The organism is Polynucleobacter sp. Fuers-14, assembly GCF_018882045.1.
Taxonomy (GTDB): Bacteria; Pseudomonadota; Gammaproteobacteria; order Burkholderiales; family Burkholderiaceae; genus Polynucleobacter.
This window is the reverse complement of the sequence record NZ_JACVPG010000011.1, coordinates 55553-110561: the sequence shown is the minus strand read 5'-3', so window position 1 is coordinate 110561 and position 55009 is coordinate 55553. Positions and strand designations below refer to the sequence as shown.

The following is a 55009-nucleotide window of genomic DNA, read 5'->3' as shown; positions in this document are numbered from 1 at the left end:
AAATAATAATGTGAAAAGGTGTGACTTCGCCGGTGGCTGATGGACGCCAAGCAGTGCGCTTCATCTTGGCATCAACAGCTTGCTCAATCAAACAGTTCACTGCAAATGCAGCGCCAGCCAAAAGCCAGATACCAACAACGCCACCAAATAGCACTGGATACGGAACCATGCCAGGCGTCGCTAAGAACATACCAATCACTGCACAAAAAACAGCGAGCTGAGTCACTCTGGGTTTAGTTAAAACCCAATATTGACGCCAACGTGGCATAGCCACTGGTGCGCTTGTTTTAGAGTCACTCATATTTACGCCATCTTCTTTTGAATGAAAGGCTTCCAAGAAGCCCAATAACTCATTCTGACCAAACAGAATACCAAAGCCGCAGAGCCGGCAGTGTGTAATAAAGCCGCCAATAACGGCCACTGAAACACCACATTAGAAATACCAGTGATGGCTTGTAATAAAAGCACTCCTAGCAATAGCTTGGCCACTTGACTAAGGCCTGATAGCACTGGGGTTGCCAGCGCAAGAGCACTCCAGCCCAGGGTCCCAAGTACAACCAATACCAGCATGGCAAAGAGGCGATGTGCCCAGTGGATTGTTTGCAAGGCCTCTGGAGAGATAAATTCTCCCTGAGCATTGAGCCCCAATTGACGCCAGAGAGTAAAGCCCTCACTCCAATTCGTCTCAGGCCAAGCACTTCCCAAACAGGTTGGGAAATCAGGACAGGCTAGTACTGCGTAATTAGTACTCACCCATGCACCTAGGAAAACCTGGGTGAATAAAACAATAAAGGAAAGGGTGAGGAGTTGCGCAGAAAGCGGCCGGACCCGAATGGTGCGAATTGTAGAGGACCTGTCCTCCCATGACTGCTGCGCATACGCCGTTAAGCAAGCCAACAAGACTAAGGCCAACATCAGGTGTGTTGTAACAATGATTGGCTGCAACTTCAGGGTGACAGTCCAAGCACCAAAGGCGCCTTGAATGCAGACCAATAAGAGCAAGCCCAAGCTGCCGAGCAAAGGATTTTTTCCCAAGGACTTCAGCTTAGAAAATGCAATAGTCACTTGTACCAAAATCAATGTACCTACTGTCATGGCTAAGTAGCGATGAATCATCTCAATCCAGGCTTTAATAGTTGTGACTGGCCCGGTAGGCCAAGCGCTCTCAGCTTGCTGTATATCCGTTAGCGCATGAAAAGGATTGGAAGTACCGTAGCATCCAGGCCAATCAGGGCAGCCCAGCCCAGAGTCAGTGAGGCGTGTAAATGCGCCAAATACAATTAGATCAAAGGTCATGAAGACCAAGACCCAATTGAGTTTTTGCAACAAGCTATAGCCAGGTTTTTTCCAAATGAAGAAGAGCGGTAGGCCAGCAAAAATAATAGCGATGGCTGCCAACTCCAGAAATAAAATGAAACTGGGCATTACAAATTCTCGCCCTTGTGATTTAACTTCAGAAGCTTTTCCAAGTCCTTCTTCATGCTAGAAAATTCTTTAGGAGAATTTGTCACTGGGAAATACATCATCTTGGCAGGACTTGGATCAATCAACTGAATTTCCTGTCCTACACCTTCTTTATTTAACCAAGTCTCAAAGTCAGCCCTTTGCTTTGGGTCGGAGGGCAATGTAAGCACCTTAAGCCCCGCCGTCTTTTCGTCATAAATCTTGAGGACTTCAGGGTCAACAGGCTTGCCATCTGTATTCACCCAGATCAACTGCAAGCGTTCGCTTTCTCTACCCATGGCAACTTTGGTTTGGCGCATGAGAAATAAAGCTTCAATACATTTCTCATCTTTGATGTGGCATTCACCAGCTGGACGAGCAACTAAGAGAGTCCATTTACCCTGGAGGGGGGCATCAAGCCACGCCGTATTGAACTCTTGCGCTGGATATACGAGTGTTCCGAAATTGGTTTTTCCACCTTCAGGTTTAATCACGTAATAAGCAAAGTAAGAGGCGAGAACTGGTGAGGCACAGGCAAGCAATAACAACAACATCTGAATACGGCCACGACGCGTACGCGCATTAATCGCAGATGCATCCACCTGTGAAGCCGGAATTAATAACTCTTTATCACTCACTCTTGATCCCCATTCACTAATCCCTGTCGTTTATATTGCCGCAGGCCACTTAGCAACCAAAATAAAAATCCAGCAAAAGCCAAAGCAAACCACTGGAATGCATAAGCATAATGGCGATCGACCCCACTTGTCAGAGGCGCCCAATCGCGGATTAAGCCATCCTCTATGCCAACCTCAATCTCACGCAAGATAAAGGGCGCTTGACTCCAACCATGTAACTTGCCTTCAGCTGTTAAATCAAAATTTTGTTCAATTCTTGGTTTGTTTACATCGGCAGAAATCTTGCCGCTCCCAAGCTCATAGACTTTCCCGGGATGAGCAAATACAACGCCTTCAATATTGACTACTGTATTTGGGGTTTGCACGGGTGGGAGGGTTTCGCGATTTTCATTGTTGCGCGGCGCCCAACCCCGATTCACCCAAAGAACCTCATCTTTCCCTTCCAGCCTCAAAGGCATCATCAGGTAAAAGCCGGACTGTGCAGTGGCGCTACCAGCAGGAGGAATAGGTCTTGGCCTGTTATCCAGCCAAACTGCTGCCTCGGGAATATATCGCCCCCGAGCAATCATACGGCGCTCACTAGCCTCTTCCAAGGTCCATGGTGTTGCATTGGCACTTAATATGGGCATTTGTTGGCGAGCCTGTAAATTCGCTGCCAAGGCAATTTTGGTATTAGCCCTACTCAGTTGCCAGACCCCAGCACCACAGCCGATCGCAATCACCAGCAAGGCTGATAAAGTAGCGACTATGCGCTTGGCAACGAGGGCAAAAAACAGCTTATTCAATTGAGGGATTTGAGATGAAGTGGATTATTCCTATTGTCCTACTAATGATTGTTTTTAGCTTAGGATCGGCTTTGTATTACATGATGAAAGATAGGGGAAATAGCTCCCGCATGGTTCATTCACTGATGCTACGCATTGGCTTGTCCGTCGCGCTATTTTTAGGAATTCTGCTAGCCCACTACTTTGGCCTCATTGAGGCTACTGGTATCAGGGCGGGAACAAACTAACCGTTACTGCACAAGACAAGAGTACTAAAACAAATCGGGGCTTTAAAGCCCCGATTTTTTATTCAACTTACATCCAGTAAACAGCGATGTACAAGCCAAGCCAGACTACGTCAACGAAGTGCCAGTACCAAGCAGCGCCTTCAAAAGCAAAGTGGTGTTTAGCAGTAAAGTCGCCACGAATCATACGGCGCAATACGATGGCCAGCATAGTGCCCCCAAGGAATACGTGGAAACCATGGAATCCAGTCAACATAAAGAATGTAGAACCGTAGATACCTGATGTGAGCTTCAAATTGAGCTCATGGTAAGCGTGGTAATACTCAAAAGCCTGGAAGCACAAGAAGATGAAGCCTAGGCCAACAGTTGCAGCCAAGCCGATAATGGCCTTCTTCATGTGGTTCGCTACCAATGCATGGTGAGCAATAGTAATCGTCACGCCAGAGCTCAATAACAATAATGTGTTGATGGTTGGAATCGGCCATGGGCCCATAGTGGTGAACTTCTCAACCAATCCAGCAGGGCCATCATTTGGCCAGACAGCCTGGAAATTAGGCCAAAGTAATTTGCTCGTAACGTCACCCATCCAAGGCATTGCAATATTGCGTGCGTAAAAGAGGGCCGCAAAGAATGCGCCGAAGAACATGATTTCAGAGAAGATGAACCAAGCCATTGACCAGCGATAAGAAATATCAACGTTGATACCATTCTTGCCAGCATTGGATTCAGCAATCGTATCGCCGAACCAGTGATAGAGCACAAATAGAACCCATGCCACACCAACTAAACTTAGGGCACCGCCCCAAGAAGTGTGATTTACCCAGCCAGACATACCAGCGCCAAATGCAATTAAGCCGGCGGCGGCCATGGCAGGATGCCTAGATAGTCCAGGGACGAAATAGTATGGGGTTGAATTGGATGACATCTTATTCTCTCTATTCAATCAAAAAATAATCAATGGGAAACAACTGCTTTCACTATCAACAGGAGAACGCCCATAAAAATCAAGGCGCCAACAACACCTGCAATGATAATGTGAACAAAACTAAGTGAAGCGACATCTTCCTGCAAACCTGATTGTTTACGCACCCCCAAGAAACCCCACATCACGGCTTTCATAGACTGCATAAAACTACTTTTTTTCTTCATGACACCACCTTTGACTTTGGCGCAGGTGGTGTGCCACCCATGCCCAGCTCAAAGAAGGTGTACGACAAAGTAATGGTTTTCACATCGTCCGGTAAACCCGCATCGATCACAAAAACTACTGGCATCTTCTTTGTTTCATTTGCCGCTAGTGTCTGCTCCTGAAAACAAAAACACTCTAACTTTGTAAAAAATTCTGTTGCGCTTTTAGGCGCATAACTTGGTATTGCCTGTGCTCGTACTTGGCGATTCTGATTATTAGTGACCTCATAAACAATCTCGGTCATTTCACCAGGATGCACTTCTAAAAAATTCTTTACCGGCTTAAAAGTAAACGGGCCTCGGCTATTAGAGTCAAACTCAATCGTCACCGTACGTGCATAGTTAACTTGGGTATTGCCAACCCTATTTGGGCTGAAAGCTCTAACGCCATAGTCATTTTTGCTCGTTACAACATTAATCCCAGTAGCTTCACACAAGGCTTTATACATTGGGACTAGTGCATAACCAAATCCAAACATCATTACCGCTGCAATTAAGAGCTTTAATAAAATCTGGCGATTCAGTGATTGAGTTGAAACCATCGTCATTGCGGGATTAACCCAACATACTCCGTTTAATCACAATACCAATAAAAAATACCAATACAACACTCAAAAGAATGAAGCCCATCCTACGATTATTCGCAGCAAGGGCTTGTTTCTCTGAAGAATTAAATTCCTGCTTCATGCATTTGCTCAGCACTAGGCGGAGTTTCAAAAGTGTGGTGTGGTGCTGGAGAAGGAATAGTCCACTCCAAACCTTTAGCTCCATCCCATGGCTTCATTGGCGCTTTTTCACCTTGACCACGGTATGCAGGAAGCACAACGAAGAACAAGAAATAGACCTGCGATAAGCCAAAGCCCAATGCGCCGATTGAAGCAACCATATTGAAATCTGCAAACTGAGTAGGGTAGTCGGCATAACGACGTGGCATGCCTGCTAAGCCCAAGAAGTGCATTGGGAAGAATGTGATGTTAAAGAAAATCATGGAAGTCCAAAAATGGATCTTGCCGCGAGTTTCATTGGCCATAAAGCCAGTCCACTTAGGGCACCAGTAGTAGAAGCCAGCGAACATTGCAAACAATGAGCCCGCTACCAATACATAGTGGAAGTGGGCCACAACGTAGTAAGTATCTTGCACGCCAATATCAATTGGTGCCATCGCCAAGATCAAGCCAGTAAAGCCACCCATCGTAAATACGAAGATGAAGCCAATAGCCCACAACATTGGCGTTTCAAAGGTCATCGAACCTTTCCACATGGTTGCAACCCAGTTAAAAATCTTCACGCCAGTTGGAACAGCGATCAACATTGTTGCGTACATGAAGAACAACTGACCAGTTACAGGCATACCAGTTGCAAACATGTGGTGAGCCCAAACGATGAATGACAAGATCGCAATAGATGCGGTTGCATAAACCATTGAGCTGTAGCCAAACAATGTTTTTCTGGAGAATGTTGGAATAATTTCACTGACGATTCCGAATGCTGGAAGAATCATAATGTAAACCTCTGGGTGACCAAAGAACCAGAAAATATGCTGGAACATGATTGGGTCACCACCGCCAACTGCGGAGAAGAATGAGGTACCGAAATGACGGTCAGTTAGAACCATGGTGATTGCGCCAGCCAATACAGGCATCACAGCAATTAACAAGTAAGCAGTAATTAACCAAGTCCAGCAGAACATTGGCATCTTCATCAAAGTCATGCCAGGAGCGCGCATATTCAAGATGGTCACGATGATGTTGATCGAACCCATGATGGATGAGGCGCCCAATAAATGCAGAGCAAAAATAGCCATGTCCATGCCAGGACCCATTTGTGAGGTCAATGGAGCGTAGATAGTCCAACCACCAGATGGAGCACCGCCAGGAACTAGGAATGAACTGAACAACAATGTTGCAGCAACCGGAAGAATCCAGAAGCTAAAGTTATTCATACGAGCAAACGCCATATCGGATGCGCCAATTTGCAAGGGCACCATCCAGTTCGCGAAGCCAACGAATGCCGGCATGATCGCACCGAACACCATTACCAAGCCATGCATGGTTGTTAGCTGATTAAAGAACTCGGGGCGGAAGAATTGCAAACCAGGCTGGAACAATTCCAGACGAATTCCCAACGCCATAGTGCCGCCAGCTAACAAGCTAACAAACGAGAAGATCAAATACATCGTACCGATGTCTTTGTGGTTGGTTGCAAATAACCAACGACGCCATCCGTGTGGCGTGTGATCATCATGCGCGTGATCGTGTGCGTGGTCGTGGGTAGTAGAGACTGTGCTCATGGATTACTCCGGTTTCGTTTTATCTGTATTAGTTAATCTGATTTACTGGCCGCGTGCGGTAATAATTTCTTGGGTCTGAATCACTTCGCCCGTTTTATTACCCCATGAATTACGGGTGTAGGTAATAACGGCTGCGATATCTCCGTCGGAAAGGACACCGCCCCACTTCGGCATTGCATTTTTACCGTTCAGCAAAATATTAAATTGGCCTGCTTTAGGTCCATTAACCACTTTGCTGCCATCCAATGCGGGGAACGCGCCAGCACCTTTGCCATTTGGCTGGTGGCAAGCTGCACAGTTCGCTGCATAAACTTTTGCGCCGCGCTCTTTCTGTTCATCCAAGGTATAAACCTTCGATGGATCATCGCCGCCTGCGCCCATTGCTTTTTTCTTCTCAGCAACCCAAGCGGTGTAGTCCTCTGGTGAAACTACTTTGACAACGATAGGCATGAAAGCGTGCTCTGCACCACAAAGCTCAGAGCACTGACCGCGGAATGTGCCAATCTTGTCGGCTCTGAACCAAGTGTCACGTACGAAGCCTGGGATCGCATCTTGCTTAACGCCAAACGCTGGAATAGTCCAAGCGTGAATCACGTCATTAGCAGTAGTGATCAAACGAATTTTTTTACCTACTGGCACAACCATTTCATTGTCTACTTCCATCAAATAGGTATTTGATTTGGGTGCCAAGTTGTTAATTGCTTCACGTGATGTTGACAAGGTAGACAAGAAGCTAATGCCTTCGCCTTCGCCCTTGATGTAGTCGTAACCCCACTTCCACTGATAACCAGTGGTCTTAATAGTGATGTCAGAGTTAGTGGTGTCTTTCATCGCCACAACAGTTTTTGTTGCTGGTAATGCCATGCCGATCACGATTAACAGCGGAATCACTGTCCAAATGATTTCAACAGTTGTGCTCTCGTGAAAAGAAGCTGATTTGTGACCCAATGATTTGCGATGCTTCAAGATGGAATAGAACATCACTCCGAAAACACCAACAAAAATCACTGCGCAAATGACCAACATCATCCAATGCAACCAATGAATCTCTTGCATGATTTTCGTTGCAGGAGGCGTAAAATTCAGCTGATTAACAGCTGGGCCACCAGGCATATTCTCTGCTGCATGAGCAAATGCAGTACCAAAAGCTACTGCGAAATAGAGCGAAGCCCTAGTGACTTTTCCAAATAAATTCATCTTATTCTCTGTTTATTGTCGTGAGCAAAGCAGCAAAAATGCCACAAAATGCCCAAAAAACGGTCTCAAGCTAATACTTACAGCCGTGATTATAGGGTTAATTAGGCGCAACAACAAACAGGGTTAACCCAGCTTGAACCAATCTTGGTCGAGGTTTAAATGATAGTAAGTACTTACACTTAGGCAGAATCTGGCCTAGTCTTGCGCCCAATTTGATTTGGATCAATGTAAGCAACGTTGTCCTTTGCCTTTGCAAGGCGCTTTCCGAGTGCCCATGCGTGCCCATAAACCACCTCTAAGGTAATTTTTTGCAGCAAAACCTCTTTTTCAGTGACTTGAGGAGGGGTGGAATGTATCAATTTCAGCGCAATAATGTCTGCTAGCAATAAGGCTGGCTTCTCATAGTCCAAAGTGAGGTACTCCATGTCCATTACAGGATCAGAAAACCGCTCCCCAAGCAAAGCATCTCCCATATCGTGCATATCCCAAGGGCTTAATAAATTCCTGAGCTTCAACCCTGAAAGATCCAAGGAGCGCAACTCTTTGCCAGTGTCCGGCCCCAAATAACTAAAGGTGATTAAGCCGCCCTCGCGTAGCACGCGCCAACACTCCTGCAAGAAATGTTTTGGATCAGGCAAATCATGCAGCAAAAGATCACTAAACACTAAATCAACAGAATTGTCGGGAATATCAAATCTTCCAGACGAGAGGTAACTTGCCAAGGGGCTTGTATTACTGGCGAATAAGGATCGCCAATTACTCAGCGCTTTAGTGCGCCACATTTGAAATCCTGAAACACCTTTTTCGGTGATGCTAAAAATGCGCGCCCTTGGATAGCGCTGAGCGAGCGTATCTAAATGCTTACCAGCAAAATCGGGCACCACTAAGATGTCTTTTACATCAAGCTTAACGATGTCTAATTTCTGCAGCATGCGATCTGCAATTTCGTCTTGTAACCATCTAAGGGGCTGGGTCATTGGCTCAGTATACTCAGCGCCCCATGCGATTTCCAGAGAACATTTTTCAAACTATTTGTGAGCAGCTTTTGCCAACAGCCTGCATTGCTTGTCAGGAGTTTCAAAAATCATCCCTATGCGATCGCTGTCTCAATCAATTGCGAGATGATGGCTTAATGAACTACCAATGCTGCTATCAATGTGGCATAGCACTTCAGGCACCAGAAATTGCAGAGCAACGTTGTGTGCAATGCCAAATCTCTCGACCATACTTTGATGCAACCCATTGCTTGGATCGCTATGATGGATTGCTACAAACTCCACTGCATGAATTGAAGTATCAAAAACGCATTGCATTTGCTAATGCCCTTGGCAGAACATGGAACTTACTTCTTAGTAAGGAGCTTGAAGATATTTCTGCTGATTATTTACTGCCAGTGCCGCTCAGTATTGAGAAGTTAGCACAGCGTGGCTTCAATCAAAGCTGGGAAATAGCTAAACAGATTCGGTGTGGAGGGCATATTCAAAAAATACCTTACGTGCTGCAGCGCCATCATTATGCAGAGCACCAGGCCGGAAGCACCCTAAGCAATCGCCACCTAGCCATTCAGGGAATGTTTTACGTTGAAGAGCGTTATATTCAGCAGCTCGCAAATAAGACTGTGATTGTGTTTGATGATGTGATGACAAGCGGTGCAACTCTTAATGAAATTGCGCGCGTTCTGAAGGACAATGGTGTATCTCGCGTAATTAATTGGGTAGTACTTCGAGCTGCGCGACCAATTTAAAGAGTGTTACATGTTTAATATCGTTTTATTTGAACCAGAAATCCCGCCCAACACAGGCAACATTATTCGTTTGTGCGCCAATACCGGAGCAAAGCTACATTTAATTGAGCCGCTTGGGTTTCCGATGGAAGATGCTAAGTTGCGTAGAGCAGGCTTGGACTATCACGAGTTTGCGCGAGTCAAAGTCCACAAAAATTGGGCACAGTTTTTAAAGGATGAACAACCCGATCCTCGTCATCTCTTTGCAATGACCACCAAGGGCTCGGGAAAGTTTCATGAAGGCAAATATGCGCCCAATGATTACTTTGTATTTGGCTCTGAAACTAAAGGAATTACCGATGAAGTCAGAGACTCCATTCCGAATGAGAATCGCATGCGTCTGGCGATGCAAGATAGCAGTCGTAGTCTGAACTTATCAAATACTGTAGCAATCGTCGTCTATGAAGCATGGCGGCAGAATGGCCTTGCTGGCGGTCAATAACAAATTGACCCAGATGCTGTAATTACGATTCTATTTTAGGATCACGCCCCATGAGCTTTTTAACAGCATCATGTGGCTTCAATTTTCCAGAGAGCACTTCACTCATCATCGTAGTAATCGGCATATCAACCCCTAGGCGTTTTGCCAAGTCGCCAACCGCCTCCGCACAAAGCACACCCTCAGCAACGTGACCAAGACTGGCAAGAACCTCAGGCAGCGACTTACCAGCAGCAAGCCCAAGACCAACGCGCCGATTACGCGATAGATCTCCAGTGGCAGTCAAGATCAAGTCCCCAACCCCAGTTAGACCCATACAAGTTTCGGATTTACCGCCTGCGGCTTTCACAATGCGCATCATCTCTGCTAAACCGCGCGTGAGAACAGCAGCGCGAGCGTTCAAACCCAAATCCAAGCCATCACCAATACCTGCAGCAATCGCCAAGACATTCTTAATTGCCCCGCCCAATTCCACACCAATTAAATCATCGCTTGAATACACGCGCATATTGCCGTGATGGAAAGCGGTCTGCACTGCTTCACATAACTTGGGAGATTTGCTAGCAACTGTTAAAGCGCAAGGCATACCTTCACCAACCTCACGCGCAAAGCTTGGGCCAGATAAGGCGCCATATGAATGCGTTATTCCATGAGAATGCATCTTGCTCTCACGCTCTACAACCTGGTGGGGCAATAAGGCAGTATTCGGCTCAAGACCTTTGCAGAGCCAAATAATATTGAGTGGGTGCTCAGCAATCTTTAAAGCTTGGGCGATTGTTTCTGAAAGCCCCGACATCGGTGTAGCAATGACTAATAAATCATCACTAGAAAGTCTTTTGATAGCAGTAGAGAAGTCGCCCTCAAACTTGAGGCCTCTAGGCAACTGAATCCCTGAAAGATAAGCGCGATTTTCAGCGCTCTCTTCAATTCCTTTTAACTGTTGTTTGCTACGAGACCATAAAACAACATCACCCTCTTGGAGAAAGCGAGCTGCTTGCGCAGCCATCGCTGTTCCCCAGGCGCCAGCACCGAGCAGTGTCACTTTCATGATCTGTGGGCTCGCTCGTTGAGCTTAGTGAGGCTTGCTCTCAGCGGCAGCGCCATCCTTAGCGGCAGCTTCTTGTTGAGCTTGCATCAAACGATGTTCATACATGCCGTGGAAATTAATCTCATTCAAATGAATTGGCTGGAAGCCTGCGCGACTAATAATGTCGGCGATATTTGAACGCAAATACGGATACAAAATCGTTGGGCAAGCAATGCCAAGCATGGGATCAATTTGCTCAACCGGAATATTACTAAATTCAAAGATGCCAGCTTGTTTTGCTTCTACCAAGAATAGTACTTTGGTATCGACTTTAGCAGTCACGGTGGAGCTTAGAGCCACCTCAAAGATACCTTCACTTAAGGGTGCAACGGAGATATCAATCTCAACATGCACTTGTGGCTCAGATGCAACCAACAAAATCTGCGGAGCATTTGGTTGCTCAAGAGATACATCTTTTAAGTAAATTCGCTGAATACGAAATCCAGGTTCTTTAGCTTGCTCGGCACTTGCCTGGGGTGCTGGGGATTTTTCAGTCATTGCTAACTTTCTTTGTATGTTTAATCTATTAAGCTAATAAGGGATCAAGCTTTCCAGCCCGATCTAATGCCACTAAGTCGTCATAACCACCAACATGCGTGTCACCTATATAGATTTGTGGAACAGTGCGGCGGCCAGTGCGTGTCATCATTATTTCGCGCTGGGCCGGATCACGATCAATCAAAATCTTTTCGAGATTAGCAACGCCTTTTTTAGTCAGCAACTTTTCCGCCATGACGCAGTAAGGGCAAACTTGGGTGCTATACATTGTTACTGGAGGCATCGATTTCTCCTTACTTCACTAAAGGTAGGGCTGCTGCTTTCCAAGCCTGCACGCCGCCATCTAAAGCGCCTACTTCGGCAAAGCCTAGTTTTTGAGCTTCGGCTACGAGTTTGCGTGACTGGGAGCCCGTTTCACAAACCAAGACCACTGGGTGCTTGCGGTCTAACTTGAGCTTTTCAATGGCTGCAGTTAAGCCAGCAGCATTGGCGAATTTGGCGCCAGGTAAATGCCCTGATTTGAAAGCCTCCTCCGAGCGCAGGTCCAAGACATAGGCTTTGCGACGATTAATCCAAATCGTCGCTTCAGTAGGCGTTAAGCCTTTTCCGCCAATAAGCGTAGATAATGAGGGTAGGAAAAGCGCTATGCCTGAAACCAAAAGCAGGGCAATAAGCGCTAAATTATCAATTTGCGTAAGAAAGTTCATCACCAGATTATAGAATGGCTCTATGAAACAACTTGTCCTTATTCGTCATGGCGAATCCGCCTGGAACCTTGAAAACCGCTTCACTGGCTGGGCGGACGTCGACTTAACCCCTAAGGGCGCAGAACAGGCCATCGCAGCAGGCGCAAGCCTCAAAAAAGCAGGTTATGAATTTGATATCGCCTATACCTCCGTTTTAAGGCGTGCCATTCGCACTCTTTGGCACGTTCAAGATGCCATGGATTTAATGTGGCTCCCTGTTGTTCATAGCTGGCGCTTAAATGAACGTCACTATGGCGCACTCACCGGATTGAATAAAGCTGAAACCGCAGCTAAATATGGCGATGAACAAGTTCATATTTGGCGTCGCTCCTATGATGTACGTCCGCCGCTACTTGAGCATGATGATGAGCGTCACCCAAAAAATGACCTCCGTTACTCAAAGCTCAATCCTTCCGATATTCCCCTGGGTGAATGCCTGAAAGATAACGTTGATCGAGTATTACCCTTGTGGAATGAATCTATTGCACCCGCACTCAAAGCTGGCAAACGCGTTTTACTAGTAGCACACGGCAACAGCATTCGCTCACTCATTAAGTATTTAGATCAAATGTCTGATGAAGCCATCATGGAAGTGAATGTACCTAATGGTGTGCCACTTGTTTATGAGTTAGACGACAACCTCAAACCCATTCAACACTTTTATTTGGATTAAAGCAAAAGAGATATGCGCCAATTTCTAAAGAATTTCGCCCTGATAGCCGTTGGCCTTATCGCCGGCGTAGCAGCCACGATACAGCTCTCCGCGACCGCCCAGCAAAGCCCTCAGCTACCGCTGGATGAGCTTCGCACGCTCTCCAATGTCTTTGCCCAAATTAAGCGCGAATACGTTGAGCCTATTGAAGACAAGCAACTATTAACGGATGCTGTTAAAGGAATGGTCAGTAGTCTTGATCCTCATTCCACTTTCTTAGATAAAAAAGATTTTGCAGAAATGCAAGAGATGACCTCTGGAAAGTTTGCTGGACTTGGTATTGAAATCACTTCAGAAGATGGTGTAGTGAAAGTACTCAATCCAATTGAAGATAGTCCTGCTGCTCGCGCAGGTCTTCAAGCCGGAGACCTCATTACACGCCTTGATGACAAACCTGTACGCGGTATGTCTCTAGACAAAGCGGTACGCACTATGCGCGGCGAACCTGGAACCAAAATTACTTTGACGGTATTTCGTAAGAGTGAAGAGCGTAGCTTTCCGGTCACAATCACTCGCGCAGAGATTAAAGTTCAATCAGTCAAAACAAAAATTCTGGATAACGATATTGCTTGGGTACGCATCACCAGCTTTCAGGAGCGCACCGTTCCTGATCTTGCTAAGAAATTAACCGATATTGCCAATCAAGATCCAAAACTCAAAGGCATCATTCTTGATCTGCGCAACAATGGCGGCGGTCTATTGCAAGGAGCCGTGGGTGTGGCTGCAGCGTTCTTGCCTGCTGACGCAGTTATTGTCTCCACTAAAGGCCAGTCCCCAGATTCAAAACAGGTATTTAATGCAACGCCAGCGATGTATCGCCTAAATGAGTCTGGCGACCCTTTGGCGGGTGTTCCAGCGATATTTAAGAAATTACCCATGGTGGTCTTGGTAAACGCTTATTCCGCCTCAGCCTCTGAGATTGTGGCTGGCGCACTCCAGGACTATAAACGCGCAACCATTATTGGAAAAACGACCTTTGGTAAGGGCTCTGTCCAAACCGTTCGCCCCCTGACCAATGATTCAGCACTGAAGATTACTACCGCTTATTACTACACCCCAAGCGGCAAGTCGATTCAGGCTTTTGGTGTGAAACCAGATATCCCAGTAGATCAAAACAAAGATGGTGATCCAGATGATGTCTTAATCACTCGCGAGATCGATAGCGAGAAACACTTACGCAATAAGCAGTCTGCTGAAGATAATCTCATTAAAGATCGCGAACAACGTCGCCTCGAAGAGTTGCAGCGCATTGAAGAGAAAAATGCCAAGAAGACTCCTGAAGAAAAAGAGAAAGATAAGAATAAGAAACCGCCTGAGCTAGGCAGTGCAGATGACTTCATGCTTTCTCAGGCAGTAGCCTTTATTAATGGCCAGCCCGTGAAGCGCTCCTCATCCAAACTCGAATAATCTTTTAATCTCTGCGGCTGGCACATGAATGACGAGCAGTTACTTCGATACTCAAGGCACTTGCTGCTTGACGAGATTGATGTTGCTGGCCAAGAGAAGCTTCTCCAATCACATGCATTAGTCATCGGCGCCGGCGGCTTAGGTAGTGCTGCCGCCCCCTATTTAGCCGCTGCCGGAGTGGGACACATCACCCTAGTAGATCATGATGATGTAGAGCTCACCAATTTGCAGCGTCAAATCATGCATACCGAAAGTAGCGTTGGCAAAAGCAAAGTTGCTTCAGGAAAAGAATTTTTACAATGCCTTAACTCCAGCATTCAGATTGAAACCATTCAGGCTAAAGCCACAGCTTCGCTATTAGATGAACTACTGCCAAGCGTTGATGTTGTGCTCGATTGCACAGATAACTTTTCAACCAGACACCTTATTAATGCTGCCTGCGTTAAACATCAAATTCCTCTAGTTTCCGGATCAGCACTCAAGTTTGATGGTCAAGTGAGCGTCTTTGATCTGCCAAATCCAAGCTCACCATGCTATGCCTGCATCTTTTCTCCAGATGAAGTATTTGAAGAAGTCAGTTGCTCCAGCATGGGCATCTTCTCGCCTCTAGTAGGGATCATTGGAGCCATGCAAGCCGCTCAAGCCCTGCAGGTATTAATTGGTTTTGGAGAGCCCTTGGTGGGCCGCATGTTGCTTTGGAATGGGCTTACGACCCAAATCGATGAAATCCGTATTAGCCGTAATTCCGAGTGTTCGGTATGCGGCTCAGCCCACTAGGCAGCGCAATAAATAATTAAGACAGCAGTCGCTCTAGAGCCTTTGCCTGCTCTTCTGGCTCGTATGCCTTCAAGACTCTAGCAACGCGGGCTTTTAACAAGCCGACATTGGCCCGAAGAATTTCCCGCTTGACCAGCAATAACTGGCTGAAGTGCATTGAGAAATCCGTTAAACCCAAGGCAAGCAATAACTTTGTTAATGCAGGATCACCAGCCATCTCGCCACAAACAGCAACAGGTACATTGGCACGTTTAGCTTGCTCAATGATATTGGCTAATAAATTCAATATCGCTGGATGTAATGGGTCATATAAATGGGCAACTGCATGATCTGCACGATCAATCGCTAGTGTGTACTGAATTAAATCATTCGTTCCAATAGAAAGAAAATCGAATCGATTAATAAACAAAGGCAAGACTAAAGCAGCGGCCGGAATCTCAATCATTGCACCAACTTGAATATTCGGATTAAATGCTTTGCCACGCTGATGCAATTGTTGTTTCGCTTTTTCAATCAGTCTAAATGTTTCATCAATCTCTTTAGCATGAGCCAACATTGGAATCATGATGCGCGCTTGACCATGTGCTGATGCACGCAGGATTGCTCTGAGCTGCGTTAAAAAGATTTCAGGCTCCGTTAAAGACCAGCGGATTGCCCGCAAGCCCAATGGTGATGTGCCTGTTTGAGAAATATCGCCACCGCCGCCCAATGCCTTATCTGCACCAACGTCAATCGTTCTGATGTTGACAGGTAAGCCATGCATTAAATCGACTACGCGACGATATTCTTGGTATTGCTGCTCTTCATCTGGCAAAGCCTGCTTACGGTCCATGAATAAAAATTCAGAGCGGAATAAACCAACCCCTACAGCACCCAACTTCACCGCCTGAATAGCATCTTCTGGCAATTCAATATTGGCAAACAACTCAATCTCAACACGGTCGGCTGTTTCTGTTTTTGCATGCTTTAACTGTTGGAGCTTGCGAGCTTCTTTGAGAACCTGAGCTTGTAGTTTGCGATATTCGGCTAGTAGCTGCTCATCTGGGGCAACTACTACAACTCCTCGATCGCCATCTAGCACCAACCAATCACCATGACGAATCATTTCGCTGGCATGGCGCACACCAACTACTGCGGGTATTTCCATGCTGCGCGCCACGATAGCCGTATGGGAAGTTTTACCACCCAGATCCGTTACAAATCCGGTAAAAGCATGCTCTTTAAAACGCAGCATGTCATGCGGAGCAATATCGTGGGCAACGATGATGGACTCAACGCCGATATCACTGGTTGGCAAAAAATCGGCATCGTTTAATGGATCTTTTTTCTGGGCATTTAATGCCTTAATCACGCGTTCAGCAACCTGACGAATATCGTTGGCGCGTTCCTTTAAATACGCATCCTCAATGTCTGCAAATTGCTCCAACAGATCATTCAACTCAGTAGTTAAGGCCCATGCTGCATTTAATCGTTGCGTGCGAATGAGTTTAATGGGCTTCTCAGCCAATGCTGGGTCTGCCAATATCATGCCGTGCACGTCTAAGAATGCCGCCATCTCTTGCGGGGCATCTTTTGGCAATCCTTGGCGCAATTGCTCAAGCTCTAGGCGAACCTGATCAAATGCGTCTAATAGCTTCTGTGCTTCAGCCTCTTCTTTACCAGCCTCAATCAGGTGATGGCTAACTTCTAATGCTGCACGAGAAATCAGTACCGCCTTGCCAATGGCAATGCCTTTCGATACTGGAATTCCGTGTAATGCAAAAGTCATACTATTTACTCACCCTCACCAAATCGGTCATTAATTAAGGCGGTGAGTGCCTGCATAGCTTCATCTGCCATTTCGCCCACAGTCTCAAGGGTCACAGTGCTGCCGATACCGGCCGCCAACATCATCACACCCATAATGCTCTTCGCATTAATTTGACGCCCATTACGTGACAGAAATATTTCACAGGGAAACTGAGCGGCTAATTGAGATAGCTTGGCAGATGCGCGCGCATGCAAGCCTAATTTATTGATGATTTCGATTTCTACCGAAGGCATAGTGTGCTGGCCCTTATCTATTCTTGATTTACTTTTGCACCTAAGCGCAAGATGCCATTCTGTCCACCAGCAAGGGCTTTTTGCGCCAAGTCTTCCAGATTTTCTCCGCGATGAGAAATGCAACGCATCAGCATAGGAAGGTTTAATCCCGCCAATACAATTACAGGCGCATTCAATCCCGATAAAGGACCCAAGGCCTCTAACTTTGAGGCCACATTAGCAGGAGTTGCACCCATAACATCTGTCAGGATTAAGACGCCGTTGCCTGTGTTCACACCATAAGCCGCCTTCATCACGCGATCAAAGCTTGCCTTGGTATCTTCATGAGGAGGGATATCCACTGCTCGAACACGCTCAGGCAATACACCAAAAGTATGCTCAGCAAACCCCAGCATTGCGCTGGCAACCGGTGTGTGAGCAACGATGACAATTCCAACCATATTTATGCCAATGCTTTCTCTAGCGCTGCCAACCAAAATTGCGCAACATTAAAGTTGCTTTGGTCAGTAATTTCAACAAAACAAGTAGGGCTCGTCACATTAATTTCAGTGAGATAGCCGCCGATTAAATCCAACCCAACCAAGAATAATCCACGCTGATTTAAAACAGGGGCTAATTTTTCAGCAATCCCTTTTTCGGTCTCGGTTAAAGGCATCGCTACTCCTTTGCCACCCGCTGCTAAATTACCCCGAATTTCGCTACCCTGCGGAATGCGAGCTAGCGCAAATGACACCACCTCTCCGCCAATTAAAAGCACACGTTTGTCACCCTGGGCAATTTCTGGAAGAAAACGTTGAACCATCAGGGTTCTTGCGCCATTCTCACCAAGGGTTTCTACAATGCTCGCAAGGTTAAGGCCATCAGCCCCAACCCTAAATACGCCCATGCCGCCCATGCCATCTAAAGGCTTAATCACGATATCGCGATGTTCCTGATGAAAAAGCTCTACCGCAGCTAATTCACGCGTAACTAAGGTAGGCGGAATCAGTTCTGGAAACTCTGTAATAGATAGTTTTTCTGAATGATCTCGAACAGCGCTTGGCTCGTTAAACACTTTCGCGCCCTGACGTACTGCGGCCGATAACAACCAAGTGGTATTGAGATATTCAATATCGAAAGGAGGGTCTGTGCGCATGAGAACTGCCGAAAAAGACTTGAGTGCTCGAGACTCAATCTCACCCAACTCAAACCAGTTCGTGGAGCTGGGATTAATGACTAAAGACTGGCAATCAGCCACCACAAAATTATCTCTCCACAACACATTGCGACTTTGACAAAACCATAAGTAGTGCCCAGCCTCTTGCGCTGCTCGCATCATTGCGAGTGTGGAATCTTTTTGAATCTTAAAAGATTCAAGGGGATCTGCAATAAAAAGAAGGTTCATTATTTCTATTGAGAGATTGGTGATTTATTTATGCAGCTTCAGCATTGGGATCGGTTCGCTCTAGCTCCAATGATGCAGCAAGCAGCGCTAAGCGAGCAACCACACCATATAGATAGAAGCGATTTGGAGCGGCGCTACCTGGCTTAGCCCCTAGATCAGGCATCGAGTTTTGCTCGAAGGCTAGAGGCACAAAATGCATGCCGGGAGCATTGAGATTCTCATCCGGACCGCGGTCAGTATGAACACGATAGAAGCCGCCAATGACATAGCGATCAATCATGTACACCACGGGCTCAGCAACCGCTTCATTGACCTTCTCGAAGGTATACACACCCTCCTGAATCAATACATCGCTGACCTCAAGGCCTTCCTTGACCACACTCATCTTGTTGCGGTCTTTACGATTCAAGCCCTTTAACTGCCCGGGATCATTGACTACCATCACACCCATGCCATAAGTACCAGCATCAGCTTTTACTACGACATAAGGCTTCTCTTTAATACCGTATTCACGGTACTTCTTGGCAGTCTTTTTTAAGACTTGCTCTACAGCAGTTTGAAGTTCGTCTTCGCCCTTACGCTCGTGGAAATTAATATTGGAGCAACTAGTAAAGTAAGGGTTAATCATCCATGGATCGATATCAACGACTTTGGCAAATTTCTTAGCCACCTCTTCATAGGCGGCAAAGTGATTAGATTTACGACGCACATGCCAGCCAGCGTGCAAGCCTGGCAGTAAGTACTGCTCATAGATGTTCTCCAGAATCGGAGGAATACCTGCGGATAAGTCGTTATTTAACAGGATCGAGCAAGGATCAAAATCTTTTAACCCTAAACGTTGTTTCTTGAGGCCCAATCGAGAAAGTGGCTCCATCAATAATCGATTGCCATCGGGTAAATCAATCCAGGTTGGCTTCTTAATTTCTTCAGAGAAAGTACCTAGCCGAACATTTAAGCCGGCTTGACGCAAAATCGAAGACAAGCGCGCAATGTTCTGCAAATAGAAAGTATTTCGTGTATGTCGTTCTGGTATCAGCAATAAGTTTTTGGCCTCAGGGCAAATCTTCTCAATGGCAGCCATGGCAGCTTGAACAGCAAGCGGCAACATCTGCGGCGAAAGGTTATTAAACCCTCCAGGGAAAAGATTGGTATCAACTGGAGCTAACTTAAAGCCAGAATTGCGTAAATCGACTGAACAGTAGAAAGGCGGGGTATGTTCTTGCCATTCCAGCCTGAACCAACGCTCAATGGTTGGGGTCGCTTCTAGAACCTTTGACTCTAATTCGAGCAAAGGGCCGGTAAGTGCAGTAATGAGATGTGGAACCATTCCACCATTGTAAGATTATTAAAAGAAAGACGCGGGATCCGAGGATCCCGCGCTTAAAACTAGGCAGCCAACTAGGGCCGCCCAGTGAGGGGTAAATCTACTGATTAAGACTCGTAAGCAGTCTCACCGTGTGAGCTGATGTCCAAGCCTTCGCGCTCTTCTTCTTCCTTAACGCGCAAACCAATCACGATATCGATCAATTTGAAGGCTACAAAAGAAACTACGCCAGACCAAATTACAGTGGTAATCACGCCTTGAGCCTGGATCCATAATTGGCTAGCAACAGAGTAATCGGGAGCAACTGCATTAGCTACATAATCCCAGATACCTGTTCCACCCAAAGCTGGGTCAGCGAATACACCAGTCAACAATGCACCAGTAATACCACCTACGCCATGAACACCAAACACGTCCAAGCTGTCATCTGAACCCAAAATCTTCTTGAGACCAGTAACACCCCAGAGGCAGATTACGCCAGCGATAACACCGATTACGATTGCACCCATTGGGCCAACGAAACCAGCAGCAGGAGTAATTGCAACTAAACCAGCTACGCAACCAGATGCAGCACCTAACATTGATGGCTTACCTTTGAGAACCCACTCAGCAACTGACCAACCCAATACAGCAGCAGCAGTAGCTAAATAAGTATTCACGAATGCCAAGGCAGCGCTACCGTTTGCTTCAAGAGCTGAACCAGCATTGAAACCAAACCAGCCGAACCACAAGAGAGCAGCGCCAGACATTACATAAACTAAGTTATGTGGCTTCATTGCTTCTTTGCCGTAGCCCAAACGCTTGCCGATAACAAAGGAACCAACCAAACCAGCGATCGCAGCATTGATATGCACAACGGTACCGCCAGCAAAGTCGAGAACACCTTTTTGCCACAACCAACCAGCACGAGCAGTAATTGCTTCTAGTGATGCAGCGTCTTTGATGTCATCTGGACCAGGCCAGAACCAAACCATGTGAGCGATTGGCAGGTAGCTCAAAGTGAACCAAATCACCATGAATACCAAGATTGCAGAGAACTTAGCGCGCTCAGCAAAAGAACCAATGATCAAGCAGCAAGTAATAGTTGCGAACACCGCTTGGAAAGCCATAAATACATACTCAGGAATCACAACACCCTTACTAAAGGTTGCTGCTACTGAGTCTGGATTCATACCGCCCAAGAAGAGACGATCTAATCCACCGATGAATGCTCCGCCTTCCGTGAATGCAAAGCTATAGCCATAAATCGCCCATAGCACTGAAATCAAAGAGAAGACCATGAAACATTGCATACAGATAGACAAGATGTTCTTGCTACGTGTCAAACCGCCGTAGAACAACGCCAAGCCAGGAAGAGTCATCAACAGCACTAATGCTGTACAGACCATCATCCAAGCAGTGTCACCTTTATTGCACTTTTCAGAGCAAAGAACAGGAGCAGGTTCTGCAGCAGCAGGAGTAGCAGCAGGAGCTGTTACAGCTGGTTTCTTTACTTCATCAGCATGCGCTGGCGAAGTAACCATTACACCAGTAGCGCCAATAGCCAAAGCCATAGCACCACCAGCAACGAGTCGTTTCATCCAAGTTAACATTTTGAACCTCTCTTTAAAGTGCTGACGCGCCGGTTTCACCGGTACGAATACGAATGACGTGCTCAACTGGAGAGACAAAAATCTTGCCATCGCCAATCTTGCCAGTACGTGCTGATTTTTCAATTGCTTCAATCGCACGCTCCAAGATGCCATCTTCAACAGCAGCTTCAATTTTTACTTTAGGTAAAAAGTCGACAACATACTCAGCACCACGATACAACTCGGTGTGACCTTTTTGACGACCAAAGCCTTTAACTTCAGTGACGGTAATGCCCGAAACTCCCACTTCTGAGAGAGCTTCGCGCACTTCGTCAAGCTTGAAGGGCTTGATGATTGCGGTAATTAATTTCATGTGTTTCTCCGTTCAGAGTGGAAATTAGAAAGTTTTTGTCAGGGCTACAACTGCGTTACCGCGTCCAGCATTTCCACCGTTAGGTGTCGAATAAACATAAGTATTTCCAACCTTCTGCGCGCTTGTACCTGTGTAGTAAGCAGTCCCTGACAAGCCACCGCCAAAGTCTTTAGTCAAACCCAGCTTCCAGTCTGCATAGCTTGCATTCCATGTTCCACCGTTACCAGCTCCAGCGATTGCGGATGTAGTGACGATGTTATTGGGTACATACTGATAACCAACGTGTGCATTAACAGCGATCCCATAAAAACCGGTGTCATAGTTTGCAGTCAAATCAGGATAAAAAGCACCGGAAGACTGTTGAAGTCCGAACAAAGTCGTTACGGCGTATGAGACTTTTCCAAAACCAGTTACTGGGCCAAAAGTGAAGTTTTGAGCAGCATATAACTCAGTTGTGTTTGGCGTTGTACCAGAAGCTTGACGTGATGCTGGGTTAGCAGCAACCCAAGCATTGGATTGGCTTGATGGCAATCCTGAAGTTGGGTAGTAGTATTGCAAGACGCCGACGTCAGTTGCAAAACCTTCGCCAATCAATTCTTTCTTAAAGCCGGCGTAGAAGTCCATCTCAACAGGAGCAGAAACAGAATGGCCGCCTTGGCCAGCACCAGGATAGCTATCGCTAATCCAAGTAATGGAGGAGTTCCAGTTACCAATGTAGAAACCGCTCTCATGCGCATAATCAAAACCGCCTTGAATGGCTGGCTTATTATTAGTTTGTGTAATACCGCGGTAGATATAGTTACTTGCAACGGTAACGTTAGCAGTGATTGGACTTACTTCTGGTGCTGCTGGCTCGTCAGCTGCGAATGCTGCAGTTGAAAGGCCTGCCAACAAAGCTACTGCTGCCGCAGAGATTGCTGTCTTTTGCAAAGTTTTCATGAACTACTCCTTACTGGTTGTAATAAAAAAATGGGTTGAATGCTTATTGCATGGGGTGATATTGAATCCCCAGGGGTTCATGGCTTTGTCACAAATCCCCCAAATAAGGCAAATGCCCTTTTTTGGTGCTAAATATTGCACCTGAAGGGTGAATATGGGGCATTTTTCGGGTTTTAACCCCTTTTTGGGCAGTTTTACGCATACAACTTAAAATACAAATGTGTATCTTTTCTGCAACTCTCAATAGAACTGCGAACCCTCATCATGCAAAAACCAGGCGAAATCCTCGAGCAAATCCAACGTATCGCGAACGATATGCAAAACAAGGTTGGTGATGCCATTCGCAATTCGCCAGCTCAAGAAATTGAAAAGAATGTACGCGCCATGATGAATCAAGGATTTCAGAAAATGGATTTGGTAACACGCGAGGAATTTGATCTTCAAAGCAAAGTGCTTGCTAAGACACGTGAAAAGTTAGAAGCGCTTGAAGCTAAAGTTGCTGCACTAGAAAAACAATAATTAAATGATCTTCTCTTCAGACTACTCTGGAGAAAAATCACTAAAGAAGTTTTCATACTCTTCTTTAGACAATAAAGTTTTTACATTCTCCGTGCCTGCATTCATATGCAGGACTGATATTTGATAAACCCAGATATCACCATTCAACGCAACTCGATTAATCCAACGAACGCGCATGAGTTGCTGTGATTTACCGTTGGATTCCAAATCCAGAAAATAATCTTTGATCGGTAAACGCTGTCGATCTGTTGTTTTATAAAAAGCATCCTCAACAATGACATCGCCACCAGATGCTTTTGCCCTATCAATTAAGTTAGCCTGTAATTGCGAAAGTAACTTGCTTAGTGAGGCACTTTGATTGGCCGGCAACTGGATAGTGCTGACCGAGTAAATATCATCATCAATTTTTACCGCTTCAAGTGTCTGTAAAAGTTCTTGATCAAGATAAGGAATGCGGCGCTCTAACTTATCTGGTTTGCCAGGAAATAAAGCGGTATATCTTTCTTGCGGGGCTTGGACTGAACGCCAATCTAATTTAGGACTACATGCAATCAGAAAAAAGAAAGTCGCTAGTAAGGAGGCGGCTTTGAATATCTCTCTAAACAACCCCAGCTCCGTGCGCCTGTTGATCTGCGTGATAGCTTGAGCGCACCATAGCGCCTACAGCCGCATGAGAGAAGCCCATTTCATACGCCTTTTCTTCAAACATCTTAAAGACGTCGGGATGAACGTAACGCGTAACAGGTAGATGATGTCCTGACGGGGCAAGATACTGACCAATAGTGAGCATATCGATATTGTGCTCACGCATATCACGCATGACTTCCAAAATCTCATCATCTGTTTCACCAAGACCCACCATTAGACCGCTTTTAGTAGGGACATGAGGAAAGCGCTCTTTAAAATCTTTCAAGAGTTTTAAAGAATGCAAATAATCTGCACCCGGTCTAGCCTGTTTGTATAAACGAGGCACTGTTTCGAGGTTGTGATTCATCACATCGGGCAAGCCACTCGGTGCATGCTCAGCAAAAATATCCAACGCTTTATCTAGGCGGCCACGGAAATCTGGGACCAATACTTCAATACGGGTATTCGGGGAGAGTCCGCGTGATTGAGAAATACAATCGACATAATGCATTGCGCCACCATCACGCAGATCATCACGATCCACGCTAGTGATAACGACATAGTTCAATTTAAGCGCAGCAATTGTGCGGGCGAGATTTGCAGGCTCTTTTGTATCCAGCGGATCTGGTCTACCGTGACCTACATCACAAAATGGGCAACGACGCGTGCACTTGTCCCCCATGATCATGAATGTGGCAGTCCCTTTACCAAAACACTCACCTATATTGGGGCAACTCGCTTCTTCACAAACAGTGACTAACTCGTTCTCGCGCAAAATCTTTTTGATTTCAGAAAAGCGGGAATTATTAGAAGCTGCCTTCACCCGAATCCAGTCAGGCTTTTTCAATACCTCTGTTAAAGGAATGATTTTGATTGGAATGCGCGCAGTCTTTTCGCTCGACTTTTGTTTACGTGATGCGTCGTAATTGAGGTCTTGGCGCGCCTCGATAGGTGTCTTGGTGTCAGGCTTATTTGTGGTCATGATGGCATCAGATGCTTTTGTAAATGCTGCAAAAGCCTTTGGCTAATAGTGTCTATATTGTCCTTGATCCCAAGGGTTTGCATATCAACTGTCTTTAAACCCTCATACCCACAGGGGTGGATACGCTGAAATGCTTCTAAATCGGTAGCGACATTCAGGGCTAGGCCATGATAGGAGCAGCTTTTGGAGACTTTGAGGCCCAAGGCAGCTACCTTAGCGCCAATCCATTCTGAGGACACTCCTGACTGCTCAGAGACATAAATTCCCGGAGCCCCCGGATGCCTTTCAGCCTTAATCCCAAAATCGGCCAGCGTATCTATCAGCGCCTGCTCTATACGAGAGACCAATTCTTTTACAAAGATCCCTAGACGCTTTAGATCTAGCAAAAGATAAACCACGATTTGACCTGGCCCGTGATACGTAATCTCCCCACCCCGATCCACTTGCACGAGTGGAATTTGATTGCTGGGTGTATGCAAGTTACCCGCATCGCCTGCCAAACCTAAAGTGAAAACCGGAGGATGCTCTAGGACCCAAATTTCATCGGGCGTTTCACTAGTACGCTCTTTAGTAAAGAGTTTCATCGCCTCATACGTAGAGGCGTAATCTGCCAAACCCAGTTGTTTTACTAAAGCTGCCATGAATTCAATTACAGAACAACACTAACCAATGGATGGGTGGACAAGGTTCTATACAACTCATCTAACTGTTCACGGCTAGTCGCAGTAATTGGCAAAGTAATGCCTAAATAATTTCCATCCTTAGAAGGACGCTGCTCGACCTTACTCTCATCAAACGTAGGATCAAATTGTTTGGCAATATGCACTATCGCTGGAAGATATTCTGGGTTTGCTTTACCCATGACCTTGATAGGAAATAATGATGGGTACTCGATTAATGATTTTTCTTCGGCCATATAGTCTTTCTATTTCTAATTACTTACGATGATCTGGCATGCCTAACCACGCACCAGTAATGATGTTGCGAATGCAATGTAGGCGGCGATGGAAAAAGTGATCTGCGCCAGGCACTACTTGCACAGTCAACTCTTGCGGACGGGCCCAATCTAAAACATCAATCAAGGGAATGGTTTCATCTAGTTCCCCATGAATCAAAATCGTATCTGCAGGCACTGGGGCCAGAGTCCATTTGCCTGCGGCGCTACCCACCATCACCAGTCGCTCAGCTGGACGACCCAAGTCTGAGAGTCTCTGCACTAAGTGACTTCCAACAAAGCTTCCAAAAGAAAAACCTGAAACTACTAGCGGCAGCGTATTGGCATCCCCTACCCAGGATTGATTCGCAGTTGCTTCAAATTGACTCCAACTTGAGGGTGTACGCATCCAATCGGTTACATGAAGCAAGTCCTCTAACTCACCAACGCCATCGTCATGAACACCTTCGGTTCCGCCTACACCGCGAAAGTTTGGGCGCACACTAACGTATCCCAACTGGTTAAAAGCACGCGCCATAGTTTGAGCCACCTTGTTATCCATAGTGCCGCCCATCAAAGGATGGGGGTGAGCAATGAGGGCCAAGCCACGGACAGCAAATGCAGGATCATTTTTTAAGTCATCTGGCAGATCAATAGACATTTCCATTGATCCGAAAATGCCTTCAATCTGAATTACTTTTGTACGGCTATTCATAAAAAACTTTCAACTCTCTGTAATGGCTAGGCTAATTGCAAGCGCTCTACTGGACGACCTTCGATTAAATGAGACTGAATAATTTCTTCAACATCATCCACATCAACCATGGTGTACCAAACACCGTCTGGGTAGACAACCATGACAGGACCGTCAGCACAGCGATCTAGGCAACCCGCCTTATTCACGCGAATTTTTCCTGGGCCCGCAAGACCAAGCTCTTTCACTCTTTTCTTGGCATAGTCAAACAAGGCAAAAGCATTATGTTGATCGCAACAATCTTCACCATTGGCGCGCTGATTGAGACAAAAAAATAGGTGGTGTGAAAAACTCATAAAAAAATTATATTCATCAATGTTTCGGTTTAAATTCCACGGCACTTCGAACCATCCAAATCAGCGCCAGAGGTAACCATACTACGGAAACCCATTGCATCAACTCATTAAAGTGTAATAGGCGCCCTTGATACCAGTGTCTGAGCGTCAGAATGAAATATGGATTGTCAGGCAAAACATTGACCGCTATTATCGTTCCCAGCAAGCAAATCAAAGCTAACCAAAACTTAGTCATTTGCTTGAGCCTTAAGGTCCATCTTAATAAGATGCTACCCAGCACCATTCCCCATAGAGCTCCAGCGGTAAGCCAGATCAAACTAAACTCAGCGCCAAATTGAAGGGCGGTAAATAAAGTCTTTACCATCACTGTTAGGCCAAGCAGTCCATTGAGAATGCGCCACTGGGGGGCTTTAGTGCGCAACCCAAGAGAGAGCAATAAGGCCACTCCAAGCCAGCATAGCGAGGTAATTACCGCCTCTTGAATAACCTGATTGATCACCACAGTACCCCAATCAACGGAGCCAAATATGGCATGCCCCCATACGCCCGTACCAAGCCAAGAGCTTTGAGGATAAATTTGTGACCAGGGAAATAATAAGAACAAGGCACACGCTGCCCAATTAAGGCCAAACCATTGATCAAAACGTCGACGAATTGCGCTTCCAGAAAGCCATTGTGGTCCTAGAGGAATCGCCAATAAGCCACCTAACAGTCCTCCCAATATATTGGCCCACCAGTCCATCTGGCTCGGTATGCGAGTGGGCAGCCAAGACTGCAAAGTTTCTACACCTAGCGCCAGGCCAGCACTCAAGCTAAGGGCCATTCCAAGAGCTACGTAGTTACGCCAACGAGGATAGGCAGCAAACACTACCAAAAATCCAAAGGGAATATAAGCCAAGATATTGACCGATACATCAAATAAAGTCATAAAACGGGGCAAGGGAGCATCCAACCACGCCCAAGCAGAGATCCCATTCTGAAAATCAAAGTCAAAGGGGTTCAAGCTTACATAGATGATCAAAAGCGCGTAGCTTAAGCTCATAGCCCTCGCTAAGGGCATAGCCTGTAGTGGCCATACCAGCTTTCGAGGTCGTTGATCTTTTTGATCCATCCCACAATTCTAGGTCAGACCTTTCTACAATGGCGGAATGACTGCAAATTGCATACTTGAGCGCGTTACCGAGACTAGATCCACCAATGATGATCTTATGAGTCGCTGGCGTGCAGGGGAACTCATTGATCCGGTGGCTCGGATTGCCCACAAACAAACTGCGGGCAAAGGCAGGGCAGGCCGAGCATGGCTAGCCAACCCCGAGGACTCTCTTTGCTTCTCTCTCGCATTTTCATTTAAAAGAACTCCGGCCGAACTCAGCGGACTCAGCTTATTAGTTGGCCTTGCAGTGATAGAAGGTATTGCACAAGCTTGCAACCTGAGCGAGGAAGAACTTCAAGAGGCTGGCCTGCAACTGAAATGGCCCAATGACTTATTGCTGAACAAGCACAAACTTGGCGGCATCCTGATTGAGGGCGGCCAAGCAAAAGCGGGTGATCCTACTTGGATGATTATTGGGGTTGGCATTAACTTGCGCAATCCAGAAGCAATTGAAGCAAATCTAGATACGGGCCTGAAAGTGGGTTCACTTGCTCAACTGACAAAATCACTCCCTGATACAGAATATCTCTGGCTCAAACTGATTGCTTCACTCGAACACAGTCTTGCCGAATTTGACCTGCATGGATTTAAGTCCTACAAAGAACGCTGGATGGGCTGGGATGCATATCGAGATCAGGCCGTGTACATTTCGGGCGCTGGTAAGGATCCTATTCATGGCATTGCAAAAGGTGTAGATGGGACAGGGGCATTACTATTGCAACAAGAAAACAAAATCATCGCCATTCATGCGGGTGATGTTTCATTGCGGATTCAATCATGAGCCTTTATTTATTTTTTGATGTTGGTAACACGCGCCTGAAGTGGGCAGCTGTGGAGTCAACACAAAATCCTAGCGCTCAACAAAAAAAGTTATGGGCATACTCAGGCTCTATTAGTAGCAAGTCTTTGCAATCAGCAGAACATCGAGCTGAGTTGGCTGACTATATTGCTAAAACCTTACCGAAGCCTGCAGCTATTGGCTTTGCCTGCGTTGCTGGCCAGGAAGCGATTGCCAATCTCAAATCACTGTTCCCGCAATGGAATGACCTGGATTGGAAACAACTTGCTGGCAATAGTGCTTACACAGGAATGCGTAGCCTGTATCAAGATCCCAGCAAGCTCGGCGCTGACCGCTGGGCCGCTCTGATTGGGGCACGCGCCTTATCAAATAAAAACACCTTGATTGTGAATGCCGGTACTGCCACCACCATCGACTTATTGGGTTCTAACGGCGTACATTACGGCGGATGGATTTTGCCCGGTCTTGGATTAATGCAAGAAAGTCTGGCAAACAATACTGCGCAGCTAGGCCTGGCTACACGCGTAGAACATCATGGGTTTGGATCCTCCACTAATGACGCAATCATTGGAGGTTGTGATGCAGCGCAAGTTGGAGCAATCTTGTATGGCATACAGCATGCAAAAGAATTAAATCTTCCCATCGAAAAAATTTGGCTTGATGGCGGAAATGCCAAAGTCCTAGCGCAAGAAATTACAAAAACTCATTTACCAATCAAACAAGCCGTGGAAGTAACTGAAGGATTAGTACTTCGCGGTATCTGGGCGTGGTTACTGCAAAGCCTCTAAGAGCGGATCTTACCCAACAGGCTTGTAGTTGAGCGCTCATATAGGAAAGGTATCGCAACTGCTTTACCACCCCAACTTTTTACCAGATGGGTTTCTGCCAAAGTGTCGATATCGTAATCACCACCCTTGACGTAAATATCAGGACGAATTTTTTCAATCAAATTGACTGGTGTTTGTTCGGTAAACAACACAGTCATATCCACGCTTTCTAATGCAGCCAATAAAGCCTGGCGATCAGCCTCTGCATTAATGGGTCTGTCATCGCCTTTACCCAACATCTTCACTGAGGCATCAGAATTCACGCCCACCACCAAGCTAGCCCCTAGGGCACGAGCCTGGGCCAAATAACTGGCATGGCCACGGTGCAGGATATCGAAGACTCCATTAGTAAAGACCAGTGGTCTAGGAAGATTTTCCAGGCGAGTAGCAAGCTGTTCTGGTGAGCAGACTTTTGCTTCAAAAGAAGGGGGTGGCAAATGACTCATAACCCAATATTAATGGCAATCTTGCGAGGCCAGCGATATTACCCAGAATGTCTTAGACTTGGCTTCTCACTCGTGAATAAAAAAGGTGCAATATGCCCCGTTTTGTAATGAACTGCCTATTTGGGCTATTTGCATTCTTGTCTGGATTTCAGCTTGCCAATGCTGCCCCCACTTGCAGCCCCCTGCTCTCCCATACTTTTCCTCGCTTACAGGATGAAGTGCCGCAAAACCTTTGCCAATATCAAGGGAAAGTCATATTGGTAGTCAATACAGCCAGCTTTTGCGGCTTTACAAGCCAATATGAAGGTCTTGAGAAGATTTACGCTAAATACAAAGATCAAGACTTTGTCATTCTGGGCTTTCCCTCGAATGACTTTGGACAACAGGAACCTGGTAGCAATAAAGAGATTGCCGATTTCTGCAAGAACACCTATGACGTGAAATTTCCAATGTTTGCTAAGAGCACGGTTTCTGGCGTTAACCCAAACCCCCTATTTAAGATGTTGATTGCCAAAACTGGCACAACTCCAAAGTGGAATTTTTATAAGTATTTAATCGATCGAAATGGTAATGTGGTTGATTCGTTTGGAAGCGTTACCAAACCCACCAGTAGCAGCATTACAAATGAAATTGAAAAGCTTTTAGGAGAAAAAGCTCAGTGAGTAAAAAAAGAATTGCCATTATTGGCGCAGGCATCTCTGGGTTAGGCTGTGCCTACGCCTTAAGACAACATCCTGAATTTGAAATCACCTTGTATGAAGCTGGCGATCACATTGGTGGCCACAGCAATACTGTTGATATCACTTGCAATATCGGTGGAAATGAAATCACACACGGTGTAGATACTGGTTTCCTGGTATTTAACCGTAAGACTTATCCACGGCTCGTTCGTTTATTCGAAGAAATTCAAGCGCCAGTAGCCCCCTCAGAAATGTCTTTTTCTGTATCGATTGATACCGCCAGTAAATCTGGGGCGGGGAAAAAGATTGAATGGGCTGGTAACGACATCAATTCTTTTTTTGGACAAAGATCCAATCTCCTATCTCCATCATTTTGGAGAATGGCTTATGACATCATGCGTTTTAATCGTTTGGCCACTCAGTTAGCACATGACCAAATTGAAGCTGGTCATCAATACAAAGAGCCTGATGAAAAAATTGCCGATTTTTTAAAACGTCATCGCTTTAGCCAAAGCTTTAAAGAGAATTACTTTCTACCCATGATCGGCGCCATCTGGTCTTGTTCAGTCGAACAGATGCTCGAGTTCCCTATTCAAACCATGGTGCGCTTTTGCCATAACCACGGCCTTTTGCAAATCCAAAATCGCCCGCAATGGTTGACTATCAAGGGTGGCTCACGAGAATATGTAAAGCGCCTTGTGACAGCACTAGAAACACATGGGGTGGCCATTAAAAGGGACTGTGTCCTGAGGGTGAATACAGGTCATGATGTCGGGCCAGTTGAGGTTATCAGTCAGGCTGGCTCGGCCCATTTCGATGAAGTCATCATGGCTTGTCACAGCGACCAAACATTAGATTTAGTTCATGGCATTGACCAACAATCAAGAAATATCCTGGCATCAGTTCCATACCAAAAGAATCGAGCAATATTACATACCGATATTCGTTTCTTGCCAGATGCAAAACGTTGCTGGGCTGCCTGGAATTACACCGCTAAATCCGGTGCCAAAACAAACACAAAGCAACATGTCAGCGTTAACTACTTAATTAATCGCCTACAACCTCTACCAGCTCAACTTCAAGATACCCAAATTATTGTGAGCTTAAATCCCTCGGAAGAGCCAGATCCAAAACTCGTACATCAAGAGATTCACTATTCACACCCTGTCTTTGATATGAGTGCGATTCAAGCCCAGAAGGAGCTACCCCTAATTCAGGGCACATCCTCTATTTGGTATTGCGGCGCCTGGACGGGATTTGGGTTTCATGAAGATGGTTTACGCTCCGGAGAATTAGTGGCAGAAGCTTTAATTGAAAGCATTCGTCAACCGATCAAAACCAAACAAGATGTGTAATTGATGTCAGATGCCAAGATTAACTTTGGAGTAGTAAAACACCAGCGCTTGAGGCCAGCTAAGAATGCCTTTGGTTATGGGGTTTTCACCATCTCCATCCCTATGCGTACTCGCAATGCCAACCCGAATTTACTGAATCAAAACGGCTTAAGCGATAACCGTTGGGGCCTCTGTGCATTTTTTGATAAGGACCATGGCTTAGGAGAATCCAATAGCCTTGCTTGGATCGAAAAGATTCTTGCAGACAATCATGTGCAACATGTCGATGGAGAAATTTGGCTACAGACCTTTCCTAGGGTATTGGGTTACGTCTTTAATCCAGTGAGCTTTTGGATCTGCACGCGCGCCGATGGCAAAGTACAGGCGGTACTGGCTGAAGTTAACAATACCTTTGGTGAGCGTCATTGCTATTTACTTCACAAAGATTCGGGTGAAGCATTGCACTCGGGCGAAACACTTAGTAGTAAAAAGGTATTTCACGTTTCACCATTTTGTGCAGTACGTGGTGATTACCATTTCCGCTTTTTATTTCCGCAAGATAGTAGTAGCGGCAAGAATAATGTCTGTCGCATTGAGCTTCATGAGGACGGCCAACCCCTCATTAACACCAGCATTAGCGGCACCAGCCGCCCACTCAGTCGCACCAATATCATGCTGGCGCTACTACGCTACCCATTAATGAGCTTGGGTGTCATTTTCCGAATACATTGGCAAGCATTGAAATTGTGGGTAAAAGGTGTACCCTTTCACTCAAAGCCTAAACCACCAGAACTTGAAGTTAGCAGATGAATCGCCCAGGACAATCCCTTCTCTCCAGACTCAATTTTTCTCGTCCACAAGGACGAGATAGCGCTTCGCCGCAACACCAAATTAAGGCTAAGGCACTCCTAACCCTCCTGACAAAGCTAAGCAGTGGTCATTTAAAACTCACCCTTCCCAATGGCGAGAAGCGGGAGTTTGGCATTCAAAGTGATCAATTGCATGCTGAAATTCATATCTTAGAGTGGTCTGTATTTAAAGAGATCATGTCCCATGGAGATATTGGTTTTGCCGAGAGCTATATTCAAGGCAAATGGAATACTCCAGACCTCAAAGCACTGCTTGAGTTAGCCATACGCAACCGAACTATTTTAGAAAAAGCCATTTACGGCAATTGGTACGGATCAATTTTTTACCGTCTAAAACACTGGTTGCGAGATAACAGCAAAGCGGGAAGCCGCAAGAATATTCATGCGCATTATGACCTAGGCAATGCTTTTTATACGCTATGGCTTGATCCCACGATGAGCTACTCGAGCGCCTGGTTTTCTGAAGGTAATCAGCAAGTCTTAACTGATGCTCAGCGTGCAAAGATTGGACGCATTCTAGATTCCTTAAAGACGGCGCCAGGGGAGCACATACTTGAAATTGGTTGTGGCTGGGGTGGCGTTATGGAGGAATCTCTTCGTAATAAGAGAGCCATTACTGGCCTAACTCTATCTACAGAGCAAAAAGCATTTGCAGAGAAACGTTTACTAGCAGTGCAAGGTCAAATTGCTAACCCTCCTGGATTTGAAGTGCGCCTTGAAGACTATCGCGATTGCCAAGAAAAATTTGATGGCATTGCTTCCGTCGAAATGTTTGAAGCAGTTGGTGAGAAACATTGGCCAGAGTATTTTGAAACGATTGCCCACTGTCTAAAATCGGGCGGCAAAGCTTGCATTCAGACGATTGTAATTGCTGAAGATCTCTTTGATCGCTACAGACGCAACACTGACTTTATTCAACAGTATGTATTTCCTGGAGGTATGCTGCCCTCTAGAGCAAGCTTTAAAGCAAGCGCTGCTAAAGCTGGATTGCGAATTGATGACGAGTTCGCCTTTGGCGGAGATTACGCAAGAACTCTTTGCTTGTGGCGCGATAGCTTTAATCAAAAACTGCAAGAAGTACGTCAACTTGGCTTTGATGAAGCATTCATACGCCTTTGGAACTTCTACCTCATGTATTGCGCCGCCGGCTTTACTGAGCATAATATCGACGTAGTGCAATTCACTCTGAGTCATCAACCATCACCAGCATCTTCTGATGCACTAGGCACATGAAACAAAGCGGAATAGACCACTTTTCAGGCAAAAGAGTCTGGGTCATAGGCGCATCCAGCGGCATTGGCGAAGCTTGTGCGAAAACCCTTCTTCTCAAGGGCGCTAAAGTAGCGCTTTCCAGCCGAAGAGCTGAACGATTAAATGAAATTGCCCTCACTGGAACGATTGATCAAAGCCTAGTCATTCCTATCGACGTTACTGATGATGCGCAACTCCAGGATGGCTATAAAACGATTTTGAACGCCTGGGGCGGAATTGATCTCCTGCTCTTTGTATCGGGCGTATACACCCCATTGCGAGCAGCTTATTTTGATTTCAAGATTGCTGAAAAAACAATCGATGCAAATCTTCTGGGGCCTATGAGAGCAGTTGCATTAGTAATGCCAGAGATGCTAAAGGCTCGCTCGGGACATATTGCCATCGTGGGTAGCGTTGCAGGGTATAGCGGCCTGCCAAAAGCCTTGGCATATGGCCCAAGTAAAGCCGCCATCATTAATTTTTGCGAGAATTTATATTACGACTTGTTGCCGACAGGAGTCAGTGTGCACATGATCTCGCCAGGATTTGTAGCTACTGAGGCTACTGCAAAAAATGACTTTGAAATGCCAGCTTTAATTAGTGCCGAGGAAGCAGCCAGCGAGATATTGACCGGTATTCAGAGGGGGGAATTCGATATTCACTTCCCCAAGCGATTCACAAGATTCTTAAAGTTTCTGAGAATCTTGCCTTACCCAATCTACTTTTGGATTGTGCGCCGCTTCGTCAAAATTTAAGCGGCGCTAAAGCATTACGCAGCAACCTATTTTTAAGTTACTGCTTGTACTTGTCTTTACGAATTTTCTCTTCTAGATAATCCATTACTGCAATTGCTTTAGCTTTAGATCCAGCAATGGATGGTGATGTCACATACTTACCCTGCATCACAATCGTCGGCACTCCATCAATACGATAGGCTTCGGTTAATTGCTTAGCGGCACGCGCTTTAGAAACTACTGCAAAAGAACGATAAGTTGCTAAGAAAGTATTACGATCAACCCCTTGAGATGCGACCCAATCCGCGATCTCCGCCTCCGTCAAGAGGTGCTTATTTTCTTTATGTATTGCGTACATGACTTTTTCGTTTAGAGCATCAGCTTTGCCCATCGATTCGAGCGCGTAATACATTTGGCTATGGGGCAAGAAGTCATCACGGAAAGCTACGGGGACTCTTTTGAAGACAACATCCTTAGGCTGGCGCTTTACCCAGCTACTGAGCTCTGGCTCAAAGTCGTAGCAATGCGGGCAGCCGTACCAAAAGAATTCAATAACCTCTACTTTTCCCTTGGTTTCGACCGGCTGTGCAACAGGCAATATGCGGTAATCAAAGCCTTCTTCGATTTTTTGAGTTTGTGCACTAACAAAGCCACTTAAAGAAAGCAGCGCTAATAAAGTAATGAATCTTTTGCTGAATGAAATCATGATTTACTGGATTTGATTAAAGTTGGTTTAATGCCAATGCTACTCAATTTGTCTCGCACTGAGTTGCTCTCTTCAACGCTGTTATATGGACCTACCCGCACGCGCCAGAGGGTATTGCCATCACTCGTAACTTCGCTAAGCTGAGCCTGAATTCCCTGGATTGCTAAATTCGCTTTTTGCGCATCTGCATCAGCACGCTTTGTAAACGCGCCCACTTGCAAGAAATAAATGGAGTCTGATTTGCTTGCAGGGGATGCGTCCGCTGGCTTATCAGCAGTTTTCTTGCCATTTACCAAATCTCCAATCGGATCGGGTGATGCAGGGGCGGGTGATTTACCCTGGAGCGGCTTATTTAAATCAACCGGCTCAGCAGGAGAGACCGCTTCACCTTCAGCAGGTGCCGCAGAAGGTTTAATAGTCAAAGGCAGACTAGGGGCACGCATCCCCGGTCTTTCTTGAGGGGTATTTTTAGAAAGATAAAAGGCAATGACAAAGGCGATTCCAAGACCGACGCCTAAACCCAAAATAAAGCCGAGAATAGTGCCGCCGTATTGGGAGTTTTGTTGATTCGGTGTTTTCATCATTTCCTCATCTTACATCTTCACTTCATACCTCGCCATTACATCTTTATTGGCGCCGATACCCCGAGTACTTTTAAGCCATTTTGCAGAACTTGGCGGGTTGCTAGTAGCAATGCAAGACGCGCTTGCTTTAAGTTTTGATCGTCAACCAAGACGCGATCCGCGTTATAGAAGGCATGGAAATCGCCCGCTAAGTCACGCAGGTAAAAAGCCAAGGCATGTGGCGCTAATTCTTCGGCAGCAGCGGTCAGAACTTCTGGGTATTCTGCCAAACGACGCAGTAAATGATCCGATGCTTTACTTTGTAAGAGCGATAAATCGGCCGCAGCCAAATCCGATATTTGACCACCCCACTGCTGCAAGATTGAATTAATTCTTGCATGCGCATATTGAACATAGAACACTGGGTTCTCATCGTTTTGCTGCAAGGCTAAATCAATATCAAAAACGAACTCGGTATCTGCTTTACGTGAGATCAAGAAAAAGCGCACAGCATCGCGACCACGTTGCAAAGCTAACTCCCGCTCTTCAGGCGTCATCTCTGGAGTAACGCCACCAGACCATTCAACCAAATCACGCACAGTGACATATGAGCCCGCACGCTTAGAAATTTTGACCTCTTCACCATGGCGCATAACCGTAACCATCTTATGCAGCACATACTCTGGATACGTTTTAGGAATATCCCAGCCGCGCTTTTGTGCCACGCCCTGCAAGCCTGAACGCACGCGGGCAATCGTGCCATGGTGATCACTACCCTGCACATTAATCACTTTCTGAAAGCCACGATTCCACTTGCTGGTGTGATACGCCACATCAGGCACAAAGTAGGTAAAGCTACCATCAGACTTACGCATTACGCGATCTTTATCGTCACCATCATCCGTACTCTTCAACCAGAGCGCACCTTCGGATTCATAGGTCTTACCAATGCTCTGTAAATCGCCAACGATTTGAGCAACGCTACCATCGGTATATAAAGAGGACTCTAAGTAATAGCAATCAAATTTCACACCAAAGGTTTTTAAATCAATGTCTTGTTCATTACGCAAATAAGCAACCGCAAATTGACGAATGGCTTCAAGATCATCTTTAAATTCTGGAGAGGCTTTAAATGCGCCCGCAATCTCCGCAATATATTCGCCGTTATATGCCTGCTCAGGCCAGTTGGCATCACCAGGCTTCAAACCCTGTAAGCGTGCTTGAACAGACAAGGCTAAATTCGCGATCTGCACACCGGCATCGTTGTAATAAAACTCACGATGAACTTTGATTCCCTGGGTAGCCAATAGATTAGCTAAGGCATCGCCCAGCGCTGCTTGTCTACCGTGACCTACATGTAATGGGCCGGTTGGATTGGCGGAGACAAACTCAATCATGGCGCTTGGCGCAGACCGACCATCCTGCACAGACTCGCCAAAATGAGCTCCCGCAGAAAGGATCTCCTGAACTACAGCAGTCTTAGCAGCATTGCTAAGGCGGAAATTAATGAAGCCAGGGCCAGCGATGTCACAGGATGCAATCAGCTCATTAAAGCCTACTTGCTGCTGCAAGCGCTCTACCAAAGCCTGTGCCAGCTCACGCGGGTTCAGCTTCCAAGCCTTTGCTAGCTGAAGGGCGATATTACAAGCGACATCACCATGGTCAACAGCCTTGGGACGCTCCAAACGGGGGGTAGGAGCCTCCCCTAGGTCGCGCTCCTGAGCCAAGCCTGCAAGTGCAGCACTCAGCATTTCAATTAAACGATTTTTATTGGTTAACAACATAGATAAGTGAGTTTATCAGGTGGTAAGCTATCGAAATGATCTATCAATTTCGCTCAAAGGCTGGTCCAGATGTCGTCATGCTGGCGGATCTGACTAAACGAATTTTTGATATTTTGGGGCGCCCCCTGGAGCCTCGCGGAATTTTGACCGTTGAGCAACTTCCTGACCTCATCACTGCCCTAGAAACTGCCATCCTCAAAGATCTTGAGGAGCGGACTAAAGCAAATGACGAGTCCGAGAAGGGCGCTGAGAAGCCTAAGCTGGCCGATCGCCTTGGACAGCGAGCCTACCCGTTCCTGGAGCTCATGAAGCAGTCCAAAGCCAAAGACGAGCCCGTCATGTGGGGCGTTTAATCTAGCAAGCTCGCTAGCTGACGACGGGTGTCCTCAATACTTTGCCCACGGCGCTTAGCCAAGTCTTCAACCTGGTCATCCGATAGCTTGCCCACATTGAAGTAGCGCGCATCCGGATGAGCCAGATAGAAACCGCTCACGCTTGAAGCTGGATTCATGGCCATTGACTCGGTCAGAGTCATGCCAATATCTTCAGAGCCAATGACTCGTAATAAATCCTCTTTAACTTCATGTGCAGGGCAGGCTGGGTAACCAGGTGCCGGACGAATACCGCGGTACTCTTCATTGATCATTTGATCGTTTGTCAAAATCTCATCTGTTGCATAGCCCCATAAGTCTGTACGCACCCGATGGTGCATCAGCTCAGCAAATGCTTCTGCCAATCGGTCAGCCAAGGCCTTCAACATAATGGCGCTGTAATCATCGTGCTTTGCCTGAAACTCAGCCACTTTCTTTTCAACACCATGACCGGTGGTCACTGCAAAACAACCCAGGTAATCAGCAACGCCAGAATCTTTTGGCGCAACGTAATCAGCCAGACAACGATTAGGTCTGCGTACACCCTCTACAACTGGACGCTCGGATTGTTGACGCAAGTTGTGCCACACGAATAAAGGATGCTCGCGTGCTTCATCGCTATACAAAACGATATCATCGCCAACGGTATTAGCAGGATAGAAAGCCACTACTGCATCGGCTTGTAGCCATTGCCCTTTAATCAGCTTATCAAGTAAGGCTTGAGCGTCAGCAAATACTTTGCGAGCTTCTACACCAACAATTTCATCATCCAGGATTGCGGGGAATTTGCCTGCTAAGTCCCAAGTCTGAAAGAATGGTGTCCAGTCAATATATTTAGCAATATCGCTCAGTGCAAAGTTTTTAAATACGCGACGGCCAATGAACTTCGGCTTCTCTGGAACATAAGCAGACCAGTCGATCATCTCGCGGTTCTTGCGCGCTGCCTCTAAAGAAATGGTTGGTGCTGCCTTCTTATTGGCATGCTGTTCACGAATGCGTACATAGTCATCGCGTAAATCTTGAATAAATTTCTTGGCACTCTCATCCGACAGCAAGCTAGAAGCCACTGAAACCGAACGAGATGCGTCAGGTACATAGACCACCGGGCCATCGTAATGCGGGGCAATCTTCACCGCTGTGTGAACACGTGAAGTTGTTGCGCCACCAATCATCAGCGGAATTTGACGTTCGCGGAACCAATCATCGCGTTGCATCTCTTGCGCAACATAAGTCATTTCTTCTAGCGAAGGTGTAATCAATCCAGATAAACCAACAATATCTGCATTCTCTTCTTTGGCACGCTTGAGAATCTCTGCACAAGGAACCATCACACCCATATTGGCTACTTCAAAGTTGTTACATTGCAGAACAACAGTCACAATATTTTTACCGATATCGTGCACGTCGCCCTTCACGGTTGCCATGACAATCTTGCCCTTAGCTTTGGCTTCACCGCCTGCTGCAATATGTTGGCGCTTTTCTTCTTCGATATACGGAATCAAGATGGCAACTGCTTGCTTCATCACACGCGCACTCTTAACCACTTGAGGTAAGAACATCTTGCCCGCACCAAACAAGTCGCCCACGACATTCATACCATCCATCAGAGGGCCTTCAATGACCTCAATAGGTCTGCCGCCAGCGCCCATAATTTCTGCGCGCAACTCTTCGGTGTCTTCTTCGATAAAGGTGGTGATGCCATGCACTAGGGCATGCGTTAGACGCTCGCGTACTGGGGCTTCGCGCCATACCAGATTTTCTACTTGCTTAGCGCCACCGCCCTTAAATTGATCAGCAATATCGAGCAAACGCTCGGTAGGTGTTTTGCCATCTTTTTCTTTAAAGCGATTGAGAACAACGTCCTCAACACGCTCACGCAACTCAGGATCCAAATCAGCGTAAACACCCAACTGACCAGCGTTCACAATACCCATGTCCATGCCAGCCTGAATGGCGTGATACAAGAACACCGTATGAATCGCTTCGCGCACACGATCATTACCGCGGAATGAGAAGCTCACATTGGAAACGCCGCCGCTAACCTTAGCACCCGGTAGGTTTTCTTTAATCCAGCGGGTGGCATTAATAAAGTCGACCGCATAGTTGTCGTGCTCTTCAATGCCGGTAGCAATTGCAAAAATATTCGGATCAAAAATAATGTCTTCTGCTGGGAAGCCAATCTCGTTTACCAAGATCTCATAGCAGCGCTGACAGATTTCTGTCTTACGCTTAAAGGTATCAGCTTGCCCTACCTCGTCAAAAGCCATCACCACTGAGGCAGCACCATAACGACGGATTAAACGCGCTTGCTTTCTGAAGGACTCCTCACCCTCTTTTAAGGAGATCGAGTTCACAATTGGCTTACCTTGAATACACTTCAGACCCGCTTCAATCACGCTCCACTTGGAGGAGTCGATCATGATGGGAACACGAGCAATATCAGGCTCAGAAGCGATTAAGTTGAGGAAGCGTGTCATCGCCGCCTCAGAATCCAACATCGCTTCATCCATATTGATGTCGATGACTTGTGCACCATTCTCAACCTGCTGACGCGCCACAACAAGCGCCTCATCAAATTGATTATTCAAAATCATTCTAGAAAATGCTTTGGAGCCAGTGACATTGGTACGCTCACCAATATTGACGAAGCCAACATCTGCTGTAACGTTAAATGGCTCAAGGCCAGAAAGCTTCATTGCTGGCATCGCTTTTTTCTCTATCTTGCTCATGCTGGTACCTCCGCATTCTCGCGATAGAAAGCGCGTGGCTTCCGTTTGGCAACCGCATTAGCAATTGCGCGAATGTGATCAGGTGTTGTGCCGCAGCAGCCACCTACTAAATTAACCAAGCCATCTTTAGCGAAACCATCTACTAGGCTAGAAGTGATTTCTGGGGTCTCATCAAAGCCCGTATCACTCATCGGGTTAGGCAAGCCCGCATTGGGGTAACAAGACACTGCGGCATCGCAAATTCTTGCTAGCTCTGCAATATAAGGGCGCATTAAAGCAGCACCTAATGCACAGTTCAAGCCAAAGGTGAGTGGCTTGATGTGACGCAAACTATTCCAGAAGGCCTCAACAGTTTGCCCAGACAAAATACGGCCAGATGCATCGGTCACTGTTCCAGAAATCATTACCGGCAAACGCTCACCGGTCTCTTCAAAAAATTCATCGAGGGCAAAGAGTGCCGCTTTGGCATTGAGCGTATCAAAAATGGTTTCAACTAAAAATAAGTCGACGCCACCCGCAAACAATCCTTCAATCTGCTCACGATACGAAGCACGCAATGCATCAAAGCTTACATTGCGCGCACCTGGATCATTAACATCTGGTGAAATACTTGCCGTCTTTGGTGTAGGACCAATCGCGCCCGCAGCAAAACGCGGTCTTTCTGGGGTGCTATATTTTTCACAAGCTGCGCGCGCTAATTTGGCAGAGACTTCATTCATCTCACGAGCCAAGCCAGCCATTTTGTAGTCCTCTTGCGCCACTGAGGTTGCACCAAAAGTATTGGTTTCAATAATGTCTGCGCCAGCATCCAAATATTGCTCATGGATCTTGCTAATAATTTGCGGCTGAGTCAAAACTAAGAGCTCATTGTTACCTTTGATATCGCCAGGATGATCGGCAAATCGGGTATTTCCCGGCAAACCGCGATAGTCGGCTTCAGTTAACTTGTATTGCTGAATCATGGTGCCCATGGCGCCATCCAAAATGAGAATGCGCTGCTTCAAAAGCTCGGGAAGCTTTTGACCACGGGTATAGGGCTGGGACAAACCATTAGATTGCATTGTTAAACCGGGATTAATCTCTAGAATCCCTTATTCTATTGGAAAAGCCACTTTTCATTTACCCCGGAGCCCCTATGTTTGGAACCATTCCAGAATTCAATCAAAGCCTAGATATGTTTAAAACCATGTGGGGACAAGGTGCCGCAGGTCAGGCTGGGCAGCTCCCCTTCACGGCAGATGCCTCCAAGGCTGCCGGTGGCTTTGCTTCAGCTTTTCCTGGCTTGGATGTAGATGAGCTTGAAAAGCGTATTAAAGACCTGAAAAGCGTTGAAAACTGGCTTAATTTGAACCTCAACATCCTCAAATCGACTATTCAGGGCCTTGAAGTTCAGCATGCCACCATGATGGCGCTCAAATCCTTTGGTGATGCTGTCTCAGCAGCTAGCTCTGCAGCTAGCTCAACAAGCGCCCCAAAGGAAGAATCCAAGACTAAAACGACTAGCGCTAAGCCACGGAAAACCGCAACACGCCGTCCTCGCAAAGCTGGCGACGCAACTTTCCTCGACGAAGTAGGTAATTCAGATGAGCAATAGCCTCACCCATTGCAAATGTGAGTTGATGAATATCTAATTCACGTTTAAACAAGACCGGCACAATCTCTCTGGCATGTGCCGGTTTTTTACATGCGGCCAAAGTATCCGCCAAGCGATCATCATGATGCGCTTTGAGTTGCGCAACACGCGGCCTAATTCCAGTAAATGGTTTGCCGTGTGAAGGAAGTACCAATGCATCCTCAGGTAATACTAAATATTTTTCAATAGAGTCAAGATATAGGCCCAACGGATCTGCATCTGGATCTGCATCATAGACACTTACATTGGTAGAGATGCGAGGCAACAACATGTCTCCAGAGATTAATACCCCAAGCTCTTTACAAAACAGCGAAGCATGCTCAGGCGCATGCCCATAGCCCATGATGACTTGCCACGCATGACCACCAATCAAAATAGACTCGCCATCAATAATGCGGCGGTATTGACGTGGCACTCCAGGCACCATATTGCTGTAGTAATTGGAGCGCCCGCGAATTTTTTCTAAATCTTCTGAGCCCGTTAAACCATGTCTTTGAAAGTGATCTGCAGAACCGCCACTGCCAGCGCGTGAACCAACTGCAGCACCACCCTCTTTGCAACTTAACCATTGAGCAGTTAAGTAATCTGTCATGGAAATCCACATAGGGACCTTCCATTTTTCACAGAGCCATTGGGATAGACCCACATGGTCAGGATGCATATGCGTCACTATCACGCGCAAGACTGGTAAGCCTTCAAGCTGAGTAGCAAACACTTGCTCCCAAGAGTTTCTTGTCTCTTCATTAGCAATACCGCAGTCCACAATCGTCCAACCCGCAACGCCATCAATTTCATCGCGCAGCAGCCAAAGATTGATGTGATCTAAAGCAAAGGGCAGGCGCATTCTGATCCAGCGAACACCTGGCGCAACCTCTAAGCTGCTACCCACTTCCGGAAGATCGTCTCCTAAGGGATAATGAATTGCAGCTTCAGTACTGGCTTTGTTTTGAGTATTCATGGCTTAGTGTTATTGATTGATTTTTTACTTCTAGGTTTGCTTTGACAACAGTTCCATCGCCCTGCATTAATTGGTGTGACATTAATCCTGAAAATGGTTACTGTCGTGGCTGCTATCGTACCTTGACTGAAATTGCTGATTGGTCAGATCTCACGAATCCTGAGAAGCTTGAGGTTTGGACACAACTTCCAAGTCGCAAACCCCAAGCACCGCAGTAATACCAATCTTTACTTCTTTTTTATTTATTGACGTCGACAATCAAACGTCCACGTACATTACCCGCCATTAATTCTTGCGCATATTTAATCGACTCCTCAAGCGTGATCTCATGAGAGATTTCATCCAAGGTATTCAGATCCACTAACTTGCTCAATTGCTCATAGGCAGCAATGCGTTTTGCACGTGGCACAGTCACACTATTAATGCCGTACAAAGTAACGCCGCGCAAAATAAATGGTGCAACACTTGAAGGAAAATCCATGCCCTGAGCCAAGCCACAAGCAGCTACAGCACCATCGCTCTTGGTCTGTGCGCACGCATTAGCCAGGGTATGACTACCCACACTATCAACCACTGCAGCCCAACGCTCTTTTGCTAATGGCTTGCCAGGAGCAGATAAGGTGGCGCGATCAATTACTTCAGTTGCACCCAATTTTTTCAGGTAATCCGCTTCAGCCATACGGCCAGTACTCGCGACAACAGTAAAACCTAGCTTGCTGAGAAGTGTGATGGCAAAGCTGCCAACGCCGCCCGCAGCACCGGTGACCAAAACCTCACCATCACTTGGCTTAAGCCCATGCTTTTGTAGTGCCATGACGCAGAGCATAGCGGTATAACCTGCGGTGCCAATGGCTAATGCTTGTTTAGCAGTAAATCCCTTGGGTAGCGGAATCAACCAATCGGCCTTCACACGGGCCTGCTGTCCTAAGCCGCCCCAATGCCCTTCCCCAACTCCCCAGCCGTTAAGAAGCACCATGTCGCCAGTCTTGAAGTCGGAACTGGTGCTTTCCATCACTTCACCAGCAAAATCGATTCCTGGCACCATTGGGAAGCTGCGAACTACCGGGCCTTTACCCGTGATAGCCAGGCCATCCTTGTAATTGAGAGTGGAATATAGGACCTTTACGCGAACATCACCTTCTGGGAGCTTAGCCTCATCGACCTGGGCTAATTCTGCGCGATACCCTTGATCATCCTTATTTACCAATATTGCTTTAAACATGTCTCTTCCTTTTAGAACGAGGTATTTCCCCGCAGCAATTGCTTAATAGGTTTATCCTAACGAGCATTGCTGATTATGGAGGTTTCCATGAAAAAAATTCTACTATTAACTACGATTTCTGGCTTGGCGCTGTCTGGCTGCTATTCCACCCAAATTAATATGTCCATGGGCAATATGCGCCTGATCACCTCTAGCGCAGCACCGCAGGATGTTATGGATTTCGCCACCAAGACCTGTAAAGATGATTTCTATGAAGGCGCCAGCTTTCTATCCAAGGCAGGCAATGAATATCGCTTCAGATGCGTAAAAGCCGAAGAGGATGAAATTTTGATTCCTATTCCCGGCACAACACTGACCGCTACAGTAAAAGCTGAAGCTAAATAAGTAAAGACTAATGACCCCGTTTACCTCACAAGAGCTGCGCAAAGGTTTCGCATCATTTGCAACTGGGGTCACTGTTATCACTTGCTTGGATGAGGAAAATAATTCTCACGGCATTACGATTAGCTCATTCAATACTGTCTCACTTGAGCCACCACTCATTCTTTGGAGTCTCAAGAAGCATTCAAGACTCATGCCTTGGGTTGAGCTTGGCAAGAAACATCTGATTCATGTGCTAGAGCGCTCTCAAGAGAATTTGGCAATGCATTTCGCTAATGTGAAGACCGATCAATTTAAGGGAATTGATCACAAGCTTGCGGCTAGCGGACTTACGCAGATTGATCATTGTGTAGCTTATTACGAATGTGAAACTGTTTGTGTTCACATAGGTGGTGATCACAACATCATTGTTGCCAAAGTGATTAACTTAAAAAATCATCCCGAGCGAGAGCCCCTCATTTTTGCGCGCAGCCAATTTGTTGGTCTCGATTTCACAGAAACTAAAGCCAGCTAATACCAAATCATCTTTGTAAGGAAATACCATGATGCGTTTATGGGGTCGAAAAAGTTCGATTAACGTTCAAAAAGTATTGTGGTGCCTTGCTGAGCTTGGACTCAAAGAAGGCAAAGACTTTGAGCGCATCGATGCTGGCCTGCAATTTGGAGTCAATAACACTCCAGAGTTTTTAAATCTCAACCCAAATGGCTTGGTACCTACACTGGAAGATGGTGAAGTGGTGCTTTGGGAATCCAATACCATCATGCGCTATTTAGCCCGTCTGCATGATCAGGCTGGGCGCTTTACAGCAGAAATTAAGACTCAGTACGAATCTGAGAAATGGATGGATTGGCAATTGGGCACGATGTGGCCAGCACTACGGATTGCATTTCTGGGTCTCACCAGAACACCAGAGGCAGAACGTAAATACGAATCCATTCTCAAGGGATACCAAGAAACTAATCGGCTGCTTGGATTGCTAGATCAAACATTGTCCAAGCAAAGCTATTGTGCGGGCAATCAATTTCAGACTGGAGATATTGTTCTAGCTCTGTGTGTCAGTCGTTGGATTCTTCTAAATCAGACCTTCCCAAAGCACACTGGCGAGCGTGCACCCCTTAAGAATATCGATGCCTGGATGCAACGCCTAGAAAATGAAACTTGCTTTAACGATATTGTTGAAAAAGAACTCAATATCGTTAAATAGTTTTTCTGTCTTTCATTTTTACTGCTGCTTAAATTTCTTAGCGTGGTGATCGGCACCAATAAATAAGTACATTGCTGGCACTACAAAGAGTGTGAACAGCGTACCAATTGACAGGCCAGTGAAAATGACAATGCCCATGGATTTGCGTCCTGCGGCACCCGCGCCAGAAGCAATCACCAAAGGTAATACACCTAAAACCATTGCTGCAGTTGTCATCAAAATCGGGCGCAAACGAACGCTACTTGCTTCCACGATGGCATCGAGCTTACTGCGCCCCGCTTCCTGAAGTTCATTCGCAAACTCCACGATCAAAATACCGTGCTTACTAATCAAGCCCATTAGTGTGACTAGGCCAACTTGGGTGTAGACGTTTAAGGTCGTGAATCCCAAATTAATAAATATCAAGGCGCCAAATAAGGCTAGCGGCACAGAAACCAAAATTACAATCGGATCGCGGAAACTTTCAAATTGTGCTGCGAGAACCAAGAACACAATCAGAATCGCAAAGAACATGGTGACTAAGAAGCCGCCAGATTCAGCCATAAATTGGCGTGATGGCCCTGCATAGTCCATGGTGTAACCATTAGGGGCAACCTCTTTCAGAGTCTGACGCATAAACTCCAATAAATCCGCTTGCGAAATAAATGGTGTGCTTACACCCGAGATCGTTGCTGAATTCAATTGCTGGAAGTGATTAATAGACTGCGGCACCACTCTTTGTTTAATTGTTGCGATAGTGCGCGCTTGAACCATCGCGCCACTTGGCGTACGGATGTAGTAATCCAATATTTGATCTGGATTGAGACGATCTACTTGCTTCACTTGTGGAATCACACGATAAGAGCGTCCAGCCACTGAGAAGTAATTCACATATCCACCGCCTAAAGCAGCAGATAAGGCTGAACCGACCTGTTGCTGAGTCATGCCTAAGGCAGCAACTTTTTCTCGATCAATCTCTAAAACATCTTGTGGCTTATCAATCTTGAGATCAGAATCCACGAAGAAGAAATTGCCACTGCGGCGTACTTTATCAAGGACTGCTTGTGAGACTTCATTTAACGCCGCATAAGATTCTGTTGTATTAATAACAACCTGCACAGGCAAGCCTTGTGCTCCAGGTAGGGCTGGAAACTGGAAGGCGGCAACGCGTGCACCTGCAATGGAGTTCCATTTTTGCTGCATATCTTCTTGGAACTTGGTTGCGTTACGACTACGCTCACCCCAGTCTTTCAGCAAGATACCGCCAAAGCTCGAAGTTGGGCTCGTGATCTGGAAAGCCTGTTCGTATTCTGGTTCTGCAGCTGCAATTGCGTAGATTTGATCTGCATAAGTCTGCATTTGCGTCACAGTACTATTGGGAGGCCCTGATGCTTGCATCAAAACAATACCCTGGTCTTCGGTTGGCGCTAATTCAGCACGCGCCGTTGAATACAAATAAGCTACGCCCCCCAGCAAGATGACGCCCATCACGATGATGACCTGCCAAGTACTTAGCAAATCACGCAAAGTAGTTTGATAGCTGTGATGCACCTTCTCAAAAATGCGATCAATCTTCTGCACAAAAGGTGACGCCTCTTGTTCTTCCGTAAAGATGCGAGAGCACATCATGGGCGAGAGTGTTAAGGCAATTAAGCCTGAAACCGCTACTGCACTAGCTAAAGTAAAGGCAAATTCAGTAAACAGCGCACCCGTCAAACCACCCTGAAAGCCAATCGGTATATACACCGCAATCAGCACTACCGTCATTGCTAAAATAGGGCCACCTAATTCTCGGGCAGCAATTAAAGATGCCTCTAGTGGTGACTTACCTTCTTTCATGTGACGGTCAACGTTTTCCACGACGATGATGGCGTCGTCCACCACCAATCCAATTGCCAAGACCAGAGCTAGAAGGGTAAGCAAGTTAATCGAATAACCCAGCACTTGCATGAGGAAGAAAGTACCAATGAGCGATAAAGGCATTGCAATTACTGGAACAGCAACCGCACGAGCACTACCCAAGAAAAGGTAGATCACCACTGTCACAATCACCAAAGCCTCAATTAATGTAGACACCACTTCATCAATGGAACTGGTAATAAATTTAGTAGAGTCGTAAACAATCTTGCCCGTCATGCCAATGGGTAATTGCTTCTGAATATCTGGCGCCACATCCCGAACACGTTGTGCTACATCTAATAGGTTGGCCTGCGGCGCAACCTTAATGGCAATAAACACTGACTTCTTGCCACTAAAGGCAACGTTCGTGTTGTAGTCCTCAGAGCCCATAGTGACATTAGCCACTTGGTCTAGGTACACAATATTCACGCCATCTTTTTTAATGACTAACTTGCGAAACTCATCCAGGGTATGCAAGTCGGTGCCAGCAACCAAGTCAACCGAGACCATCTCGCCTTTGGTGCTTCCAACTGCAGACAAGTAATTGTTTGCTGACATGGCGTTATACACATCATCGGCGCCCACACCAAGACCGGCCATCTTCTCTCGATCCAACCAGGCGCGCAAGGCAAATTTACGTCCACCAGTAATCTCTGCATTCTGAACCCCTTCAACAGAGTCCAGCTTTGGCTTTACAACTCGTAATAGATAGTCGGTAATAGCATTGTTGGCGATGTCATCGCTATAGAAACCCATATACATCGCAGCAGTAGACTGCCCTACCTGCACCGTCAAAATAGGTTGTTGTGCCTGCGGTGGCAACTGATTTTTTACCGCACTAATTTGAGTCTGTATCTGCGTTAATGCCGCGTTTGAGTCATAGTTCAGCTTAAGCGTTGCAGTAATGGTGGAGACTCCACTCACGCTGCTAGAAGATAAGTAATCAATACCTTGGGCCTGAGCTATAGATGCCTCAAGAGGTTGAGTAATAAACCCAGCAATCGTTTCAGGATCGGCACCATAGTAGGCTGTAGTGATGGTCACAATCGCATTTTGCGTTTGCGGATATTGATTTACAGGCAAAGAACCAATTGCCTTCAAACCAAAAATCAATACAAGAGCGCTCACCACCATGGAGAGCACTGGTCTGCGGATGAATATGTCAGTCCAATTCATCTGCTATTTATTCCTGCGGCTTTGGATCAGGTGAATTTGCTGGCTGCACCTTGTTATTAATAATCAGTGGCGTGCCATTCTTGAGCTTCATCTGACCGCTAGTAACCACCGTTGCGCCTTCATCAACACCCTTCAAAATGGCCACTTGATCACCACGAGTTAATCCAGTCGTTACAAATACCTGTTGTGCCTCTAGTGCTGGATTGCCTTGCTTATCTTTCTTGCCAGTAGGTTTAGCAATAAAGATGGTTGAGCCATATGGGTTGTAGGTAACCGCCGTCTGAGGCAGGGTCAAGTATTTCACTTGATCGCCCAGCTTGATATTCACATTAGCAAACATGCCTGGCAGAATTTTCTTATCCGGATTAGCGAGTTGCGCCTCGACTTGAATATTGCGGGTATTGCTATCGACCTTTGGACTAACAGCAGTAATCTTGCCCGTGAAGCTTGCACCCTTAAATGCATCGGTAGTCACCTCAACCTCTTGGCCAACCTGAATGAGTTCAGCATTGTTTTGTGGTAAGTTGAAATCCACAAAAATAGGGTCTAAGGTTTGTAACGTTAGCAGCTTATCGCCAGGATTTACATACTGTCCTGGATTGATAGAAACAATACCTACCCGGCCGCTAAATGGTGCTTTGAGGTTTTTCTTGGCCACTAAAGCAGTCTGCTGCTCAACCTGCGCTTGTTTTGATTTGGAATCAGCAGCGCTCGTATCAAATACGTTCTTACTAATTGCCTGAATTGCTAACTGCTGTCTATCGCGCTCATTAATGACTTTAGCTAGGTCAGACATTGCTTTTAAAGAATTTAATTGGGCTACATCAGATGCATCATTTAATTTAATGAGGAGTTCGCCTTCTTTAACGTCTTGACCTGACTTAATGGGCACAGTCTGTACTAAGCCGCCAATCTCAGTGCTGAGCTCAACACCCCTAAATGCGCGGACATTACCCACGCTGGTTAACATAGGCTGCCATTCTGTATTTGCAATCACCATGGTGGAAACCGTTGCAGGAGGCAATCCCATACCCGCGATGAAATGCTTAATCATGAAAGTCTTCAGCTGATTGAAAGCGAAGATTAGGCCCAATAATAAAAATACACCGCAAAGCATGATAGTCATACGACGTTGCAAAGGTTCCATTGCCATGAGCTTTTCATGGGCCTTGGTACCACGCCATTTCTGACCCATGCGCGCCCAAAAGGCTTTGGTCTTTTCCCAAAGCGCAATTGCTCTCTCACGCAATTTCCATTCAATTGCTTTACGTTGCAGCCATGCCCATAAGGCAAGAACCAAAGCAACGAGCTTGTTCTTAATTTGTTCCAGAAGTTTCATTTTGATCTTTGTTCGCTATGTCTTTTGGTTTAAAAGCAGGGCCTTCACGATTCCACCAGCCGCCGCCTAATGCTGCAAATAAAGCCGCCGTATCTGAGAAGCGAGTTGCTTGTGCTGCAACCGATTTCACTTTTGCTTGCTGATACTGATTTTGGTAATAGAGCACTGCTAAATAACTAGCCGTACCGAGTTTGTACTGTTGCTGCACTAAGTCCAAAGTTTCGTAGGCATAACGCTCTGCGTCCGATGCTGCTTTGAGTGCTTGCGCACCAGTCTCTAGTGCGCGTAATGCATTGGCTACTTCTTGGAATGCATTTAAGACGGTTGCCTGATATTGAAAAGCAGCCTGCTCATAGTTCGCAATGGCGCCACGACGTTGCGCCAAAAGCTGGCCACCCTGAAACAATGGTTGCAAGATACCGCCACCCAAAGTCCATAACGCAGAGTTCGGCCCAAACAGTCCATTGGATGTCAGTGCGGCAGCACCAATAGATCCCGTGATATTAAATTGCGGCAATAAGTTTGCAGTTGCAACGCCCACAAAAGCATTTTGAGCTTTTAACTGGGCTTCAGCCGCCCGCACATCAGGACGTTGCCGCACCAGGCTGGAAGGCACCGATAGAGGTAACTTCTCTGGCAAATGCAAATTGGCCAGATCAAACTTGGCAATATTGGCGTTACTCGGAATCTCTCCCACTAGCACTGCCAATTGATTGCGTGCAAATGCGAGGTTTCTTTCGTAGCTGAAGAGATCCACTTGAGAATTCGATACCAAGGTGCGCTGTGAGGTGACGTCTACTCTAGAAACCGTACCAATGATTAATTGTTTCTCAGTTACCTCGGCAAGATTCGTTTGAGCCTTCAGAATTTCTTCTGTGGCTTGCATCTGTGCACGTAACGCAGCCTCTTTAACGGCGCTCGTCACTACGTTAGCCGTTAACGAAAGATAAGCACCCTCTAATTGAAACTGCGCAACCTCTGCTTGAGCACGCGCACCTTCAACCGCTCTCCGAGCTCCACCAAAGACATCTAACTTATAAGTTACATTGACTGTGGTGTTATAGAGGTTATAAGTATCGGAACCATTGCCCACGCCATAAAAGGCTAAAGGCTGTTTCTGCCGAATTACATTTGCACCCACGCCAATAGCAGGGAAATATTGACCGCCAATTTGTGCGTTGACATTTTCTTGAGCGGCCCTTAATGCTGCATCGGCTGCGCCTAAATTTGGATTTTGCTCAAGCGCTCTTTTAATCAACGCATCAAGCTCAGGAGACTTATAAAGCTCCCACCATTGCGCCTCTATATCTGCGCCTTCTACAAACTCTTGATCTGTTCCGCCTGGCACTCCAGGTGCCGTGGTGAGTTTCTTAGCTACAGGGGCTTCTGTATAAGAAGAGGTCTTGGGCGCCTCGGGTTGCTTAAAGTCTGGGCCGACCGCGCATGCAGAGAGAGCTAGCGCACAAATCAGCGGAAGCAATTTCAAACCTGAAAGACGGGGCATCGACAGAAACATGGGTTGCAATAAATATCCTCTTTTACAAGAGTTATTTGAACACAGAAATGCAATCAGGGCTTCGTAAAGCCCTGATTTATCTACTGAATTTTGTCCACAACTTTAGATGAAAGTCAAACAAGTAAAAAATTATTCGACCGTAACGCTCTTCGCCAGGTTCCTGGGTTTATCAACATCAGTGCCGCGTGCGCAGGCTGTGTGATAAGCCAATAGCTGTAGGGGAACTACATGCAATATTGGTGAGAGGTTGCCATAGTGCTCAGGCAGCTTGATGACATTGATGCCGTCGCTGCTAGAGATATGAGTATCTTGATCAGCAAACACATAAAGCTTGCCACCACGCGCTTTGACTTCTTGCATGTTGGATTTGAGTTTCTCCAATAAGACGTCATTAGGTGCAACAGTAACAACCGGCATCTTGTCTGTAACTAGAGCAAGCGGCCCATGCTTTAACTCACCTGCTGGATAAGCTTCAGCATGAATATAAGAAATCTCTTTGAGCTTTAATGCGCCTTCAAGCGCAATTGGATAGTGCATTCCACGGCCAAGGAATAGGGCATTTTCACATTTAGAAAATGCCTCGCTCCAAGCAATAATTTGTGGCTCAAGCGCTAGTACTGCATGAAGTGCTTTCGGTAGGTGACGCAAGTCACGCAGTAACTCTTTTTCTTTTTCAGGGGATATTCTGCCATCGCGTTTAGCAATCGAAACCGCTAAGAGATAAAGCGCTAAAAGCTGCGTAGTAAATGCCTTCGTTGAAGCCACTCCAATTTCAGCACCTGCCTTGGTCAAGAAATGCCAATCAGTTTCACGAACCATGGCACTACTAGCCACGTTGCATATAGCCAAAGTAAAGCGGTGACCCAAACTCTTAGCATGACGCAATGCCGCCAAAGTATCTGCTGTCTCACCAGATTGTGAAACCACCACAATAAGTGTTTTTGGATTAGGCACAGTGGTGCGATAGCGATACTCACTAGCAATTTCTACTTGAGTCGGAATGCCAGCAATATCTTCTAACCAATATTTAGCAACACATGCAGAGTAATAACTCGTGCCACATGCCAATATTAAAATCTGCTCGAAAGCTCTCCAGTCTTCTGGCTTAGCTTCAAATAGTTCAGGGCCAAAGTCAGCGATATTAGCAAGCGTGTCGCCAATTGCTCTAGGCTGCTCAAAGATTTCTTTTTGCATGTAATGCTGATAAGGGCCGAGATCAACTGAGTCAGCTTGAGCTGGCATAGGCTTCAACTCTCTTTGGGCGACCTTACCAGCTTGATCAATTACCTCAACGGAATCAGCCTTGAGAACAGCTACATCACCTTCTTCCAAATACATCATGGAATGAGCGCGTCCTGCCAATGCCAAAGCATCAGAAGCTAAGAAGTGCTCATGATCGCCAATGGCAACCACTAGAGGAGAACCAACACGAGCGCCCACTAAAGTACTCGGGTTATCTTGAGAGATAATGCCAATAGCGTATGCGCCATGTAATTTAGGAAGCACCGCTCTTACCGATGCCGCAATATCTTTTTGGTCACTAGCAACATATTGCTGGTGAATTAAATGGGCGATAACTTCAGTATCTGTTTCAGAGGTAAACACATATCCAGCAGCCTTTAAATCTGAGCGCAGAACTTCATAGTTCTCAATAATGCCGTTGTGTACAACCGCAATTAAGTCGTTGGAAGTATGGGGGTGGGCATTTTGGGTATCTGGCTTACCATGGGTAGCCCAACGTGTGTGTGCAACACCCAAGGTGCCGAAAAAATCTTTACCTTGCTCACCTAATTCAGAAACACGTGCAGTAGTTCGAGCTCTTTCGATGGGGTGCTTGGCATCCTCACCATTAATGACCGCAAAACCACAAGAATCATAACCACGGTACTCTAGACGGCGTAAACCCTCAACCAAAACATCAACAATATTTTTATGGGAGGCCGCACCAACAATACCGCACATTATTTTTTACCCTTTGCAGTTTTCTTAACCGGCTTCTTGACGGCCTTCTTCACAGCCGTCTTTGATGCTGCTTTTTTTACTGGTTTCTTTTCTTGCTTGACAGGGCGCTGCCACTGTAAGGAAATTTGTTTTGCTCGAGATACAGTCAGTTGATTGGCAGGAGCATCTTTAGTCAAAGTTGTTCCCGCACCCAATGTGGCGCCACGACCAACACGCACAGGTGCAACCAACTGAGTATCCGAGCCAATGAAGACATCATCCTCAATAATGGTCTGGTGTTTGTTAACGCCATCGTAGTTACAAGTAATAGTGCCAGCACCAATGTTGACTCTGGAGCCAACAATAGAGTCGCCAACATAAGCCAAATGATTGGCTTTGCTATTAGCGGCAATTTTGCTGTTCTTCACTTCTACGAAATTACCAATATGTACATCGTTTGATAAATCTGCGCCAGGACGCAAACGAGCATAAGGGCCAATTAATGATTGATTGCCCACTTTTGCGCCGTCCACATGGCTATATGCATAAATAGA

Annotated in this window: 63 protein-coding genes (2 of these 63 cut by a window edge); 20 read left to right on the top strand and 43 right to left on the bottom strand. The window is 46.2% G+C overall.

Translation table 11 applies throughout. The annotated features are described in order from the left end of the window. The 4 genes in view from cyoE to ICN40_RS07630 are tightly spaced (at most 2 nt apart) and all read right to left on the bottom strand, a layout consistent with a single transcriptional unit that may run on beyond the window. On the bottom strand, window positions 1-301 hold the beginning of the coding sequence (cyoE, locus tag ICN40_RS07645) for a heme o synthase (protein WP_072582682.1). 593 nt of this gene lie to the left of the window's left edge; only the first 301 of its 894 coding nucleotides appear in the window; the start codon lies at window positions 299-301; its stop codon lies beyond the left edge, outside the window. A 2-nt stretch (window positions 302-303) separates the two neighbouring features. After that, on the bottom strand, window positions 304-1425 hold the full coding sequence (locus ICN40_RS07640; RefSeq protein ID WP_216243214.1) for a heme A synthase: 1122 nt from the start codon (window positions 1423-1425) through the stop codon (window positions 304-306). After that, on the bottom strand, window positions 1425-2081 hold the full coding sequence (locus ICN40_RS07635; RefSeq protein ID WP_072582680.1) for a hypothetical protein: 657 nt from the start codon (window positions 2079-2081) through the stop codon (window positions 1425-1427). Before ICN40_RS07635 ends, ICN40_RS07640 begins: the two co-directional genes overlap by 1 nt. After that, entirely contained in the window at window positions 2078-2866 is a 789-nt protein-coding gene (locus tag ICN40_RS07630) for an SURF1 family protein (protein WP_255561286.1), read from the bottom strand. The genes ICN40_RS07635 and ICN40_RS07630 overlap by 4 nt, the downstream gene beginning before the upstream one ends. A gap of 14 nt (window positions 2867-2880) precedes the next feature. On the opposite strand from ICN40_RS07630, the gene ICN40_RS07625 reads away from it, so the two are divergent. Then, on the top strand, window positions 2881-3093 hold the full coding sequence (locus ICN40_RS07625) for a twin transmembrane helix small protein (RefSeq protein ID WP_216243212.1): 213 nt from the start codon (window positions 2881-2883) through the stop codon (window positions 3091-3093). Window positions 3094-3160: 67 nt separating this feature from the next. Here the strand turns inward: ICN40_RS07625 and ICN40_RS07620 are convergent, their stop codons facing one another. The 7 genes from ICN40_RS07620 to ICN40_RS07590 all read right to left on the bottom strand — a co-directional run bounded on the left by ICN40_RS07620 (window position 3161) and on the right by ICN40_RS07590 (window position 8742). Beyond that, entirely contained in the window at window positions 3161-4015 is an 855-nt protein-coding gene (locus ICN40_RS07620) for a cytochrome c oxidase subunit 3 (protein WP_216120179.1), read from the bottom strand. A gap of 29 nt (window positions 4016-4044) precedes the next feature. Beyond that, a complete protein-coding gene (locus ICN40_RS07615) occupies window positions 4045-4239 on the bottom strand; it encodes a DUF2970 domain-containing protein (protein WP_072582677.1) in 195 nt (64 codons plus the stop codon). Beyond that, on the bottom strand, window positions 4236-4820 hold the full coding sequence (locus ICN40_RS07610) for a cytochrome c oxidase assembly protein (protein WP_216191285.1): 585 nt from the start codon (window positions 4818-4820) through the stop codon (window positions 4236-4238). The genes ICN40_RS07615 and ICN40_RS07610 overlap by 4 nt, the downstream gene beginning before the upstream one ends. 13 nt (window positions 4821-4833) lie before the next feature. Beyond that, window positions 4834-4965 carry a cytochrome oxidase small assembly protein gene (locus ICN40_RS07605; protein ID WP_215321090.1) on the bottom strand — a complete coding sequence of 44 codons (132 nt, stop codon included), beginning with the start codon at window positions 4963-4965 and terminating at the stop codon, window positions 4834-4836. Next, the gene (ctaD, locus tag ICN40_RS07600; protein WP_216243211.1) at window positions 4949-6568 is read right to left on the bottom strand and encodes a cytochrome c oxidase subunit I; all 1620 of its coding nucleotides are present in this window, start codon (window positions 6566-6568) and stop codon (window positions 4949-4951) included. The genes ICN40_RS07605 and ctaD overlap by 17 nt, the downstream gene beginning before the upstream one ends. A 42-nt stretch (window positions 6569-6610) precedes the next feature. Then, window positions 6611-7765, bottom strand: coding sequence for a cytochrome c oxidase subunit II (gene coxB, locus ICN40_RS07595; protein ID WP_216243209.1), 1155 nt, complete (start codon window positions 7763-7765; stop codon window positions 6611-6613). 179 nt (window positions 7766-7944) lie between these two features. Next, entirely contained in the window at window positions 7945-8742 is a 798-nt protein-coding gene (locus ICN40_RS07590) for a methyltransferase domain-containing protein (protein ID WP_216243207.1), read from the bottom strand. A gap of 23 nt (window positions 8743-8765) precedes the next feature. On the opposite strand from ICN40_RS07590, the gene ICN40_RS07585 reads away from it, so the two are divergent. Next, window positions 8766-9509, top strand: coding sequence for a ComF family protein (locus ICN40_RS07585; RefSeq protein ID WP_216243206.1), 744 nt, complete (start codon window positions 8766-8768; stop codon window positions 9507-9509). A 10-nt stretch (window positions 9510-9519) separates the two neighbouring features. Further along, window positions 9520-9990 carry a tRNA (uridine(34)/cytosine(34)/5-carboxymethylaminomethyluridine(34)-2'-O)-methyltransferase TrmL gene (trmL, locus tag ICN40_RS07580; RefSeq protein WP_216243204.1) on the top strand — a complete coding sequence of 157 codons (471 nt, stop codon included), beginning with the start codon at window positions 9520-9522 and terminating at the stop codon, window positions 9988-9990. Window positions 9991-10012: 22 nt separating this feature from the next. On the opposite strand, the gene ICN40_RS07575 is transcribed toward trmL, so the two are convergent. The 4 genes from ICN40_RS07575 to ICN40_RS07560 are packed head-to-tail and all read right to left on the bottom strand — an operon-like array spanning window position 10013 to window position 12279. Further along, on the bottom strand, window positions 10013-11035 hold the full coding sequence (locus tag ICN40_RS07575) for an NAD(P)H-dependent glycerol-3-phosphate dehydrogenase (protein WP_216243202.1): 1023 nt from the start codon (window positions 11033-11035) through the stop codon (window positions 10013-10015). A 24-nt stretch (window positions 11036-11059) separates the two neighbouring features. Further along, a complete protein-coding gene (secB, locus tag ICN40_RS07570) occupies window positions 11060-11572 on the bottom strand; it encodes a protein-export chaperone SecB (RefSeq protein WP_072582671.1) in 513 nt (170 codons plus the stop codon). Between the two features lie 28 nt (window positions 11573-11600). Further along, window positions 11601-11855 (bottom strand): glutaredoxin 3, encoded by a 255-nt coding sequence (gene grxC, locus ICN40_RS07565; RefSeq protein ID WP_072582670.1) that lies wholly within the window; start codon window positions 11853-11855, stop codon window positions 11601-11603. 10 nt (window positions 11856-11865) lie between these two features. Then, on the bottom strand, window positions 11866-12279 hold the full coding sequence (locus ICN40_RS07560; RefSeq protein WP_216243200.1) for a rhodanese-like domain-containing protein: 414 nt from the start codon (window positions 12277-12279) through the stop codon (window positions 11866-11868). A 22-nt stretch (window positions 12280-12301) separates the two neighbouring features. On the opposite strand from ICN40_RS07560, the gene gpmA reads away from it, so the two are divergent. Genes gpmA through ICN40_RS07545 form a run of 3 tightly spaced genes read left to right on the top strand, consistent with a single transcriptional unit; the run spans window position 12302 to window position 15214 of the window. Next, the gene (gene gpmA, locus ICN40_RS07555) at window positions 12302-12991 is read left to right on the top strand and encodes a 2,3-diphosphoglycerate-dependent phosphoglycerate mutase (protein WP_216243199.1); all 690 of its coding nucleotides are present in this window, start codon (window positions 12302-12304) and stop codon (window positions 12989-12991) included. Between the two features lie 12 nt (window positions 12992-13003). Further along, a complete protein-coding gene (locus tag ICN40_RS07550) occupies window positions 13004-14437 on the top strand; it encodes a S41 family peptidase (protein ID WP_072582667.1) in 1434 nt (477 codons plus the stop codon). Between the two features lie 24 nt (window positions 14438-14461). Further along, a complete protein-coding gene (locus ICN40_RS07545) occupies window positions 14462-15214 on the top strand; it encodes a HesA/MoeB/ThiF family protein (RefSeq protein WP_216243198.1) in 753 nt (250 codons plus the stop codon). A 16-nt stretch (window positions 15215-15230) separates the two neighbouring features. Here the strand turns inward: ICN40_RS07545 and ptsP are convergent, their stop codons facing one another. The 8 genes from ptsP to ICN40_RS07505 form a co-directional block, all read right to left on the bottom strand. Continuing rightward, complete coding sequence (ptsP, locus tag ICN40_RS07540; RefSeq protein ID WP_216243197.1) at window positions 15231-16982, bottom strand: phosphoenolpyruvate--protein phosphotransferase; 1752 nt, start codon at window positions 16980-16982, stop codon at window positions 15231-15233. Between the two features lie 5 nt (window positions 16983-16987). Beyond that, window positions 16988-17257, bottom strand: coding sequence for an HPr family phosphocarrier protein (locus ICN40_RS07535; RefSeq protein ID WP_216243196.1), 270 nt, complete (start codon window positions 17255-17257; stop codon window positions 16988-16990). A 17-nt stretch (window positions 17258-17274) separates the two neighbouring features. Then, the gene (locus tag ICN40_RS07530) at window positions 17275-17697 is read right to left on the bottom strand and encodes a PTS sugar transporter subunit IIA (protein WP_083564218.1); all 423 of its coding nucleotides are present in this window, start codon (window positions 17695-17697) and stop codon (window positions 17275-17277) included. A 2-nt stretch (window positions 17698-17699) separates the two neighbouring features. Next, complete coding sequence (gene gshB / locus ICN40_RS07525) at window positions 17700-18641, bottom strand: glutathione synthase (protein WP_216243195.1); 942 nt, start codon at window positions 18639-18641, stop codon at window positions 17700-17702. A gap of 28 nt (window positions 18642-18669) precedes the next feature. Beyond that, window positions 18670-19968 carry a glutamate--cysteine ligase gene (gene gshA, locus ICN40_RS07520; protein WP_216243194.1) on the bottom strand — a complete coding sequence of 433 codons (1299 nt, stop codon included), beginning with the start codon at window positions 19966-19968 and terminating at the stop codon, window positions 18670-18672. Between the two features lie 104 nt (window positions 19969-20072). Beyond that, entirely contained in the window at window positions 20073-21557 is a 1485-nt protein-coding gene (locus tag ICN40_RS07515; RefSeq protein WP_072582661.1) for an ammonium transporter, read from the bottom strand. 13 nt (window positions 21558-21570) lie between these two features. Continuing rightward, complete coding sequence (locus ICN40_RS07510) at window positions 21571-21909, bottom strand: P-II family nitrogen regulator (RefSeq protein ID WP_011903792.1); 339 nt, start codon at window positions 21907-21909, stop codon at window positions 21571-21573. 24 nt (window positions 21910-21933) lie between these two features. After that, on the bottom strand, window positions 21934-22848 hold the full coding sequence (locus ICN40_RS07505) for a TorF family putative porin (RefSeq protein ID WP_216243193.1): 915 nt from the start codon (window positions 22846-22848) through the stop codon (window positions 21934-21936). A gap of 264 nt (window positions 22849-23112) precedes the next feature. Here ICN40_RS07505 and ICN40_RS07500 point away from each other — a divergent pair, with 264 nt between their 5' ends. Continuing rightward, window positions 23113-23367: an accessory factor UbiK family protein gene (locus tag ICN40_RS07500; RefSeq protein ID WP_072582658.1), complete on the top strand. Its 255-nt coding sequence runs from the start codon at window positions 23113-23115 to the stop codon at window positions 23365-23367. 21 nt (window positions 23368-23388) lie between these two features. Here ICN40_RS07500 and ICN40_RS07495 read toward each other — a convergent pair whose 3' ends face one another. From ICN40_RS07495 to ICN40_RS07465, 7 genes are read right to left on the bottom strand one after another with little or no spacing between them, the layout of a single operon-like run. After that, complete coding sequence (locus ICN40_RS07495; protein WP_216860753.1) at window positions 23389-23973, bottom strand: hypothetical protein; 585 nt, start codon at window positions 23971-23973, stop codon at window positions 23389-23391. Continuing rightward, window positions 23966-24976, bottom strand: coding sequence for a lipoyl synthase (gene lipA, locus ICN40_RS07490; RefSeq protein WP_216243191.1), 1011 nt, complete (start codon window positions 24974-24976; stop codon window positions 23966-23968). Before lipA ends, ICN40_RS07495 begins: the two co-directional genes overlap by 8 nt. Continuing rightward, a complete protein-coding gene (gene lipB / locus ICN40_RS07485; RefSeq protein WP_216243190.1) occupies window positions 24973-25617 on the bottom strand; it encodes a lipoyl(octanoyl) transferase LipB in 645 nt (214 codons plus the stop codon). The genes lipA and lipB overlap by 4 nt, the downstream gene beginning before the upstream one ends. Window positions 25618-25625: 8 nt before the next feature. Continuing rightward, on the bottom strand, window positions 25626-25892 hold the full coding sequence (locus ICN40_RS07480) for a DUF493 family protein (protein WP_072582654.1): 267 nt from the start codon (window positions 25890-25892) through the stop codon (window positions 25626-25628). Between the two features lie 19 nt (window positions 25893-25911). Continuing rightward, window positions 25912-26625: an alpha/beta hydrolase gene (locus ICN40_RS07475; protein ID WP_216243189.1), complete on the bottom strand. Its 714-nt coding sequence runs from the start codon at window positions 26623-26625 to the stop codon at window positions 25912-25914. Between the two features lie 26 nt (window positions 26626-26651). Beyond that, window positions 26652-26960: a ferredoxin gene (locus ICN40_RS07470; RefSeq protein ID WP_216243188.1), complete on the bottom strand. Its 309-nt coding sequence runs from the start codon at window positions 26958-26960 to the stop codon at window positions 26652-26654. Window positions 26961-26976: 16 nt separating this feature from the next. Continuing rightward, window positions 26977-28002: a VanZ family protein gene (locus ICN40_RS07465; protein WP_255561285.1), complete on the bottom strand. Its 1026-nt coding sequence runs from the start codon at window positions 28000-28002 to the stop codon at window positions 26977-26979. 106 nt (window positions 28003-28108) lie between these two features. On the opposite strand from ICN40_RS07465, the gene ICN40_RS07460 reads away from it, so the two are divergent. After that, entirely contained in the window at window positions 28109-28894 is a 786-nt protein-coding gene (locus ICN40_RS07460; protein ID WP_216243186.1) for a biotin--[acetyl-CoA-carboxylase] ligase, read from the top strand. Beyond that, the gene (locus ICN40_RS07455; RefSeq protein WP_216243185.1) at window positions 28891-29700 is read left to right on the top strand and encodes a type III pantothenate kinase; all 810 of its coding nucleotides are present in this window, start codon (window positions 28891-28893) and stop codon (window positions 29698-29700) included. Before ICN40_RS07460 ends, ICN40_RS07455 begins: the two co-directional genes overlap by 4 nt. On the opposite strand, the gene rfaE2 is transcribed toward ICN40_RS07455, so the two are convergent. Beyond that, on the bottom strand, window positions 29697-30185 hold the full coding sequence (gene rfaE2 / locus ICN40_RS07450; protein WP_216120140.1) for a D-glycero-beta-D-manno-heptose 1-phosphate adenylyltransferase: 489 nt from the start codon (window positions 30183-30185) through the stop codon (window positions 29697-29699). The two genes, ICN40_RS07455 and rfaE2, sit on opposite strands and share 4 nt — an antisense overlap. Window positions 30186-30292: 107 nt before the next feature. On the opposite strand from rfaE2, the gene ICN40_RS07445 reads away from it, so the two are divergent. The 5 genes from ICN40_RS07445 to ICN40_RS07425 are packed head-to-tail and all read left to right on the top strand — an operon-like array spanning window position 30293 to window position 35074. Then, window positions 30293-30847, top strand: a complete 555-nt coding sequence (locus ICN40_RS07445) for a glutathione peroxidase (protein ID WP_374222785.1) — start codon at window positions 30293-30295, stop codon at window positions 30845-30847. Continuing rightward, on the top strand, window positions 30844-32220 hold the full coding sequence (locus tag ICN40_RS07440; protein WP_216243183.1) for an FAD-dependent oxidoreductase: 1377 nt from the start codon (window positions 30844-30846) through the stop codon (window positions 32218-32220). The genes ICN40_RS07445 and ICN40_RS07440 overlap by 4 nt, the downstream gene beginning before the upstream one ends. A gap of 3 nt (window positions 32221-32223) precedes the next feature. Continuing rightward, a complete protein-coding gene (locus ICN40_RS07435) occupies window positions 32224-33009 on the top strand; it encodes a DUF1365 domain-containing protein (protein ID WP_216243181.1) in 786 nt (261 codons plus the stop codon). Next, on the top strand, window positions 33006-34301 hold the full coding sequence (locus tag ICN40_RS07430) for a cyclopropane-fatty-acyl-phospholipid synthase family protein (RefSeq protein WP_216243179.1): 1296 nt from the start codon (window positions 33006-33008) through the stop codon (window positions 34299-34301). The genes ICN40_RS07435 and ICN40_RS07430 overlap by 4 nt, the downstream gene beginning before the upstream one ends. Then, on the top strand, window positions 34298-35074 hold the full coding sequence (locus tag ICN40_RS07425; protein ID WP_216243177.1) for an SDR family oxidoreductase: 777 nt from the start codon (window positions 34298-34300) through the stop codon (window positions 35072-35074). Before ICN40_RS07430 ends, ICN40_RS07425 begins: the two co-directional genes overlap by 4 nt. Before the next feature lie 37 nt (window positions 35075-35111). On the opposite strand, the gene ICN40_RS07420 is transcribed toward ICN40_RS07425, so the two are convergent. Genes ICN40_RS07420 through argS form a run of 3 tightly spaced genes read right to left on the bottom strand, consistent with a single transcriptional unit; the run spans window position 35112 to window position 38106 of the window. Then, window positions 35112-35759: a thiol:disulfide interchange protein DsbA/DsbL gene (locus ICN40_RS07420; RefSeq protein ID WP_216243175.1), complete on the bottom strand. Its 648-nt coding sequence runs from the start codon at window positions 35757-35759 to the stop codon at window positions 35112-35114. Beyond that, a complete protein-coding gene (locus ICN40_RS07415) occupies window positions 35756-36343 on the bottom strand; it encodes an SPOR domain-containing protein (protein WP_216243174.1) in 588 nt (195 codons plus the stop codon). Before ICN40_RS07415 ends, ICN40_RS07420 begins: the two co-directional genes overlap by 4 nt. A 35-nt stretch (window positions 36344-36378) precedes the next feature. Next, window positions 36379-38106: an arginine--tRNA ligase gene (argS, locus tag ICN40_RS07410; protein ID WP_216243173.1), complete on the bottom strand. Its 1728-nt coding sequence runs from the start codon at window positions 38104-38106 to the stop codon at window positions 36379-36381. A gap of 35 nt (window positions 38107-38141) precedes the next feature. On the opposite strand from argS, the gene ICN40_RS07405 reads away from it, so the two are divergent. Further along, window positions 38142-38459 (top strand): DUF1840 domain-containing protein, encoded by a 318-nt coding sequence (locus ICN40_RS07405; protein WP_216243172.1) that lies wholly within the window; start codon window positions 38142-38144, stop codon window positions 38457-38459. Here the strand turns inward: ICN40_RS07405 and metH are convergent. Continuing rightward, window positions 38456-41206, bottom strand: coding sequence for a methionine synthase (gene metH / locus ICN40_RS07400; RefSeq protein ID WP_216243171.1), 2751 nt, complete (start codon window positions 41204-41206; stop codon window positions 38456-38458). The two genes, ICN40_RS07405 and metH, sit on opposite strands and share 4 nt — an antisense overlap. Beyond that, on the bottom strand, window positions 41203-42267 hold the full coding sequence (locus tag ICN40_RS07395) for a homocysteine S-methyltransferase family protein (protein ID WP_216243170.1): 1065 nt from the start codon (window positions 42265-42267) through the stop codon (window positions 41203-41205). The genes metH and ICN40_RS07395 overlap by 4 nt, the downstream gene beginning before the upstream one ends. Before the next feature lie 74 nt (window positions 42268-42341). Here ICN40_RS07395 and ICN40_RS07390 point away from each other — a divergent pair, with 74 nt between their 5' ends. Continuing rightward, window positions 42342-42800 carry a PhaM family polyhydroxyalkanoate granule multifunctional regulatory protein gene (locus ICN40_RS07390; protein ID WP_216243168.1) on the top strand — a complete coding sequence of 153 codons (459 nt, stop codon included), beginning with the start codon at window positions 42342-42344 and terminating at the stop codon, window positions 42798-42800. Here ICN40_RS07390 and ICN40_RS07385 read toward each other — a convergent pair. Next, a complete protein-coding gene (locus tag ICN40_RS07385) occupies window positions 42712-43797 on the bottom strand; it encodes an MBL fold metallo-hydrolase (RefSeq protein ID WP_216243167.1) in 1086 nt (361 codons plus the stop codon). The two genes, ICN40_RS07390 and ICN40_RS07385, sit on opposite strands and share 89 nt — an antisense overlap. Before the next feature lie 41 nt (window positions 43798-43838). Here ICN40_RS07385 and ICN40_RS07380 point away from each other — a divergent pair, with 41 nt between their 5' ends. Next, entirely contained in the window at window positions 43839-44015 is a 177-nt protein-coding gene (locus ICN40_RS07380; protein ID WP_072582634.1) for a DUF1289 domain-containing protein, read from the top strand. Window positions 44016-44035: 20 nt separating this feature from the next. Here ICN40_RS07380 and ICN40_RS07375 read toward each other — a convergent pair whose 3' ends face one another. Beyond that, a complete protein-coding gene (locus ICN40_RS07375) occupies window positions 44036-45019 on the bottom strand; it encodes an MDR family oxidoreductase (RefSeq protein ID WP_216243166.1) in 984 nt (327 codons plus the stop codon). An 87-nt stretch (window positions 45020-45106) separates the two neighbouring features. On the opposite strand from ICN40_RS07375, the gene ICN40_RS07370 reads away from it, so the two are divergent. Genes ICN40_RS07370 through ICN40_RS07360 form a run of 3 tightly spaced genes read left to right on the top strand, consistent with a single transcriptional unit; the run spans window position 45107 to window position 46605 of the window. Beyond that, window positions 45107-45403 (top strand): hypothetical protein, encoded by a 297-nt coding sequence (locus ICN40_RS07370; protein WP_216243165.1) that lies wholly within the window; start codon window positions 45107-45109, stop codon window positions 45401-45403. 10 nt (window positions 45404-45413) lie between these two features. Further along, the gene (locus ICN40_RS07365) at window positions 45414-45914 is read left to right on the top strand and encodes a flavin reductase family protein (RefSeq protein ID WP_072582631.1); all 501 of its coding nucleotides are present in this window, start codon (window positions 45414-45416) and stop codon (window positions 45912-45914) included. A gap of 28 nt (window positions 45915-45942) precedes the next feature. Then, complete coding sequence (locus tag ICN40_RS07360; protein ID WP_255561284.1) at window positions 45943-46605, top strand: glutathione S-transferase family protein; 663 nt, start codon at window positions 45943-45945, stop codon at window positions 46603-46605. Window positions 46606-46623: 18 nt separating this feature from the next. Here the strand turns inward: ICN40_RS07360 and ICN40_RS07355 are convergent, their stop codons facing one another. From ICN40_RS07355 to glmU, 5 genes are all read right to left on the bottom strand, one after another. Next, the gene (locus ICN40_RS07355) at window positions 46624-49659 is read right to left on the bottom strand and encodes an efflux RND transporter permease subunit (RefSeq protein ID WP_216243164.1); all 3036 of its coding nucleotides are present in this window, start codon (window positions 49657-49659) and stop codon (window positions 46624-46626) included. Window positions 49660-49666: 7 nt separating this feature from the next. Next, on the bottom strand, window positions 49667-50806 hold the full coding sequence (locus tag ICN40_RS07350; RefSeq protein ID WP_216243373.1) for an efflux RND transporter periplasmic adaptor subunit: 1140 nt from the start codon (window positions 50804-50806) through the stop codon (window positions 49667-49669). Between the two features lie 169 nt (window positions 50807-50975). Further along, complete coding sequence (locus ICN40_RS07345) at window positions 50976-52514, bottom strand: efflux transporter outer membrane subunit (RefSeq protein ID WP_216243372.1); 1539 nt, start codon at window positions 52512-52514, stop codon at window positions 50976-50978. Window positions 52515-52643: 129 nt separating this feature from the next. Then, entirely contained in the window at window positions 52644-54476 is a 1833-nt protein-coding gene (gene glmS / locus ICN40_RS07340) for a glutamine--fructose-6-phosphate transaminase (isomerizing) (RefSeq protein ID WP_216243163.1), read from the bottom strand. Next, window positions 54476-55009 carry the 3' portion of a bifunctional UDP-N-acetylglucosamine diphosphorylase/glucosamine-1-phosphate N-acetyltransferase GlmU gene (gene glmU / locus ICN40_RS07335; RefSeq protein WP_216243162.1) on the bottom strand. The gene runs 960 nt beyond the window's last position, so 534 of the gene's 1494 nt are visible here — the last part of the coding sequence; its start codon lies beyond the right edge, outside the window; the stop codon is at window positions 54476-54478. Before glmU ends, glmS begins: the two co-directional genes overlap by 1 nt.

Excerpts from the sequence above, each read along its gene's own strand:
- secB (WP_072582671.1), bottom strand. The coding sequence starts at position 11,572 with ATGACTGAAAAATCCCCAGCACCCCAGGCAAGTGCCGAGCAAGCTAAA.
- rfaE2 (WP_216120140.1), bottom strand. The coding sequence starts at position 30,185 with ATGAGTCATTTGCCACCCCCTTCTTTTGAAGCAAAAGTCTGCTCACCA.
- ICN40_RS07395 (WP_216243170.1), bottom strand. The coding sequence starts at position 42,267 with ATGCAATCTAATGGTTTGTCCCAGCCCTATACCCGTGGTCAAAAGCTT.
- ICN40_RS07435 (WP_216243181.1), top strand. The coding sequence starts at position 32,224 with ATGTCAGATGCCAAGATTAACTTTGGAGTAGTAAAACACCAGCGCTTG.
- ICN40_RS07610 (WP_216191285.1), bottom strand. The coding sequence starts at position 4,820 with ATGGTTTCAACTCAATCACTGAATCGCCAGATTTTATTAAAGCTCTTA.
- ICN40_RS07415 (WP_216243174.1), bottom strand. The coding sequence starts at position 36,343 with ATGATGAAAACACCGAATCAACAAAACTCCCAATACGGCGGCACTATT.
- ICN40_RS07360 (WP_255561284.1), top strand. The coding sequence starts at position 45,943 with ATGATGCGTTTATGGGGTCGAAAAAGTTCGATTAACGTTCAAAAAGTA.
- ICN40_RS07420 (WP_216243175.1), bottom strand. The coding sequence starts at position 35,759 with ATGATTTCATTCAGCAAAAGATTCATTACTTTATTAGCGCTGCTTTCT.
- ICN40_RS07550 (WP_072582667.1), top strand. The coding sequence starts at position 13,004 with ATGCGCCAATTTCTAAAGAATTTCGCCCTGATAGCCGTTGGCCTTATC.
- metH (WP_216243171.1), bottom strand. The coding sequence starts at position 41,206 with ATGAGCAAGATAGAGAAAAAAGCGATGCCAGCAATGAAGCTTTCTGGC.
- ICN40_RS07370 (WP_216243165.1), top strand. The coding sequence starts at position 45,107 with ATGAAAAAAATTCTACTATTAACTACGATTTCTGGCTTGGCGCTGTCT.
- ICN40_RS07510 (WP_011903792.1), bottom strand. The coding sequence starts at position 21,909 with ATGAAATTAATTACCGCAATCATCAAGCCCTTCAAGCTTGACGAAGTG.
- ICN40_RS07505 (WP_216243193.1), bottom strand. The coding sequence starts at position 22,848 with ATGAAAACTTTGCAAAAGACAGCAATCTCTGCGGCAGCAGTAGCTTTG.
- lipA (WP_216243191.1), bottom strand. The coding sequence starts at position 24,976 with ATGACCACAAATAAGCCTGACACCAAGACACCTATCGAGGCGCGCCAA.
- ICN40_RS07515 (WP_072582661.1), bottom strand. The coding sequence starts at position 21,557 with ATGTTAACTTGGATGAAACGACTCGTTGCTGGTGGTGCTATGGCTTTG.
- lipB (WP_216243190.1), bottom strand. The coding sequence starts at position 25,617 with ATGGCAGCTTTAGTAAAACAACTGGGTTTGGCAGATTACGCCTCTACG.
- ICN40_RS07465 (WP_255561285.1), bottom strand. The coding sequence starts at position 28,002 with ATGAGCTTAAGCTACGCGCTTTTGATCATCTATGTAAGCTTGAACCCC.
- coxB (WP_216243209.1), bottom strand. The coding sequence starts at position 7,765 with ATGAATTTATTTGGAAAAGTCACTAGGGCTTCGCTCTATTTCGCAGTA.
- ICN40_RS07350 (WP_216243373.1), bottom strand. The coding sequence starts at position 50,806 with ATGGAACCTTTGCAACGTCGTATGACTATCATGCTTTGCGGTGTATTT.
- ICN40_RS07390 (WP_216243168.1), top strand. The coding sequence starts at position 42,342 with ATGTTTGGAACCATTCCAGAATTCAATCAAAGCCTAGATATGTTTAAA.
- ICN40_RS07470 (WP_216243188.1), bottom strand. The coding sequence starts at position 26,960 with ATGAGTTTTTCACACCACCTATTTTTTTGTCTCAATCAGCGCGCCAAT.
- ICN40_RS07590 (WP_216243207.1), bottom strand. The coding sequence starts at position 8,742 with ATGACCCAGCCCCTTAGATGGTTACAAGACGAAATTGCAGATCGCATG.
- ICN40_RS07585 (WP_216243206.1), top strand. The coding sequence starts at position 8,766 with ATGCGATTTCCAGAGAACATTTTTCAAACTATTTGTGAGCAGCTTTTG.
- glmS (WP_216243163.1), bottom strand. The coding sequence starts at position 54,476 with ATGTGCGGTATTGTTGGTGCGGCCTCCCATAAAAATATTGTTGATGTT.
- argS (WP_216243173.1), bottom strand. The coding sequence starts at position 38,106 with ATGTTGTTAACCAATAAAAATCGTTTAATTGAAATGCTGAGTGCTGCA.
- ICN40_RS07345 (WP_216243372.1), bottom strand. The coding sequence starts at position 52,514 with ATGTTTCTGTCGATGCCCCGTCTTTCAGGTTTGAAATTGCTTCCGCTG.
- trmL (WP_216243204.1), top strand. The coding sequence starts at position 9,520 with ATGTTTAATATCGTTTTATTTGAACCAGAAATCCCGCCCAACACAGGC.
- ICN40_RS07430 (WP_216243179.1), top strand. The coding sequence starts at position 33,006 with ATGAATCGCCCAGGACAATCCCTTCTCTCCAGACTCAATTTTTCTCGT.
- ptsP (WP_216243197.1), bottom strand. The coding sequence starts at position 16,982 with ATGACTTTTGCATTACACGGAATTCCAGTATCGAAAGGCATTGCCATT.
- ICN40_RS07355 (WP_216243164.1), bottom strand. The coding sequence starts at position 49,659 with ATGAATTGGACTGACATATTCATCCGCAGACCAGTGCTCTCCATGGTG.
- ICN40_RS07640 (WP_216243214.1), bottom strand. The coding sequence starts at position 1,425 with ATGCCCAGTTTCATTTTATTTCTGGAGTTGGCAGCCATCGCTATTATT.
- ICN40_RS07445 (WP_374222785.1), top strand. The coding sequence starts at position 30,293 with ATGAACTGCCTATTTGGGCTATTTGCATTCTTGTCTGGATTTCAGCTT.
- ICN40_RS07455 (WP_216243185.1), top strand. The coding sequence starts at position 28,891 with ATGAGCCTTTATTTATTTTTTGATGTTGGTAACACGCGCCTGAAGTGG.
- ICN40_RS07575 (WP_216243202.1), bottom strand. The coding sequence starts at position 11,035 with ATGAAAGTGACACTGCTCGGTGCTGGCGCCTGGGGAACAGCGATGGCT.
- grxC (WP_072582670.1), bottom strand. The coding sequence starts at position 11,855 with ATGCCTCCAGTAACAATGTATAGCACCCAAGTTTGCCCTTACTGCGTC.
- ICN40_RS07530 (WP_083564218.1), bottom strand. The coding sequence starts at position 17,697 with ATGGTTGGAATTGTCATCGTTGCTCACACACCGGTTGCCAGCGCAATG.
- ICN40_RS07500 (WP_072582658.1), top strand. The coding sequence starts at position 23,113 with ATGCAAAAACCAGGCGAAATCCTCGAGCAAATCCAACGTATCGCGAAC.
- ICN40_RS07425 (WP_216243177.1), top strand. The coding sequence starts at position 34,298 with ATGAAACAAAGCGGAATAGACCACTTTTCAGGCAAAAGAGTCTGGGTC.
- gpmA (WP_216243199.1), top strand. The coding sequence starts at position 12,302 with ATGAAACAACTTGTCCTTATTCGTCATGGCGAATCCGCCTGGAACCTT.
- gshA (WP_216243194.1), bottom strand. The coding sequence starts at position 19,968 with ATGGTTCCACATCTCATTACTGCACTTACCGGCCCTTTGCTCGAATTA.
- ICN40_RS07605 (WP_215321090.1), bottom strand. The coding sequence starts at position 4,965 with ATGAAGCAGGAATTTAATTCTTCAGAGAAACAAGCCCTTGCTGCGAAT.
- ICN40_RS07460 (WP_216243186.1), top strand. The coding sequence starts at position 28,109 with ATGACTGCAAATTGCATACTTGAGCGCGTTACCGAGACTAGATCCACC.
- ICN40_RS07375 (WP_216243166.1), bottom strand. The coding sequence starts at position 45,019 with ATGTTTAAAGCAATATTGGTAAATAAGGATGATCAAGGGTATCGCGCA.
- ICN40_RS07560 (WP_216243200.1), bottom strand. The coding sequence starts at position 12,279 with ATGAACTTTCTTACGCAAATTGATAATTTAGCGCTTATTGCCCTGCTT.
- ICN40_RS07365 (WP_072582631.1), top strand. The coding sequence starts at position 45,414 with ATGACCCCGTTTACCTCACAAGAGCTGCGCAAAGGTTTCGCATCATTT.
- ICN40_RS07620 (WP_216120179.1), bottom strand. The coding sequence starts at position 4,015 with ATGTCATCCAATTCAACCCCATACTATTTCGTCCCTGGACTATCTAGG.
- ICN40_RS07405 (WP_216243172.1), top strand. The coding sequence starts at position 38,142 with ATGATCTATCAATTTCGCTCAAAGGCTGGTCCAGATGTCGTCATGCTG.
- ctaD (WP_216243211.1), bottom strand. The coding sequence starts at position 6,568 with ATGAGCACAGTCTCTACTACCCACGACCACGCACACGATCACGCGCAT.
- ICN40_RS07480 (WP_072582654.1), bottom strand. The coding sequence starts at position 25,892 with ATGGCCGAAGAAAAATCATTAATCGAGTACCCATCATTATTTCCTATC.
- ICN40_RS07535 (WP_216243196.1), bottom strand. The coding sequence starts at position 17,257 with ATGCCTTCGGTAGAAATCGAAATCATCAATAAATTAGGCTTGCATGCG.
- ICN40_RS07545 (WP_216243198.1), top strand. The coding sequence starts at position 14,462 with ATGAATGACGAGCAGTTACTTCGATACTCAAGGCACTTGCTGCTTGAC.
- ICN40_RS07475 (WP_216243189.1), bottom strand. The coding sequence starts at position 26,625 with ATGAATAGCCGTACAAAAGTAATTCAGATTGAAGGCATTTTCGGATCA.
- ICN40_RS07385 (WP_216243167.1), bottom strand. The coding sequence starts at position 43,797 with ATGAATACTCAAAACAAAGCCAGTACTGAAGCTGCAATTCATTATCCC.
- gshB (WP_216243195.1), bottom strand. The coding sequence starts at position 18,641 with ATGAACCTTCTTTTTATTGCAGATCCCCTTGAATCTTTTAAGATTCAA.
- ICN40_RS07625 (WP_216243212.1), top strand. The coding sequence starts at position 2,881 with ATGAAGTGGATTATTCCTATTGTCCTACTAATGATTGTTTTTAGCTTA.
- ICN40_RS07615 (WP_072582677.1), bottom strand. The coding sequence starts at position 4,239 with ATGAAGAAAAAAAGTAGTTTTATGCAGTCTATGAAAGCCGTGATGTGG.